At 63.1% G+C, this 41,167-nt stretch carries 35 protein-coding genes and 2 pseudogenes (1 of these 37 running past the window's edge); 25 read left to right on the top strand and 12 right to left on the bottom strand.

Annotated elements, in window-relative coordinates; genetic code table 11:
• From IEX43_RS17715 to IEX43_RS17735, 5 genes are all read left to right on the top strand, one after another.
• Window positions 1-858, top strand: partial view of a glycoside hydrolase family 2 TIM barrel-domain containing protein gene (locus IEX43_RS17715; protein WP_377102919.1) — the 3' portion only. The gene continues 1,173 nt to the left of window position 1, outside the view; only the last 858 of its 2,031 coding nucleotides appear in the window; its start codon lies off the left edge, out of view; it ends in the stop codon at window positions 856-858.
• Between the two features lie 60 nt (window positions 859-918).
• Window positions 919-2,199: an MFS transporter gene (locus IEX43_RS17720; protein WP_188813159.1), complete on the top strand. Its 1,281-nt coding sequence runs from the start codon at window positions 919-921 to the stop codon at window positions 2,197-2,199.
• A 31-nt stretch (window positions 2,200-2,230) separates the two neighbouring features.
• Window positions 2,231-3,172 (top strand): alpha/beta hydrolase, encoded by a 942-nt coding sequence (locus IEX43_RS17725; protein WP_188813161.1) that lies wholly within the window; start codon window positions 2,231-2,233, stop codon window positions 3,170-3,172.
• A 63-nt stretch (window positions 3,173-3,235) separates the two neighbouring features.
• Window positions 3,236-5,245 carry a glycoside hydrolase family 3 protein gene (locus IEX43_RS17730; protein WP_188813163.1) on the top strand — a complete coding sequence of 670 codons (2,010 nt, stop codon included), beginning with the start codon at window positions 3,236-3,238 and terminating at the stop codon, window positions 5,243-5,245.
• A gap of 70 nt (window positions 5,246-5,315) precedes the next feature.
• Window positions 5,316-7,733, top strand: coding sequence for a glycoside hydrolase family 3 N-terminal domain-containing protein (locus tag IEX43_RS17735; RefSeq protein ID WP_188813164.1), 2,418 nt, complete (start codon window positions 5,316-5,318; stop codon window positions 7,731-7,733).
• 79 nt (window positions 7,734-7,812) lie between these two features.
• Here the strand turns inward: IEX43_RS17735 and IEX43_RS17740 are convergent, their stop codons facing one another.
• From IEX43_RS17740 to IEX43_RS17750, 3 genes are all read right to left on the bottom strand, one after another.
• On the bottom strand, window positions 7,813-8,388 hold the full coding sequence (locus IEX43_RS17740; RefSeq protein WP_188813166.1) for a TetR/AcrR family transcriptional regulator: 576 nt from the start codon (window positions 8,386-8,388) through the stop codon (window positions 7,813-7,815).
• Between the two features lie 66 nt (window positions 8,389-8,454).
• On the bottom strand, window positions 8,455-9,354 hold the full coding sequence (locus tag IEX43_RS17745) for an SDR family NAD(P)-dependent oxidoreductase (protein ID WP_188813168.1): 900 nt from the start codon (window positions 9,352-9,354) through the stop codon (window positions 8,455-8,457).
• 118 nt (window positions 9,355-9,472) lie between these two features.
• Window positions 9,473-10,144 (bottom strand): TetR/AcrR family transcriptional regulator, encoded by a 672-nt coding sequence (locus IEX43_RS17750; protein WP_229666521.1) that lies wholly within the window; start codon window positions 10,142-10,144, stop codon window positions 9,473-9,475.
• A 123-nt stretch (window positions 10,145-10,267) separates the two neighbouring features.
• On the opposite strand from IEX43_RS17750, the gene IEX43_RS17755 reads away from it, so the two are divergent.
• Both IEX43_RS17755 and IEX43_RS17760 read left to right on the top strand, forming a co-directional pair.
• Window positions 10,268-11,713, top strand: coding sequence for an MFS transporter (locus IEX43_RS17755; RefSeq protein ID WP_188813170.1), 1,446 nt, complete (start codon window positions 10,268-10,270; stop codon window positions 11,711-11,713).
• Between the two features lie 142 nt (window positions 11,714-11,855).
• Window positions 11,856-12,365 (top strand): hypothetical protein, encoded by a 510-nt coding sequence (locus IEX43_RS17760; RefSeq protein WP_188813172.1) that lies wholly within the window; start codon window positions 11,856-11,858, stop codon window positions 12,363-12,365.
• Window positions 12,366-12,595: 230 nt separating this feature from the next.
• On the opposite strand, the gene IEX43_RS17765 is transcribed toward IEX43_RS17760, so the two are convergent.
• Together IEX43_RS17765 and IEX43_RS20360 are read right to left on the bottom strand one after the other, a co-directional pair.
• Window positions 12,596-13,708 (bottom strand): IS110 family RNA-guided transposase, encoded by a 1,113-nt coding sequence (locus tag IEX43_RS17765; protein WP_188813204.1) that lies wholly within the window; start codon window positions 13,706-13,708, stop codon window positions 12,596-12,598.
• Between the two features lie 945 nt (window positions 13,709-14,653).
• Window positions 14,654-15,118 carry a hypothetical protein gene (locus IEX43_RS20360; protein WP_229666523.1) on the bottom strand — a complete coding sequence of 155 codons (465 nt, stop codon included), beginning with the start codon at window positions 15,116-15,118 and terminating at the stop codon, window positions 14,654-14,656.
• Window positions 15,119-15,756: 638 nt separating this feature from the next.
• Here IEX43_RS20360 and IEX43_RS17780 point away from each other — a divergent pair.
• Window positions 15,757-16,731, top strand: a complete 975-nt coding sequence (locus tag IEX43_RS17780; protein ID WP_188813176.1) for an IS481 family transposase — start codon at window positions 15,757-15,759, stop codon at window positions 16,729-16,731.
• 65 nt (window positions 16,732-16,796) lie between these two features.
• Here IEX43_RS17780 and IEX43_RS17785 read toward each other — a convergent pair whose 3' ends face one another.
• The gene (locus tag IEX43_RS17785) at window positions 16,797-17,555 is read right to left on the bottom strand and encodes an IclR family transcriptional regulator (RefSeq protein WP_188813178.1); all 759 of its coding nucleotides are present in this window, start codon (window positions 17,553-17,555) and stop codon (window positions 16,797-16,799) included.
• A gap of 170 nt (window positions 17,556-17,725) precedes the next feature.
• Between IEX43_RS17785 and IEX43_RS17790 the strand changes: the two genes are divergently transcribed.
• From IEX43_RS17790 to IEX43_RS17825, 8 genes are all read left to right on the top strand, one after another.
• A complete protein-coding gene (locus tag IEX43_RS17790; RefSeq protein ID WP_188813180.1) occupies window positions 17,726-18,481 on the top strand; it encodes an MIP/aquaporin family protein in 756 nt (251 codons plus the stop codon).
• Window positions 18,478-19,470 carry a dihydroxyacetone kinase subunit DhaK gene (gene dhaK, locus IEX43_RS17795; RefSeq protein ID WP_188813182.1) on the top strand — a complete coding sequence of 331 codons (993 nt, stop codon included), beginning with the start codon at window positions 18,478-18,480 and terminating at the stop codon, window positions 19,468-19,470. The genes IEX43_RS17790 and dhaK overlap by 4 nt, the downstream gene beginning before the upstream one ends.
• Window position 19,471: 1 nt before the next feature.
• Window positions 19,472-20,122, top strand: a complete 651-nt coding sequence (dhaL, locus tag IEX43_RS17800; RefSeq protein WP_188813183.1) for a dihydroxyacetone kinase subunit DhaL — start codon at window positions 19,472-19,474, stop codon at window positions 20,120-20,122.
• Window positions 20,119-20,838: an HPr family phosphocarrier protein gene (locus IEX43_RS17805; RefSeq protein ID WP_188813185.1), complete on the top strand. Its 720-nt coding sequence runs from the start codon at window positions 20,119-20,121 to the stop codon at window positions 20,836-20,838. Before dhaL (IEX43_RS17800) ends, IEX43_RS17805 begins: the two co-directional genes overlap by 4 nt.
• A gap of 69 nt (window positions 20,839-20,907) precedes the next feature.
• Window positions 20,908-21,915 carry a dihydroxyacetone kinase subunit DhaK gene (locus IEX43_RS17810; protein WP_229666524.1) on the top strand — a complete coding sequence of 336 codons (1,008 nt, stop codon included), beginning with the start codon at window positions 20,908-20,910 and terminating at the stop codon, window positions 21,913-21,915.
• A gap of 26 nt (window positions 21,916-21,941) precedes the next feature.
• On the top strand, window positions 21,942-22,607 hold the full coding sequence (gene dhaL / locus IEX43_RS17815) for a dihydroxyacetone kinase subunit DhaL (RefSeq protein ID WP_188813187.1): 666 nt from the start codon (window positions 21,942-21,944) through the stop codon (window positions 22,605-22,607).
• 50 nt (window positions 22,608-22,657) lie between these two features.
• Entirely contained in the window at window positions 22,658-23,632 is a 975-nt protein-coding gene (gene glpX / locus IEX43_RS17820) for a class II fructose-bisphosphatase (RefSeq protein ID WP_188813208.1), read from the top strand.
• Window positions 23,629-24,570 (top strand): aldo/keto reductase, encoded by a 942-nt coding sequence (locus IEX43_RS17825; protein WP_188813189.1) that lies wholly within the window; start codon window positions 23,629-23,631, stop codon window positions 24,568-24,570. Before glpX ends, IEX43_RS17825 begins: the two co-directional genes overlap by 4 nt.
• A gap of 429 nt (window positions 24,571-24,999) precedes the next feature.
• Here the strand turns inward: IEX43_RS17825 and IEX43_RS17830 are convergent, their stop codons facing one another.
• A complete protein-coding gene (locus IEX43_RS17830; protein WP_188813191.1) occupies window positions 25,000-26,211 on the bottom strand; it encodes an IS110 family RNA-guided transposase in 1,212 nt (403 codons plus the stop codon).
• A gap of 490 nt (window positions 26,212-26,701) precedes the next feature.
• Between IEX43_RS17830 and IEX43_RS17835 the strand changes: the two genes are divergently transcribed.
• Window positions 26,702-27,991: an IS110 family RNA-guided transposase gene (locus tag IEX43_RS17835; protein WP_229666525.1), complete on the top strand. Its 1,290-nt coding sequence runs from the start codon at window positions 26,702-26,704 to the stop codon at window positions 27,989-27,991.
• A gap of 535 nt (window positions 27,992-28,526) precedes the next feature.
• Here IEX43_RS17835 and IEX43_RS17840 read toward each other — a convergent pair.
• The 5 genes from IEX43_RS17840 to IEX43_RS17860 are packed head-to-tail and all read right to left on the bottom strand — an operon-like array spanning window position 28,527 to window position 32,380.
• A complete protein-coding gene (locus tag IEX43_RS17840) occupies window positions 28,527-29,375 on the bottom strand; it encodes an aspartate/glutamate racemase family protein (RefSeq protein WP_056388851.1) in 849 nt (282 codons plus the stop codon).
• Window positions 29,375-30,019 carry an amino acid ABC transporter permease gene (locus tag IEX43_RS17845; protein WP_056388849.1) on the bottom strand — a complete coding sequence of 215 codons (645 nt, stop codon included), beginning with the start codon at window positions 30,017-30,019 and terminating at the stop codon, window positions 29,375-29,377. The genes IEX43_RS17840 and IEX43_RS17845 overlap by 1 nt, the downstream gene beginning before the upstream one ends.
• The gene (locus IEX43_RS17850) at window positions 30,019-30,657 is read right to left on the bottom strand and encodes an amino acid ABC transporter permease (RefSeq protein WP_056388848.1); all 639 of its coding nucleotides are present in this window, start codon (window positions 30,655-30,657) and stop codon (window positions 30,019-30,021) included. The genes IEX43_RS17845 and IEX43_RS17850 overlap by 1 nt, the downstream gene beginning before the upstream one ends.
• A 1-nt stretch (window position 30,658) precedes the next feature.
• The gene (locus tag IEX43_RS17855; RefSeq protein ID WP_308422253.1) at window positions 30,659-31,444 is read right to left on the bottom strand and encodes an amino acid ABC transporter ATP-binding protein; all 786 of its coding nucleotides are present in this window, start codon (window positions 31,442-31,444) and stop codon (window positions 30,659-30,661) included.
• 57 nt (window positions 31,445-31,501) lie between these two features.
• Window positions 31,502-32,380 carry a substrate-binding periplasmic protein gene (locus IEX43_RS17860; RefSeq protein ID WP_188813193.1) on the bottom strand — a complete coding sequence of 293 codons (879 nt, stop codon included), beginning with the start codon at window positions 32,378-32,380 and terminating at the stop codon, window positions 31,502-31,504.
• A 304-nt stretch (window positions 32,381-32,684) separates the two neighbouring features.
• On the opposite strand from IEX43_RS17860, the gene IEX43_RS17865 reads away from it, so the two are divergent.
• The 8 genes and pseudogenes from IEX43_RS17865 to IEX43_RS20365 all read left to right on the top strand — a co-directional run.
• Window positions 32,685-33,629, top strand: coding sequence for a LysR family transcriptional regulator (locus tag IEX43_RS17865; RefSeq protein WP_056388875.1), 945 nt, complete (start codon window positions 32,685-32,687; stop codon window positions 33,627-33,629).
• Window positions 33,630-33,836: 207 nt separating this feature from the next.
• Window positions 33,837-34,556 carry an SDR family NAD(P)-dependent oxidoreductase gene (locus tag IEX43_RS17870; RefSeq protein WP_056388829.1) on the top strand — a complete coding sequence of 240 codons (720 nt, stop codon included), beginning with the start codon at window positions 33,837-33,839 and terminating at the stop codon, window positions 34,554-34,556.
• Window positions 34,557-34,597: 41 nt separating this feature from the next.
• Window positions 34,598-35,896, top strand: a complete 1,299-nt coding sequence (locus IEX43_RS17875; RefSeq protein WP_188813195.1) for a flavin-containing monooxygenase — start codon at window positions 34,598-34,600, stop codon at window positions 35,894-35,896.
• 60 nt (window positions 35,897-35,956) lie between these two features.
• The gene (locus IEX43_RS17880; RefSeq protein WP_188813197.1) at window positions 35,957-37,357 is read left to right on the top strand and encodes an MFS transporter; all 1,401 of its coding nucleotides are present in this window, start codon (window positions 35,957-35,959) and stop codon (window positions 37,355-37,357) included.
• A 53-nt stretch (window positions 37,358-37,410) separates the two neighbouring features.
• Window positions 37,411-38,784, top strand: a complete 1,374-nt coding sequence (gene gdhA / locus IEX43_RS17885; RefSeq protein ID WP_056388821.1) for an NADP-specific glutamate dehydrogenase — start codon at window positions 37,411-37,413, stop codon at window positions 38,782-38,784.
• A 38-nt stretch (window positions 38,785-38,822) separates the two neighbouring features.
• The gene (locus IEX43_RS17890; RefSeq protein WP_229666527.1) at window positions 38,823-39,626 is read left to right on the top strand and encodes an SDR family NAD(P)-dependent oxidoreductase; all 804 of its coding nucleotides are present in this window, start codon (window positions 38,823-38,825) and stop codon (window positions 39,624-39,626) included.
• A gap of 704 nt (window positions 39,627-40,330) precedes the next feature.
• Window positions 40,331-40,763 (top strand): annotated as a pseudogene (locus tag IEX43_RS17895) (LexA family protein).
• A 177-nt stretch (window positions 40,764-40,940) separates the two neighbouring features.
• Window positions 40,941-41,167 (top strand): annotated as a pseudogene (locus IEX43_RS20365) (tyrosine-type recombinase/integrase); the annotation flags it as partial.

The raw sequence follows: 41,167 nt of genomic DNA on the forward strand, positions 1-41,167 counted from the left end.
ACCAAGCAGTACGGCACCACGAAGCGTTCCATCTACCACCCGTACCCGGCGCTGCTCGCAGGCGAACCGGTCATCGACATCACCGGATTCCGCCAGACACAGTCCTACCTCAACGAAATCGCCTGGCATCTCGCAACCGGCCCGCACATCGCGGTCGAGCCGGTCAACCACTCCGGAGAAAAGGTCGTCAAGACCGGCTGGCGGGCCACTAATTCCATCCCGAGCTGGAGCTGGGAAGGATGCGAAGGGCGTGAAGCAACGGTCGAGGTCTACGCCGACGCCGCGCGCATCGAACTTCACCTGAACGGACACACCGTCGGTACGGCGGAATCCGGCCGGGACGGGGACTACCTGACCAAATTCACGCTTCCCTACCAGCCCGGGGACCTCACCGCGGTCGCTTACGCAGCGGACGGCACCGAGATTGGGCGCCGCACGCTGACAAGTGCCGGCGGGAGCCTGCGCCTGGACGTGCAGCCCGAGACGACGACACTGGTCGCGGACGGCCACGACCTCGCCTACATCCCCATCGAACTCACCGACGATGAGGGAATCCTGCGACCGCTGGCCGACCGGACGCTGACGGTAAGCGTCGAAGGCGCCGCCAGCCTGCTCGGTTTCGGCACCGGGGAAGCAATCACTACCGAAGGCTTTGCTTCCCCCGCACACCACACGTTCAACGGCCGCGCCCTCGCCGTCGTCCGCGCCGGACACGAACCAGGGGAAGCCACCGTTACCGTCCAAGGCGCTGGCATGGAACCACAAAACGTAATCCTCCGCCTCGAATCCCCGGCCGCTACACCGTCCTCGGGCGTTCCGGTTGAGGCCATCACTGCAGAACCTTCCCCCACCCGATAAACCCCGCCCGGCCCGGCACGCACCGTGCAAGGCTGTTGCCATGAACAAAGGAGTTCCCCCGTGTCAGAAACCATCACGGCCACGAAACCGGCGAGGGTGAAATCCCCGAGAGGCTACGTTGGCTCGTTCGCGCTTTCATCGTTCGGTATCTACGTCGCCCTGCTCGCCCCCGTCTATGGCGGCCTGTCCGTCAAGATCCAGGAGATGTCAGGCCTGGACGCCGCACCCGCCCTGCTCGGTCTGCTCACCGGCGCCGGCGCTCTCTTCTCCACCCTTGTCCAGCCGGTCGCAGGTCGTCTGTCGGACCGCACCACCTCGCGGTTCGGCATGCGGCGGCCCTTCATCCTCGCCGGCGGCATCGGAACCGCGATCTTCCTGGTGCTCAGCGGCATGGCACCGAACTACCCGCTCCTGCTGATCTCCTGGTGCTTTGTGCAGCTGTGCGCAAACTTCGCTCTGGCAGCACACCACACCACCCTCGCCGACCAGGTACCCGAAGCCAAGCGTGGCGGGGTTTCGGGCATCATCGGTGCAGTGACGCCCGCCGCGATCCTCGGCGGCGCGCTCTTCCTGACCCTGCTTCCCACCACCTTTCTCCGCTTCACCGTTCCCGCGATCTTCGGCCTGATTACGATCATCGTGTTCGTGATCGTACTCAAAGACAAAGTCCGCACCGACCAGCCCACCACCAAGATGGATCTCAAGCAGATCCTCGGCTCCTACGTCTTCCACCCCCGTACCTACCCTGATTTCGGCTGGGCGTGGCTGAGTAAGGCCCTCGTGCTGCTCGGCTTCGGCGCGACCTCGACCTACATCACGCTGTTCCTGGGCGCCGAGTTCGGAATGGACACCGCCGCGCAGCTCAAGTTCAACGCCCTCGCCCAGGCGGCCAGCATCGGCACCCTGGTCATCTTCAGCATCCTCGGCGGCTACCTTTCCGACAAAGTAGGGCGCCGCAAGCCCTTCGTCCTGGCCTCCGGCATTGTCCTGGGCCTCGGCGTCATCCTCATCGCAGTCTCACCCACCTTCGGTGCTGCAGGGCTGACCGTCCTGCTGGTTGCCCAGGGAATCATCGGGATGGGCGCAGGCACGTTCTTCGCGGTGGACCAGGCACTCTGCATCTCGGTACTTCCCCACCAGGACGAGATGGCCAAGGACCTGGGCATCCTGAACCTGGCCGGCACACTGCCCGGTGTGCTCGCACCCCTGTTCGCCGGAGTGGTCTTCATTCCCCTTGGCAACGCCCTGTTCGGTGGCGGCTACGGGCTCTGGTTCACCATCGCCGGCGTCATCGCCATGATCGGCGGGTTGCTGGTGCTCAAGATCAAGAGCGTCAAGTAACCCTTCCACACCACAAAAGAGAGAACGCACCATGCCGCTTGACCCCTACTTCGCCAACAAAATGAAAGTCCTCGAAAAGTTCGACTCCGTCGCCGAGGCCATGGCCGACCCGGAGACAGCCAAAGAACTCGCCCAGGCATTCAAGGACACCGAAACCACAGAGCCACCCTCCGGAGAGGTCCGCGACGCCGTCGTTGACACGCGCGAGGGACCGGTGAACGTCCGCCTCTACACACCGGAAACTGTAGATCCCAGCACCCCGGTGTTCGTGTGGGTGCACGGCGGCGGGTTTGCCGGCGGCAGCATCGGGATGCCCGAATCGGACACCGTTGCCCGCGAACTGGCCTTCCTGTATGGCGTCCCGGTGGTCACGGTCGATTACGCACTCTCCAACGGTACGACCATCACCTACCCGGTCCCGCACCGGCAAGTCGCCGACGTCGTGAGGTGGGTCCGTGATCATCGCGACCAGTGGGGAGCGCCCGAGCGCGCATACTGCCTTGGAGGTGCCTCTGCCGGGGCCAACCTTGCCGTCGGCTCCGTGCTCGAGCTCCGGGAAAACGGCGAGGAACTTCCCGCGGCGCTCCTGCTGGTCTACCCGATGCTGCACCGTGAGCTGGTGGTGTCAGACACCCTCGAAACAGGTTTATCCGAGGCACTGGGTCTGACACGGATGAACCAGGGCCTTGTTGACCACATGTTCACCCTCTACACCGCCGGCAAGGACGCACCATTCGCCTCCGTGGACGGCCACGACCTGGCAGGGTTCCCGCGGACCCTCACCATGGTCTCCGAGTACGACGACCTGCGGCCCTCCGGTGAGGTCTTCCACGACGACCTCCTGGCCTCCGGTGCAGACGCCCAGCTCTACGTTGCCGAAGGAATGCCGCACGGGCACCTCGACCGCACACGACTGGTTCCCGAGGTCGGACAGAGCGTCAAACAGATGGCGGAGTTCCTCACCAAGGCCTGACCCGCTGGCACCACCAGCCGACTGACGCTCACCCTGAATCCTTTGAAAGGCAACCACTTCCTCATGACTACGACGACCAACACGACGTTTCCCTACCAGGATCCGTCACTGAGCATTGACCATCGTGTCGAAGACCTCCTGTCCCGCATGCAGCTGGAGGACAAAGCGGCGCAGATGTTCCACCCCATCCTGCCGTTCGGTGACTTTGATGCACCCGGAATCTTCGGTCTGCCCTCAGCCCGGACGCTCCTGGAGAGGAACATCACGCACTTCAACATCCTCCAGGCCCCCTCGGCCCGGGAGATCGCCGAGTGGACCAACTCCGTGCAGAACATCGCGGGGCAAACCAGGCTGGGCATTCCCGTAACGTTTTCCACGGACCCGCGGCACTCCTTCAGTGACAACCCGGCAACCTCCCTGCTGGCGGGCCCGTTCTCGCAATGGCCTGAGATGCTCGGATTCGGGGCATTGGACGACCCCGAACTTCTCGAGCGGTTCGCGGACACGGTGCGGCGCGAATACCTGGCTGTCGGTATCCGTACCGCCCTTCACCCGCAGGTCGACATCGCCACCGAACCGCGGTGGTCCCGCGCCAGCACCACCTTCGGCGCCAGCGCCGACGTCGTGGGGCGCCTCGGCGCCGCCTACGTCCGTGGCCTGCAGGGCACACATGTAGGCCCTGAGTCTGTCTCCGGCATGGCCAAACACTTCCCCGGCGGCGGCCCGCAAAAGGACGGCGAGGACCCGCACTTCTCCTACGGCCGCGAGCAGGTGTATCCGGGCGGGATGTTCGAATACCACCTGGAGCCCTTCAAGAAGCTCATCGCCGCTGGCGTCTCGCAGATGATGCCCTACTACGGGATGCCGGTAGGCACCGAGTTCGAAGAGGTCGGGTTCAACTTCAACAAGGTCATCCTCACCGACATCCTCCGCAACCAGCTCGGCTTCGAAGGCATCATCTGCACAGACTGGGGCATCGTCTCCCGCCAGTTCTGGGGCGTGGAAGACCTCACCGAAGAAGAACGGATGATCAAATCCATCGACGCCGGCGTCGACCAGTTCGGCGGGGAAACCGAACCGGCCCGGCTCGTCGACCTTGTCCGCGCCGGCCACATCACCGAAGCACGCCTGGATGATTCGGTCCGCCGCCTGCTGCGGGAAAAGTTCCGCCTCGGCCTCTTCGACAACCCCTTCGTCGACGTCGACGAAGCAACAGCCCTGGTCGGCTCAGCTGAAGCCAGGGAAGAAGGTCTCACCGCCCAGGCCCACGCCCAGACACTCCTGAAGAACAGCACGGACACGGCAAGGCTCCCGCTGAGCACCGGCCTGCGAGTTTACGCGGAGGGAATCGACCCGAAGGTCCTGCGCAAATGGGTGACCGTCGTCGCCACACCGGAAGAAGCCGACGTCGCCGTCCTGCGGGTCGTGGCACCGTGGGAAGAACGCGGCGAACCGGGCCAGCTCGAAAACTTCTTCCACGCCGGTTCCCTCGATTTCCACCCCGAGGAACTGGACCACATCCACCGCATCGCCGCCCTTGTCCCCACCGTCGTCGATGTCTACCTCGACCGGCCCGCCATCGTCGCCCCGTTCGTCGATGAGGTCGGGTCGCTGATCGTGAACTTCGGCTCCAGCGATGAAGCCTTCGTCAGGATCCTCTTCGGCGAACTGGAACCGCTCGGGAAACTCCCCTTCGAGCTGCCCTCATCAATGGAAGCGGTCGAAGCCAACCAAGCCGACGTCCCCAACGACACGACGGACCCAACCTTCGCCTTCGGCTACGGCCTCCGGTACGAAAACTGGACGCCCATCACGCCGCCGAACCTGGCACCCAACGCGGACGATGAGATCACCACTGGACGGTGGGACCTGGACCGGTCCCCGATCGGCGAGATCCTCGATGACCCCGAAAGCAGCGGCATCATTCAACGGCACGTACCCGAACTGGTGGGGAATCCCATGATCTCCATGGCCCGCTCCATGAGCCTGAACGCGCTCCTGGGCATGGCCGCAACCAAAGTCGACACCACTGTCCTTGACCAGCTCAGGAGTGAACTCTCCGCACTCGACTGACGTGGCCCCACGCCCGTTGACGCTACAAAACTTCCGTCCCCGACACCTGACGAACAAGAAAGACCCATCCATGGACACAACATTCAAGAACCCGGCCCTTCCACCCCACGAACGCGCCCAGCTGCTCCTGAACCAGATGACAGTTGAGGAAAAAGCACAGCAACTGACCTGCATCATGCCCCAGGCCGTCCTCGGCGCCCACGGCCTGCTCACCGACAAGCTGGAACCGGTCCTCAGCAACGGCATCGGCCAGGTCGCCCCGCTCACCTCCACCGGCGGATCGACACCGCAGCGGGTAGCCAACGAGGTCAACCTCATCCAGCGCCACCTCGTGGAGGGAACCCGGTTGGGTGTCCCCGCCGTGTTCCACAACGAAGCGATCGCCGGCACCCAGGCTCCCGGTCACGTCGTCTTCCCGACCGAAACCGGCGTCGCCGCCACCTGGAGTCCCGAACTCAGCCGGAAGATGGGCGAACTCGTCCGCCGCCAGATGCGCCGCCTCGGCCTCACCCAGGCACTGGGCCCCTCCCTGGATGTCTCCCTCGAACCGCGCTGGGGCCGCGTCCACGAAACCTACGGCGAAGACCCCTACCTCGTTGCTGCGTTCGGCACCGCCTACATCGGAGGCCTGCAGGGCGAGGACCTGGCCGACGGGGTCGTCGCCACCGCCAAGCACTTCCTGGGCTACGGCGCCTCCGAGGGCGGCCTGAACTCCTCCAACGTCGAAGCCGGCTCACGACGCATCCGCGACGTGTTTGCCTACCCCTTCGAAGCGGCCATCCAGCTCTCGAAACTCCGCTCGGTCATGAATACCTACTCCGAAGTCAACGGCGTACCGGCCGTCATCTCCCATGAGCTGCTCACCACGTTCCTGCGCGGCACGCTGGAGTTCGACGGCTATGTCTCCTCCGACTACATCTCCTTCCAGCACGCCGTCGACCGCGCGCTGGCGGCCAAGGATGCAGCCGAAGCCGGCCGCCTCGGCCTCGAAGCCGGCCTCGACCTCGAACTGCCCGCGCCCTGGTCCTACGGTGCGGTGCTGGCCACGGAGGTGCGCAACGGCACCATTCCTGAAGCCCTCGTTGATACCTCCGCGCTGCGGTTGTTGACCGCAAAGTTCGAGCTGGGCCTGTTCGAGAAACCCTACGCACAGGAAACCATCGACCTGGACGCCGTAGCCGCAGAAGGACGCGACATCGCCGAAGAGATGGCTGAACGCAGCGTCACGCTCCTGAAGAACGACGGTATCCTGCCGCTGAACACCAAGAGCACCCGCATGGGGGTCGTGGGACCGCACGCGAACGCCGCCGCGCTGCAGTACCCCGCGTATTCCTACCCTGCCGCCCGCGCCGTCGGACTCTTCATGGCCCAGGGCGGGTTCAACAACATGGTCGGCGTCGAGGACTACCTGCCCAGCGCCGACACCTCCGGGGAAAAGCCACTCCCGCAGGAAGAATGGGTCCGCAAGGACTACGGTGTGAAAGGCCTCGCAGAGGAACTTGCCGCCCGCGGAGCAACCGTCGTGGCCGAACCGGGCACCGGGATCGCCGCCGACATTGACGAGGCCGCCTTCAAGCGTGCGGTCGATGCAGCCCGTGAGGCCGATGTTGTGCTCCTCGCCGTCGGAGGTGCCAGCGCCTGGTTTGTTGGCGACAGGACCGAAGGCGAAGCCAGCGATTCCCTCAGCATCGAACTTCCCGAACCGCAGCGCCGGCTCATCTCAGCCGTCGCCGCCCTGGGCAAACCCACCGTGGTTACGCTGGTCGCCGGGCGGCCGTACATCATGCCGGCTGACCTGCTTGCAGCGGACGCGATCGTGCACGCCTCCTTCAACGGCGTCGGCGGCATCTCAGCTCTCGCGAAAGTCATCACCGGTGAAGTGAATCCGAGCGGAAAACTTCCCTACACGATTCCCCGCCACCAGGGTCAGCTGCCGATCTTCCACCACCAGCGCAACGCCAGCGGCTACCGCAGCCACACCCCGTTCGGAACGCACTACATCGACGGCCCCGCCACCCCGCTGTTCCCCTTCGGGTTCGGCCTGAGCTACACGAGCTTCGGACTTGATGGTCTTTCCATCGTGCCCGAAGAGATCGATACCGACGGTGAGGTCACAATTTCGGCGACCATCCGCAACACCGGCGAGACCCCCGGCGCGGAAGTTGTCCAGCTCTACCTGGGCAACAGGACTGCCGGCATCACCCGGCCGGCCCAGGTCCTTGGCGGTTTTTCCCGCGTTGAGCTGGAGCCGGGAGAAGCAGCAGAAGTAACGTTCACGGTCTCCGCACGGCAACTGGGGCACACCAACGCCCGCGGCGGTTTCTCCGTTGACCCCGGCCACACAGATGTCTTCGTGGGCGCCAACTCTGATGAGAGGGCCCTGACAGGTTCCTTCACCGTCAGCGGCACATCCAAGGAACTCAGGAGCAGCGACCGCAGTTTCTTCTCCGACGTCACCCTCAACGCCCTGGCCCAGCACACAAGCTAAACCTCAGGGGCGGGAGCCCGGGTAATGGTGTTCAGGAATGGATATTCCGGCCACCATCACCCGGGGCTTTCCCGTCCCGCTAGGGTTGCAGGCCACGGAAGATGACGGTGGAAAGCTCCTCGATGAAGGATGCGGTGATTTCCTCATGAGTGAAGAGCCTGTAGATGATGGATCCAACAATGATTTCGGCAATGGTGGCCGCCGGGCTGTTCGCTCGGATTTCACCTGCGCTCTCGGCGGCCCGAATCCGGGCCACCAGGGCTTCCCGCGCCAGCGTGTTCATCTGTTCCTGGAAGCCTCTGGCGATCTGTGGGTCCTCGGCAGCAGCGGCTGAGGCGGCACGGATAAGCGCCACCGATTCGGGATTGCGGGTCATTTCACGAAAACCCTGCATCCAGTCCAGGATGTCATCCTGCACTGAGCCCCTCTCCTGGAGGGCGACCGCCGGGGCCATCACATAGCCCTGCAGAAGGCAGTCGGCTACGAGGACACTTTTGGAGGCATACCACCGGTAAACGGTCTGTTTCCCGACGCCTGCTGCGGCGGCTATGCGGTCAATGGACAACCGGCTGTAGCCGTTCCGGGTCAGTTCATCGCGGGTGGCGGCGAGGATAGCGTTTCGAGCAGCTTCGCTGCGGGGTCGTCCTGCTGGCATGGTGTGATTATGCGGGGAGGAAGCCGCGCCCGGGAAATCCGGACCCAACTTCCTCCCCGTCAGAAATCAACTCAGGACAGTACCCGGGACCAGAACATCAAGTTCTTCGAGCGTGTACGGGTCATTTTCGTACGGATCGCCCTTGGAAATGGTGTTCAGATCCTTGTACTCGGACCATACGCTCACCCTTCCGCCGCCGGAGTGGAAGACCTGCCCGGAGACACCTGCCGCTTCATCGGTGCACAACCAGGTCACAATCGGCGGCACGTGCTCCACAGGACCCGGACCCTTCTTCGCTGCCGCAAACATCTCATCGGACATGCGGCCCTCCGCATGTGCCTTCTCAAGCTCAGGGAGCATCAGTTCGTACGTCCGCGTGGAAGCCCCCGGAGCGAACGTATTAGCCGTCACGCCGGTGCCCTTAAGCTCCGTGGCCAGGCCCTTCATCATGGAGACCGTCCCACCCATGGCCGCAGCGAACACCGGGTTACCCACGCCGCCACGCGCACCTTCGGAGGCAACCGACACGAAGCGGCCGAACCCGCGCTCAACCATGCCAGGGACCGTCAACCGAGCCAGCCAGAACTTCTGGCCAAGGAACAGGTCCATGACCTTCCGGTATTCCTCATCGGTGGAGTTGATCTGGCCATTGAGCACCGCACCGGCAATAGCAAGCACAATGTCCACCGGCCCGAACGCATCTTCGGCCCTCGCCACCAGGCTGGCGCATCCCGCGGGGTCGGCCACCGAGTCATAGTTGGCCACAGCTTCCCCACCGGCAGCACGAATTTCGGCCACCGTCGCATCGGCTGCTTCCGAGCTCATACCGGCCCCAGCGGCGCTCGTTCCCAGATCGTTGACCACGACTTTGGCGCCCTGAGCAGCCAGCGACAGTGCACAGGCCTTCCCCACACCGTTGCCTGCACCGGTGACAATGGCCACTTTGCCCTTCAAACGCATACTCATCACGTTCTCCCTGTTCCAAATCTCCTGACTGCCGCCAGGGGCGAGATGCCGGACAACCACATCCGGCACACTATTTACGAAACTTATTGTCTCGTAAATAGTGACAGGCAGCAAGAGGTCATGGGTTACGGGTTCCAGACTGTGGACTGGGGGGCGAGAGAAGGAGGTGAAGGACTTCACCCATGGCGCCACCGAGCTCCTCCTCGCCGGCTGAGCTCAGCGGGTTGATTCCGGTTGAGGACCGCAGGGTGACCACGCCGACGGCAGTCGCCAGCGCGATCTGCGCGCGGAGGACAAGCGCCTCGGTACTGATGTCCGCCGGGCTCCAACCGGCAGCGGCAGCCATGCGCTCGGCAAGGGTTGTGATGACGGTGCGCCGGATGGCATCGGCGCGGTCATCGCCTGAAGACCGCAGCATCAGGAGCAACTGGAGCTGGAGCGGATCATCCTTGCCTGGCGAGCTGGCCAGGCGCCGGGTGATGCTGCTGATGACCTGGTCCAGTGACTGCACATCCTCTTCATCCGGGCGCACGATCTGCGCGCTTGCGCTGGTAAGGCAGGCTTCAAAGAGGCCTTCCTTGGACGCAAAGTAGCGGTTGATGAGGGCCACATTGACCCCCACGTCCGCGGCAATGCCCCTTACCGTGGTCGAGCTGTACCCGTCGTGGGCAAAGCGGCGCCGTGCCGCAAGGAGCAACTGCTCCCGGGTCTGCTGCGCATCACGGGCCCTCCCGGCTGTGGGCGCATCTGGCATGGCGCGGTGCATCACCGCCGGATCGCTGTGTGTCATCAGGTTCCTCCCATTCATGTAGCGCGAGGTGCTGCTCCACGCTATTGTCCCGCACTAAGTAAACAATCATTGACTTACTGCTATCCTATCTAAGTCAGCAATTGTTTACACGTTTGGAGAGTCATGTCGGTCAGTACTGAGGTGGGGTCAAGGCGCCCATTGGGAGAGGAAGCTCCGCGGCGGGGGAACAGCGCTCTCATTACGTTCTATCTGGCCCTGGGTGGTTTGTCTTTTGCGGTGCTTCAATCGCTGGTCGCTCCGGCTCTGTCCACCATCGGCAAGGATCTGGGCGCTTCAACCGGCGATGTCAGCTGGATCCTGACTGCATACCTCCTGTCCGCATCGGTTTTGACGCCGATTTTCGCCAGGCTCGGTGACATGCTCGGCAAGCGGAGGATACTCATTGTTGTGCTGTCCATCCTTCTTATTGGCACACTCCTGGCCGCCCTTGCCCCGAATCTGGGCGTACTGGTTGCAGCCCGTGCGCTGCAGGGAGCCGCCGGCGCCGTGATGCCACTGTCCATCGGCATCGTCCGCGATGAACTCCCGGGCGAGAAAGTCAGCGTCACGATCGGACTGCTCTCGGCAATCTTCGGAATCGGCGCCGGTGTAGGCATTCTGGCCGCCGGCCCCATCGTGGAAAACCTGGACTGGCACTGGCTGTTCTGGCTGCCACTGGCACTCATCGTGATCGCGCTCCTGGGCACCATCTTCGGCATGCCGGAATCCCCCATCCGCACGCCCGGCCGCCTTGACCTGGTGGGCACCGCCGTTCTGACCGTGTCTCTCGTTTCATTGCTTCTTGCAATCAGTGAGGGACAGAACTGGGGGTGGGGATCCCTGAAGACCCTCGGGCTCCTGACCCTCGGAGCCGCTGCCCTGGTAGGTTTCGTACTCGTGGAACTCCGCGTCAAGGAACCGCTCATTGATGTCAGACTTTTCAAGATCCGTGGGGTATGGACCGCCCACATCGTGGCCCTCGTCTTCGGCTTCGCGATGTTCGGGACCTTCGTCCTTGTACCGACCCTGCTGCAACTGCCCGCAGCAGTTGGATACGGCTTTGGGAAGTCAGTTTCTGAGGCAGGACTTTTCCTTCTGCCCACGGTTCTCATGATGGTCGTCCTCGGCCCGGTGGCCGGCCTCATGATCCGCAAAAGCGGTCCCAAAACCCCGATGCTGATCGGCGCCCTCTTCGTCACAGCCGCATTCATACTCCCCGCCGTCGCGCACGGACAGCTCTGGCAAATCGTGCTCTCCGGACTGCTGACCGGCGCAGGCATCGGACTGGCGCTGGCGGCGACGTCCAACGCCATCATCGAGAGCGTCCCCGCGACCCAAACCGGAGAAGCGATCAGCGCCAACACCATTGCCAGAACCATCGGAAGCAGCATCGGAACGGCCGTCATAGCATCCCTGATCTCCTCCAACAGCACAGCCCAGGGACTGCCGATGGACGATGCCTTCACCATCGGCTTCTGGACCTGCGCCGCGGTAGGGGCCCTGGCCATCATCGGCGCCGTCCTTGCTCCGGCACGCCGTCGAAGCTCAGCCGGCGACACCCGGCCATAGCCTGACCAGAAAAGATTGGGAAACGAAAGTGCGTGATGGCCTGCCCAGCGATAGGCCATCACGCATCCCCACATCCTTATGGAGGTGGGGTAATCTCGGCCCTGCGCGCTGAACAGCCCATCGCCTTGGAAGGTAGGACCACGTGAAAGAACCTGCTGAACTGAACAAACATCACCGGGCCGAAGCGCTCAAGGAACGTGTCTACGTCACCTTCACCGCGCTGGCCGTCGTCCTCGCCCTCCAATCCCATTCAGAAGAATCACTGACCGCCGGACAAGCCGCCGTGACTCTGGCCATAACAGTCATCGGTACGCTCATGGCTGTCTTCGTCGCGGACCTGATCTCCCATCTAGCCGTGCATGAAAAAACACCCACGCGCCCGGAACTCCTGCGGATGGCGCAGGTAAGTTTCGGCGCCTTCGCGGCCGCGGTTCTCCCTCTGATCTTTATTGCCCTGGCAGGGTTGGGCTGGTGGGAAATCACGACGGCGTTGCAGGCAGCAACAGCCGCGTTGGTGCTAACCCTTGTTCTGATCGGTTACCTCGCAATCAGGCGCATCCACATGGCCTGGTGGAAACGACTCATCGCACTCGTCGCCGAATTCGTACTCGGCCTGGCAGTCATCGGCCTCGAACTGATCGCCCACGGCTAACCACGGAACCGTGACCCCTAATGACAGCCGACGAGATGTCGCGCGGCCAAACGCCGCAGGAATGTCAGCGATCGCCGACGCCTGGAGCAACGATTAGCCCATGCGGTCTCCTGATGGCTAAGTCTGCCATGGCCTGGATGTCGAACTAGAGGAACCTCTTAATGGCTGCATCAAGCGCCAAATAGCGCCGTGAAACCGCCGTTCATCGCCGAAAATTGCTGATGCTGGTCTCATGCTCCTATTCCCGTCAAGGCCCTGCCCCCTGCTTGGGATGGGGCCGGTTCCGCAGTGGCGTAGAGGACATTCAGTTGGCGATAAAGCGTTCGGGCGATGTAGCGCTTGAGGGACCTGCGGATTTCGCGGTAGCTGCGGCCTTCTTGAGTCCGTTTGGTGACGTAGTCCCTTGTTCCGGGGTCGTGGACCATCCGGGTCATGATGATGGTGTGCAAGGCTCGATTGAGGCGCCTGTCACCGCCCCGATTGAGCCTGTGCCGGACAGTGTTAGCGCTGGAGGCGGGCAAGGGATTCACTCCTGCCAATGAGGCGAAGGCGGCTTCGCTGCGAACCCTTCCTGGATGCGACCATGCTGTCAGGACGGTGGCGACTGTGACAGCCCCGGCGCCGACCATCTCCAACAGCGGTGCAGCGGGGCTTTGCTGGATCAGCTCTGTCATGCGCTTCTGGTTCGCAGTCAGCTGCGTGGTTACTTCGAGAACGCGGCGCGCCAATCGAACTGCTTCCTCACGCGCGATCGATAGTTCGATCTGTTCCTTTCGTTCCCGCCATCTGGTGATCGTGGCGATCTGGGATGGAACCAGCGGTTTACGAGCGTCGAATCCCAGATCGTGTGCCCGGAGTAAGGCTACGAGTGCGTTGACATTGACTGTTCGGTCCCGGGTCAACTGATCCCGGGCTGCGCTCAGGATCCTGAGTCCGGCACGGGTTCCTTCAGCCCGGCGCGGGGCTCGCAGCTGGGTCTCCTCCAACGCCAGAACTGCGGTTCCGATAGCTGCGGCGTCCAGCGGGTCGGATTTGCCGATCGCCCGACGCCCTCGGGCGTTCATCCGTGGAGCTTCGGCGACGTCGTAGCCGGCGTCAGCTACTGCTTTGGCCAGATGTGCGCCATATGAGCCGATACCTTCAACGGCCCAGAGACAGGCCATTTCGCCGTCTGTTCGTCGGCCTACCCAGGCAAGTGCGCGGGAAATCCCTGCCGAGGTGGTCGGGAACTGCTCGCACGCGACCCGCCGCTTGGTGCTGGCCTCGATGATGGCGTAAGTGTGTGTGCGGGCGTGGCAATCCACGCCGATGACGAATGGGCGGGTCTGCGCAACGATAGTCAACGCGGCCACCCTCCTTCCTTTCGAACGGGCAAGACTGATCGCATCACGACCGGCACTGGTCCTGGGAGGGGTCACTTCGAGGCAATACTGTGATGAGCCACAACCGCAGGGGCTGGGCAAGCTTCTAATCAAGCCACCGTCGTGAGACAGGTCAACGCCAGCCGCTCCACCCAGCGCGGACAAGTCGGGGGAAATGCACCCTCACGGGGCAATTGTTTTTTCGAGTCACACGCCAGGCAGAACGACCGGCATCAACACTGCCAGCTAGTCCCAGACCAGCCACGTAAAGACTCACAGTTGTTTTTTGGCTGCTGGCGAAGCTTGCGGAGCTGTGCCCGTGGAGTCCCGTCTACCCGCAGGGCAAGGCACGGAAAATCTTCGGAGGAAATCAGCGAGGAACGAGCGCCGGAGAAGAATTTCCGGGCCGCAGGCCCCGACGAAGGAGGGGCTAGAGGGGCCGGAGCGGGCACGTACAATCCGAAGGAATCTCAATGATGTTGTCAACGGACTCCTGCAGGTCGGTTAGGGGGCGGTCCCCTCTCTCGGTCGGTGCCCCCGGGTAGGGCTCTCGGGACTTCTTTTCGCTCATGGTTGTGTTCCTTCCAAGTGGGTGGGGGCGGCTGACGTGACCGGTCGGCTTCCCTTCTCCCCGTGGTTTTTGCCTGCTGGCGGAGCAACGCGTAGCTGTGGCCGACGGAGCCGGGGCCACCCGAAGGGCAAGCAGAGGATGGGTTGTGGGAGGACATAAGCGAAGCGCCGACACAGGGCATCCGCTGCGCAGCCGTCCGAAGGACGGTTGAGCGGGCACATACGATCCGCAGGACAGCAGCAAAAACAGAAAAAACGCTTCTACAGCCCGAGCGAAACGAGGACCGATCTCCAACTCAGGCGCTGGACAGGCGAGCCTGGTAAATGGGCCTTTCCTCACCCGCCGTTCAGCAGCACCTACGGGGTGCTGTTCTGGCGCGCAACGAGGGCTTGCTGGTGGCGGTAGAGCGTTGCGCGACTCCAGCGCCCACGAGCCGGGCGGCGTCTTCCGGTGCGTCCCTTCGAGCGGGTTCCGTTCTGGCTGGCTGCCGCGGCGTCGGCGTTGACCCGCTCGATGATCAGCTCGCGCTCATACTCGGCGAGGGTGGACCAGAGCAAGCCTCCGAACTGCAAAGGCAGTACGTGCGGCGTGCCGGTCCGATCGGGCTGAGGGCGGAAGAGCTCGATTTTGAGCACTTCCCGGCCAAGAATGGCTTTCCCGGAATCCCTGTCAAGGTGTGGATCCGGTTCCCGAACTGCGCGGAGCTGGTCAACGGATGAGGTGTCCGCCTGGGCCGCGAAAACGGCCAAAGTGACATGGAAAGACGGGGCCGTGACTCCAGTGCAGTCCACGCCTTCAGTGCAGGGGAGGATGGTGGACACGCGGACGGGCCTGGGTGGGATTAATGGAACGCTGGCGCCGGACACTTGGTATCCGTTTCAGATTCTGGGTAAAGGCGGTGTTCCGACTTCTAACGTGGATTGGGCTTTGGTGACGTTGACCGTTGTAAATATCACGGAGCCCAGTGCCGCGCAGGTGGTCCCAAATACTGGCAGGCACCGAGGCACCGGGAGACGACGCTCTGTACTCCCTGACTGGCGACACTGTTTCCAACTCGGCCATTGTTGCTGTGGGTACGGGCCGGAATCTTGCCTTGCTGTCCAGCACGTCGCAGTGGAGCCGTTGAGGAACCCGGTCGATCCGGCTGTGACGCGCTCATCATTGCGAGGGCCGGTGTAGGTGTAGTTCGTGGCGCTCTTCCATCAACCGAAGGAACAGCGGTTCGCGCACAACTACCTCATCCGCCTGGATGATCACACCATGCCCGGCCCTGCAAGGAGCTCGCCCAGTAGACCTGCTGGAAAGCCACCGGCGCTCAGTCCTGATGGCGGCCTTGGAGCAGACGCTGGGGAGGGTTGCGGGCTAGCTGTACTGAGTCAGGACGTTGGTTACATCGTGAATAGGTGAAGACCTCTTAGGTTGGTGGTTACCACACACAGCCAACGACTAAGAGGTCTTCATGTCCCACCGTAATGCCCGCCTGACTCCAAACGGTAGGCGCATCCTCGTCGAGCGCGTCCTTGCCGGCCGGCCCGTAGCCCATGTCGCGAAGGAAATGGGCGTCTCGCGGACCTGCGCCCACCGCTGGATCAGCCGGTACAAAATCCAGGGCTGGGACGGGCTTGAGGACCGCAGCTCCCGTCCGAGGTCCTGCCCGCACGCCACCCCGCCGGAAGTCGTTGCCGATGTCCTAACTCAACGCGTGGAACACCGCGAGGGCCCGATGGACTTGGCCCTGCGCTGCGGCACCAGCGCCCGGACTGTCTCACGCATTTTGGCCCGCGCCGGGATGCCCAGGCTGTGGGACCTGGACCCCGTGACCGGGGAACGGATTCGGGCTTCACGGGCCACCGACCGCCGCTACGAACGCGACACTCCGGGCGACATGATCCATATCGACGTGAAGAAGCTCGGCAGGATCCCAGATGGCGGCGGATGGCGGGCGGACCCGAAACAGTCCGCCCGCAACCATGCCACCGGCCACGAAAGGGTCGGTTTCGATTACGTACACGTGGCCGTTGATGACCACTCCCGTTTCGCCTACGCCGAGGTCCTGCCCGACGAGAAAGGCCCAACCTGCGCCGGGTTCCTCACCCGGGCCGCGGCAGCTATGGCAGCCCACGGTGCACCGGTCAAACGCGTCATGACTGACAACGCCTTCGCCTATCGGCTCTCCCGCGATTTCCAGAACGCACTCGCTGCACTGGGCGCCAAACACATCCTGATCAAGCCCCGCCATCCCTGGCAGAACGGTAAAGCAGAACGCTTCAACCGCACCCTGCAAGAAGGCTGGGCCTACCGGCAACCCTTCACCTCAAATCAAGCACGCACCGACGCCCTGCAGCCATGGCTAAACTTCTACAACAACCACCGGCCCCACGGCAGCCTCGGAGGCAAACCACCCATCAGCAGGTGCAACCAACCTACTGGCTGAGTACAGCTAGCACGCTGCTGAAGAAGAGAAGCCCAGGGATCGCTCCGGACAAGTTCATATCTGGTCTAGCGGCCAACTTGCGACGACCAGACAGAAGCCCCGAGTTCCTTTGAAATTGTCCACGCCGCATCGCGAAGTTCACGGACGATGGTCTCGCTTGCCGGCCACTCGTTGGCGGGGATCACTACCGACAACACGGCAATGACGTTCCCGCTGTCACCGTAGACGGGGGCCGCGATGGAAGCCTCGCCGATCACTGCTTCCTCGTACTCCAGCCCGAGCGCATTTTTCCGCACTTCCTCAAGCTGCGAACGCAGGACTGCAGGGTCGGTGATCGTGTCGCCGGTGAATTCGACCAGCGGCTTGCTGAGCACGTCATGTTCGAGCTCGGGGTTGTAGGCGAGCAGAACTTTCCCGAGGGCAGAGGCGTGGGCGGGCAGGTTGAGTCCGGTTTCCGGCATTTGCTCGGTGCCGTCGGGGCGGCGGTCGTGGTGAATGATCAAAACCTCGTCGAGAAGGTTCACACCCAACCGGCTCGCGTAGCCGGTCTTCCGCGATAGCTCATGCATCCACCGCATCGCGCGGGAGCGAACATCCAGCGTGTCGAGGTAGACGCTGGAGAGTTTTAGCAGCGCCGGACCAAGAGCGTAACGGTTCCCTGAGCTCTCCTGGGCGACAAGACCGTGCGCCTGCAGGGACTTCACGAGTCCATGGACCGTGGAAGGCGGAAGCTCCAGCGCCGCCGCCAGTTCGGAGATTCCCAGGCGTCTGGCGCCTTGGAGGAGCCCGAGGATCTTCGCCGCGCGGTCAATTGACTGGATCACAGCCCCCACTCTCCCATCATCGGTTGGCTTATCCGTCCGACATGTCAATTTAGCCCCTTGACAATCAGGGAACCTAAACGGCATGATTCGATAATACCGAATAAGAGTCGGCAATGTCGAATCCTACTCTTCAGCTAATTTCATCCACCGTTCAAAGGAGAACTTTCGTCATGGACGACAACCGCATGTGGCAGCGCCTCGCTGCAGAGTTCCTGGGGACCGCGTTCCTCGTATTCGTCGGAGTAGGATCCGTCCCCGCCCTGGCTATCGCCCGCGGCGACCAGCCGTTCACCGGTTCGGAGCTGGGCTTCATCTCCCTGTCGTTTGGTGCAGTCGTCATTGGCACCGTCTACGTCTTTGGCTACATCTCGGGAAACCACATCAACCCCGCAGTGACCGTGGCCCTTGCAGCAACAGGGAAGTTCCCGTGGCGCGACGTGCCGGGATACCTCGGAGCCCAGGTACTGGGCGCCGTTGCCGGCTCCTTCGCGATCATCGCAGTGCTCGGCCAGAAGGCCAGTGAGTTGGGCCTCGGAGTGGCGGCCTACGGTGACATCCCCATCTGGCAGGCGTTCACTGCTGAGTTCATCGGCACGTTCATCCTGGTCTTCACAGTGTTCGGCGTGATCCACCGCAAGGCCGCACCCGGCTTCGCAGGCATCGTCATCGGCTTCATCGTCTTCGCCGCAATCATCCCGGTCGCTCCTGTCACCGGAGCCTCAATCAACCCCGCCAGGACGACCGGGCCGATGCTCGTACAGTCCCTGATGGGCGGAACCGTTCACTGGGAACAGTGGCCCGTGTACGTTATTGCTGAACTTGCCGCGGGCGTTGCCGCCGCACTGTTGTTCGGACTCATCTCACGAACCCAGGCTGACCGCACCTCGCTCACCGAAGCGCTGACGGAACAGGAGTCCCGGGCATGAACAAGCTGATCAACTCCCCGCAGACGCTGCTTGCAGACGCACTGCGCGGTGTCGCCGCCGCCCACCGTGAATTGTCAGTGGACTTCGAAAACCGCATCGTCTTCAGCACCGCATCACGGGAGGGACGTGTCGCGCTGGTCTCCGGCGGCGGCTCGGGCCACGAACCCCTGCACAGCGGGTTCGTCGGCGCCGGAATGCTGGACGCAGCCTGCGCCGGTGAAATCTTCACCTCACCGACTCCGGACCAGATCCTCGCCGCAGCGACCCGGGTGGACACCGGCTCCGGAGTGCTCTTCGTCGTCAAAAACTACACCGGCGACCTGCTCAACTTTGAAATGGCAGCAGAACTCGCCCAGGAGCAGGGAATCGAAATTGCCACAGTCATCGTCGCCGATGACGTCGCGGTGGAGGACTCCACCTGGACAGCAGGCCGGCGCGGTGTCGGCACCACGCTGATCCTGGAAAAGGTCGCCGGCGCAGCAGCTGCCCGCGGCTGGTCCCTGGAAAAGGTACACGGGCTCGCCGAACGGGTCGCCCACGCGGGACGTTCCATGGGCGCAGCACTCACCAGCTGCACCGTTCCTGCCGTCGGCAGGCCCAGCTTCGACCTCCCCGAGGGCGAAATGGAACTCGGCGTCGGTATCCACGGCGAACCCGGACGCAAACGTGTCCCGGTGATGTCGGCCGCAGAACTGTCCAACGCGTTGGTCGAGTCGATCACCACCGACTATAACTTCGGCGGCAAACCGGTCATCGCTTTGCTGACCGGTCTCGGGGGAACCCCGCTGATCGAGCTCTACGCAATGTTCGCCGAGGTCTCCGACCGCCTCAACGAGCGCAATATTAAGGTAGCGCGCTCGTTGGTCGGAGATTACGTCACCAGTCTCGACATGGCCGGCTGCTCCCTGACCTTGGTCGCGGCAGACGACGAAATTCTCGATCTCTGGGACGCACCGGTGAACACCCCCGCGCTCCGCTGGAAGGATTGACATGTCAGACTCACTCACGATGGACGCGATCCAGCAGTGGCTGCATCGCTTCGCGTTGGAGATCACCACACAGGCGGACTGGCTGACCGAGCTGGATTCGGCGATTGGAGATGCCGACCACGGGACCAACATGGTCCGCGGCACAGGCGCAGTGGTCGCCAAACTCAACGGCGGGGCGACAGGCACCGTACAGGAGTTGCTCAAGGCCGTCGGAATGACCCTGGTTTCCAGTGTGGGCGGAGCCAGCGGATCACTGTATGGCACCTTCTTCCTTGAAATGGGCCGAAACAGTCCTTCGGGCGAGCAACTGAACGCCTCCGAACTGGAGAAAGCATTGCGTGCCGGTGTGGACGGCGTCGTCGCCCGCGGCCACGCGGCAGTTGGCGACAAGACGATGGTTGATGCCCTCGAACCGGCCGTCACGGCACTGTACCAATCCCTGGCCAACGGTCTGCGACTGCATGATTCAGTTGCGGCTGCCGCCGCAGCGGCGACGACCGGCCGGGACTCCACCGAACCACTCGTTGCACGCAAGGGCCGGGCGTCCTATCTCGGTGAACGCAGCGCCGGACACATCGATCCGGGAGCCGCCTCCTCGGCGATCCTGGTTGCTGCGCTGGCTGCCACCGTCGGGGAAGGAACTGCCCAGTGATCGGCATCGTCCTCGTCTCACACAGCGAAGCGCTGGCCAACGCGGCAATGGACCTGGCACTGCAAATGGTTCACGGCGCCCGGCCGCCCATCCGTATCGCGGCCGGTGCTGCCGGTGGATTCGGTACTGACGCAACAGCAATCGCGTCAGCCATCGATGACCTCGCCAAAACGGACGGCGTGCTCGTGATCACCGACCTGGGATCAGCGATCCTCAGCTCGTCCCTGGCCCTGGAGATCCGCAGCAGCACCCACCAGGTCGTGATCAGCGACGGACCCTTCGTCGAAGCAACGACAGCTGCCGTAGTCGGCGCCGCCGCAGGCGGTTCACTGGCCGACATTGCCGCTGACGCGAGCAACGCCCTGGCCGCAAAGAAGTCACAGGACGCCACCGGCCAGGCCGCTTCATCCGCCGAACACACCGACCCGGGAAGCCCCGTCGTCAGCGCAGAGGAACGCCTGATCAATCCGATGGGCCTCCACACCCGCCCGGCGTCGCTGCTCGTGCAGATGGCCGGAGAGTTCAGCTCCGACATCGAACTGACAAACACCTCCTCCGGACGGGGGCCAGTGAACGCGTCCAGTGTGATCGGACTGCTGTCCCTCGGCGCCTGCAAGAACGACCGGATCCGGATCGAGGCCAGCGGCCCCGATGCCCCGCAGGCCGTGAACGCAGTGAAGGAACTCGTCCTCCAAGGATTCGGCGAGCTTTCGTAGCCTCCTTCCCGACCGCTTTTCTTCCCCCCTCTTTCCCACTCCCCTATCAGCAGAAATCGGAGTATTCTCATGCCCACAGCCGTGCGTCGACACATCATCAACAACCCTCACCGCGTCATCGACGAAGCCCTGGACGGATTCGCCCTGACGTATCCGGAGCTGGTGACGTTCAACAACGAACACAACCTCATCTCCCGCAAGATCCTGACCCCCGGCAAGGTCGGGCTTGTCTCCGGCGGAGGCTCGGGCCACGAGCCGCTGCACGCCGGATTCGTCGGAAGCGGCATGCTCGACGTCGCCGTCTGCGGCGCCGTGTTTGCCAGCCCCACAGCAGACCAGGTGCACGAAGGCACCAAACTCGCCAACACCGGAGCAGGTGTCGTGCAGATCGTCAAGAACTACACCGGCGATGTCCTCAACTTCCAGATCGCTGCTTCACTGGCCGATGACGACGGGGTCCCTGTCGAGCAGGTCCTGGTTGACGACGACCTCGCATCAGACAATGGCAGCGACGGTCCCGGACGCCGCGGCACTGCCGCCGTCGTCACCGTCGAAAAGGTATGCGGCGCCCTCGCCGAGCGGGGTGCCGACGTCTCCACGATCGTCACACGCGGCCGCGACGTCGTAGCCCGTTCACGCAGCCTGGCGATCGCCCTGGACGCGGGCGCCCATCCCGGTGAGTCCACGTCAGCGTTTGAGCTGGAACCGCACGAGGTCGAATTCGGGGTGGGTATCCACGGCGAACGCGGCACCGGCCGCATCGCCTATGCACCCGCCGATGACCTGATCGAACAGCTCGTCACCCCTTTGGTGAACAGTCTGCAGGTCAAGCGCGGCCAGTCGGTGATTGCCATCGTGAACGGCCTCGGCGGAGCCTACCCGCTCGAGCTGTCCATTGCTGCCCGCCACGTACACAACCTGCTCAACGGTCGCGGCATCAGCGTCGCCCGGTCACTGGCCGGCACGTACGTGTCTTCCCTGAACATGCACGGCCTCTCCGTCACCCTGACCGTGGCCGACGAAGAACTGGTCAGCCTGTGGGACGACTCCGTCCGCACAGCGGCCCTCACTTGGTAACAAACACAACGAATAAAGGAAATGCCATGACCAACCTCATCGACGGCACCGCTGCCCTGACGTGGATCACCTCGTTCAGCGAACGATTCGACTCGACTCAGGCCTACCTGACAGAGCTGGACCGGCTCGCCGGTGATGGCGACTTCGGCGCCAACATCTCCTCCGCCCTGGAACGCACCAGGGCAGGCTTGCCATCCAGCACTGACGCGACCTTCACCACCGTGTTCCAGGCCGCAAGCCGTGGTTTCATGGCCACCGGAGGCACCAGCGGTCCGCTGTTCGGGATGTGGTTCCGCGACATCGCCAAGAGCACCAGGAACGACACAGCATCCGTCGCTGACGTTGCCCAAGGCATCACCGCAGGCCTTGGGACCATCCAGAAACTCGGCGGCGCCAAAGTCGGTGACAACACGATGATCGACGCGCTGGCACCGGCATCTGTTGCCCTCACGGCGTCTGCAGAGCGCGGCAGCACCCTGGGCGAAGCGCTCCTGGAAGCAGCCCTGGCCGCCCGGGTCGGCGCCGAGTCCACCGCCGGTCTCATCGCCGCACGCGGCAGGGCTACCTACGTCGGGGAACTCGCGCGCGGTGTCCTCGATCCCGGCGCTGTCACCATCGCGCTGTTCTTTGAGGCCGGCGCTGACACTGTCGGCGCAGCCCGGGCCTGGCAGCCGTTGGGCGCCACGGCCTAGTGGGGTCGACGGCGATCACGCAGCCCACCGGTAGTTCTGACACGGATCGGCTGCGGCACCTTTGGGCCGGCGGCAGCTCACGCCTGGGCCGGAACATCGCACTGGAGCTCGTCCACGCCACGGAAGCGGCGGCGATCGCCGCGGAGCCATGGATCGGCGGCGGCGATAAGAATGCTGCCGACGCTGCAGCGGTTGATGCACTGCGCGCTTATCTCTCGACTGTCGATATCGCCGGAAGGATTGTCATCGGCGAAGGAGAGAAGGACGCGGCACCGATGCTGTACAACGGCGAACTGGTCGGCACGGGGCAGGGGCCCCGCGTCGATATCGCAGTGGATCCCATAGACGGAACCAGTCTCGCCGCGGCCGGGCTGCCCAATGCGCTGTGCGTGATCGCCGTCTCCGGCCGCGATACTATGCTCGACGCCTCCGCGACGTTCTATATGGACAAGATCGTCACGGACGGCGCCGGGTACGGTGTGGTCAATCTCGACAAATCCCCTGCCGATAACATCCGGGCCCTGGCGGAAGCAAAACGTAAACCAGTAGGGCAGCTGCAGGTTGCTGTCCTAGACCGTCCCCGCCACGGGTCCCTGATCAAGGAGATCCGGGCCAGCGGGGCCATCACCCTGCTGATTCCCGACGGCGACGTTGCGGCCGGCATCAATGCCGCACGCGATGACTCCCCCATCGACATGGCGATCGGAGTCGGCGGAAGTCCCGAAGGGATACTGACGGCATGCGCCGTAAAAGCTCTCGGCGGTTACATGCAGGTACGTCTGCACCCCTTCGATGCTGAGTACGCCGAACCCGCGGACAGCGCCTCCCGCATCTGGGAGGCGGATGACCTGGTTCGGGGAACCAACGCCTTGTTCATTGCGACGGGCCTGACCGACGGTGACCTGCTGAGGGGTGTGCAACGCAACGGGAACACGATCCGCACCGAAAGCCTGATCCTCAGCAGCGCAACGGGAACGATGCGCAGGCTGCAGTCCGACCACTTCACTGAAAGGTATCCGGCATGACCTGGAGGAACCACGGCCGTATCGGGTTGGGGCTGGCCGCCATTGGCCGCCCGGCCTACATTACCGCTGGCCGCAGCGGGGACCTGGGAGATGAATCACAACGGACACGAGCGTACCTGCAGGACCGGGCGCACCGGCTGCTCGATGCAGCTTGGGATGCCGGCGTGCGGTACTTCGATGCAGCCAGATCCTACGGGCACGCCGAAAAGTACCTTGGATCTTGGTTGGCTAGCCACCCCGGGCGGCGCAGGGACCTCGTCATCGGGTCTAAATGGGGTTACGAGTACGTCGGTAACTGGAAGATGGACGCCGAAGTGCATGAACGCAAGGAGCATTCCATTGCCATGTTCGAGCGGCAGTGGCCCCAGACTGTGCAGGCACTGGGGAGCACGCCCGACTTCTACCTGATTCACTCGGTAACCCCGGACAGCCCGGCTCTGACGGACACCCACCTGCTGGAGCGGCTCCGGCAACTCGCCAGCACGGGGATCCGTGTCGGGCTCTCCACCAGCGGACCGGCCCAAGGCGAAGTCATTGACTATGCCGTGGCTGTGCCGGATTCACCGTTCACAGTCGTCCAGGCAACATGGAACGTACTGGAGCAGTCGGCGGCGCCCGCGCTGGAACAGGCCCACGCTGCGGGATGGTTGGTGGTCGTCAAAGAAGCACTTGCCAATGGTCGCCTCACAGACCGCGGAGCGATTGACGAGGTGATCGGGCTTGCAAGGCGGGATCACCAGACCACGGACGCGTATGCGATCGGTGCCGCCCTTGCTCAGCCATGGGCAGACGTCGTCCTCAGTGGCGCCGTCACCACCCAGCAATTGCAGGGGAATCTTGCCGCCAGGGCCCCCCGGACCCTGACCCCGGACGTGCGCGAGTTGACTACCGAACCCGTCGGATACTGGGCCGGCCGGGCATCTCTGGCCTGGGCCTGAGAAAGCAACAATGGACCTCACTTATTGCTCTGCCAGTGCCATAAGGAAGGTGGCCGGCGACGAGGAACGACGCCTACGGGCCTGAAGGTGTGTCCTAGCTCTTCTTCTGCCTGGCCCGGCCGCTACCGTGGGCGAGGTGCCATTCATGCGGCAGTAGGCGACGATTAACTTCGCTGACGCTGCTGGTCCGCCTGGCAGCGACGGATGCTGTGTGCTCGGTGTATCGCCATTCATCAGCTAATCGGGCAGCTCTCCTGCGGCGATCCATTCCGCGGTGCGGCGGAATGCCTCAGCGATGTAGTCCTCGACGTCGCACCCGCATTCTGCTGAAGCCTGGGTCACAGCGCCGGGATCATGCTCTGTCCGTCCATTCAGGGCTGCCTCACCGGCCGGATTTCCGACCCCTCGATGCCCGTAATTCGACGAGCGTTAGGCGGCCCGTGGTGGTGCCAACGCCGGGATGTGCGCCGGCGTGTAGGTGGTGCCGTCGCGGAGCATGGCCCAGAGGACGTTTAACCGACGCCGGGCAAGTGAGAGCATCGCTTGGATGTGAGATTTCCCTTCCGCCCGTTTTCGGTCGTAGTAGCCTCGCGAGGCGGAGCATGACTTCAAGGCTGAGAGACCAGAGAGGTAGAAGACGCGCAGGAGCCGTCGATCGTAGCGTCTGGGTCTGTGGTGGTTGCCGCTGACCCTTCCCGAGTCCCGGGGTGCCGGGGCGAGGCCGACCACACCGGCGAACCGGTCGGCAGACTGGAAGACAGTGAGGTCCCCGCCGGTTGCACCGAGGAATTCGGCAGCGAGGACTGGTCCGAATCCGGGCATGCTCAACAGCACCTCGGTGTGCTGGTGCGCGGTGACTTTCTCGGAGATCAATGCATCGAGTTCGGACAGTTCCTCGTTCAAGGTGAGAATTTCGCGGGCGAGTGCGGCGACGATCGCCTCGCCCATGTGTTGGGCGGGAACCGTGGTGTGTTGGGATTTTGCAGCCTCGACTGCTGCCTCGGCGACGGCTGCCGAGGACCTGGCTCCCTGCTTCTTCAGCCAGGCGTGGATCCTGGCCTGTCCGGTTCGCCGGATTCCGTCTGGAGTGCGGTGTTTTGTCAGCAGGGTTAGGGCGGCTTTGGAACGGCTGTAGTCGAAGGCCCGTTCCAACGCGGGGAAGTATTCGAGCAGTTGGGCCTGCAGACGGTTGATCGCCCGGACCCGATCCGCGGATATGTCGGCCCGCCTCGCGGTGAGGATCCGCAGCCCTGTGCTGATCTCATCTCCCGCGCGTAGGGGTTGCAGGTCAGTCCGCATCCGGGCCTGGTCGGCGATTACCGCGGCGTCTTTCGCGTCTGTTTTGCCTTCGCCTCGGTAAATCTTGGAAGCGTGGTGCACTGTGCGGCCGGGAATGTAGAGGATGTTCTGGCCGTGACCGACGAGCAGGGCAATGAGCAGCGCCGGTCCCCCATGGTTCAGGTCGGTCGCCCAAACCACGTCGTCCCCACCTGCGAGCTCAAGTACATTTGCCGTGAGCTGCAGCAGGGCTGGTTCATCGTTGGGGACCCGTTGGGAGAGCAGACGGTTACCGTCGCCGTCGATAACAACGCAGTGATGATGGGCTTTGCCGGCGTCGATGCCGGCCCAGAGTTGCACCAAGAACAGCCTCCAGTCTGTTGGATGGGGTTAGAGCCCAGCAGATAACCGCGCCGTCGTGTCCTTATCCGGCGATCATGTCGCGTCTCTCAATCAGCGGTCGGGTCATCGCGGGGTGGCGGGCGGCCAATCCTTCGAAGCCGTCACGAGATCGCCCGGCACAGCAACCAAAGCCATACCCACCTCCCCTGGGTAGCCACGACCCTACAACGGCCGCGGAACTGAGCCCGGTAACAACATAAGGACAGCAGCCAAAAAACGGTAATACTGGAACAGTCCTTGAGCCGGCGTGACCCAGCCAAAAACTGACGTACCAGGCGGCACTGTCTTCCCGACGATCTGTCCCCCGGCTCAAGGTCCGTTAAAAGGGGTGTCGAGCCAGGCGGACATGACCTCATAGGAGCCTGATACGACCAGTCCCATTACCGTTTTGTCTGCCCACCTGGCCCGCGCCCGATCAGTATCGAACTCGACTGAGGGGGCAATTTCCATCTTGGCAAGCGAACCAACTAAAGTCATCGCGGGCATCGACACCCACGCCGACACACACCATGTGGCCGTGATCAACGAACACGGCAAACCCATCGCGGACAAGGAATTCCTGGCCGTGGGATCCGGATACCGGAAAATTATCGACTTCATCACCTCCTACGGCACAGTCGTGGCCATCGGTGTCGAAGGAACCGGATCGTACGGTGCCGAGCTAGCCCGAACACTTCGGGGTGAAGGGCTCACTGTGCTGGAGGTAAACCGGCCGAACCGGGCCGCACGACGGCTCAAGGGGAAGTCCGACCCGTTGGACGCCTACCAGGCCGCCAAGTCCGTGCTCGAGGGGCGGACGAAGGCGATCCCAAAGGCCAAGGATGGGCCCGTTGAATGCCTGCGGATCGTGCGTTCCGGGCGGGCGTCAGCCATCAAGGCCCGAACCGCGGCCATCAACCAGATCAAGGCGCTCCTCGTTTCGGCCCCGGACAAGATCCGGGCGAAATACCGGGCGCTGGCCACCTCCGCGCTGATTACTGCCCTACAACGCACGAGACCTTCCGGGCACATGGCTGACCCCGAGTACGTAACGCTTATGACGCTCAAGGCGTTGGCAGCACGCTGCCAAGCACTGGGAGCAGAAATCGAGGCTGCTGACGCGGTGCTCAAGGAAATCCTAGATAGCTATGCTCCGATGCTTTGTGATCTCCCAGGAGTAGGGACCGAGGTAGCCAGTCAGCTGTTGATCACTTTCGGCGACAACCCGGACCGCCTGGGCAACGAGGCCCAGTTCGCTTCGCTCGTCGGGGTCGCCCCGGTACCAGCCTCATCCGGCAAGACAACCCGACACCGGCTCAGTAGAGGCGGCGACCGCAGCGCCAATAACGCCTTGCATCAGGTGGTCCTGGTGCGCATGGGTTCGTGTCAACGGACCAAGGATTACGTGGCTAAACGCACGTCCGAGGGCAAGAGCAAACGCGAAATCATGCGCTGCCTCAAGCGTTACGCAGCCCGGGAAATCTACCGCCAGATCACCAACCCCCGGCCTGCACCAGATAACTCCGACCTCCGCCGGATGCGGACCGAACTCGGGATCACTATCACGACTGTGGCCGGCGAACTCGGCCAGTGGGTTTCCATCCTCTCGCGTCTGGAACGCGGGCACATCCGTAACGACGACTTGGCGGCAACCTACCGACAATGGCTCACGGACCAGTGCCAAGTACAACGCTTCACACGTCCCCTGACATCAGCTGCCAAGACGTGTGCTTTACCAGAGGCCGTAAGCCAGCCTGTATGAGCTTTCTCTGCTGCATTTCGCTATCCGTTGGGGCTTCGCCTGCCGCCACGCGAGCAGCTCCTCGCTGGCGCCTGGGCCCCAAGCAGAGAAGCACCCACCTACTCCTTTGAGTAATTGGGTGCTTCCGGGTTGGCTAGTTCCGCCTACGGGAGCATCCTTAGGGGGACGGTCATTCAGTCGGTTTCCGGAAGCGAGCAGAATAGGCACCTATCGTCGCATCCTCCGGGGTTGGGGCTCGGGACAGCTCCCCCTTGGGGACCAAAGCTGAAAGCTGACTGGTCAACAGGCGGTGGTTCGTGCATCGGAGCCACCTTCCGCGGCGGTGAATCAGAAGTGTGTTGCTTCGCCCAGGTCACGGGACGACCGTCGAAGGGTGGCATTAGGTCCCCTTCAGCGATGAAACGCGGTCGGCCGGAACCCTGTACGACCCACCACCCGGTCGTGGGGCAGTGTTCCCCGGTCTGCGGCCCGGTGGGGGTGGCCTCCCCGATGGCTTGGACGGTGTGTTGAAGTCTCATTATTGTTTGCCTTTTCGTTAACCGGTGGCGGCAGCAGGTCCGAGCCGGGGTGAGCGGCGTTTGGTTTTTGGGGTGTCGGAGTCGGTTAGCCGCCCTGCGGCCTCGGTGAGTAAGTCCTGTCGAGCTCCGATGGGGCGGACGTATCCCCGCTGGGAAGGCCGGATCCCTGCGGTGTCCAGAGCCAACAGTTGCAGGGCGTGTTCGAAGGCAATGCGGTTGCAGTCCAGTACCGGAACATCCGGGTGGTTTAGGACGCTCTCATAGCCATGAGCGGAGAAGATTGGAGCGAGGTAGCCGCAACCTACGACAATCGCGTCCGCCCCGTCCCGGACTGCTTCTTCCGCCGCTTTGTCGAAGCGATGAATCAGGTCGGCTGGATCGTTGATGGCTCGTAATACATCTTCGTGGGTTGATTCGGGGTCATAGGATCGGACCGGCCGATCCGCCAGGAATCCGCTGGCGCCCAGACGGACGAGGTCGTCGGTGAAGATTGGTGCGAGGGAGGGTGCTACGGTCACGACGACTGCCCGCTTGGCGAGGCTTCCAACTGCACGGGTACTGGCATCTGGCAGGCTGGTGACCGGGATTCCGAGCGCGGATCGAACAGCTTCTGTTGGAGCGCCCCAGCAACCGATGACTACGGCGTCGGATTCCATCTGCATTTTGAGGCTGCTGGCGAGAATCGCTGCGTCGTTCATGAGCCTGTTCGCAGGCGCTCGGATGCCGCCCGCGGCCACCGAGACGTGTCGTAGCTGCGTCTTTGCGCGCCCTGCGGCGAGGACTTCTACCTGCTGTGCGAGGAATTCCCACAGCTCGTTGAGTTCGGGATCGCCGTGTGTGGATTCGAGCCAAGTTATCGTCTTCATCAGGCGAAGCCCTTGGCAAGCCGGCGTTCTACCCAGACGGAGGTCCATGTCGACGGTACGGCGATGACCGCAAAGACGAGTCCCGTGATCGCGTAGATCTGTAAGTACTGGAAGGTGATGGAACTGCTCTGGTAGGCCTTGCTCATCAACTCGCTCACTGAGATGGAGTAGGCCAGGGACGTGCCTTGGAATGACTGGATGGCCAGGCCCATGAGGGCCGGTATAGACGAGCGAAGACCCTGGGGAAGGATGATGCGGGTGAAGGTCGATGTTTGTGGGAGCCCGAGGGCCATGGCGGCTTCGTTCTGCCCACGGTGGACCGATTGGATGCCCGCACGCAGCATCTCGGATGAGTATGCAGCAACGGTGAAAGTGAGGCCGGCGGCAGCGGCAGCGAAGTTGTCGAAGAGCAGGCCAATGGATGGCAGACCGTAGTAGACGACGTAGAGAACGACGAGCGAGGGGATGCCTCTTCCGACTTCTACGATGATGAGCGTGGGCCATTTCAGCCAGGGCAGCTGGGATGAGACGCCAAGGGCGAGGAGCATGCCGGCCGCATAGCCGAAGGTCACCGAAATGGCAGTCAGCTGGAGGCTGACGAGCAGTCCTTGGCCCAGCTGGGGCAGGTATTGAACGAAGTCCATCAGTTGTTCCTCCGGAGACGGGAGTCGAGCCGCCGGGCGACGATCGCGAGCGGGACGCTCACGACGACGTACACGCCTGCAGCGATGAAGAACGGTGTAAGTCCAGCAGTACCGGGGTTCTGGCGCGAGAACGTGGTTGCCGAGAACACCATTTCGGTCACGCCGATGGTCGACGCGATTGACGAATCCTTTAGGAGGGCCAGCAGAAAAGTGGTGATCGACGGCAGCGAGGTGCGTAGTGCTTGGGGTGCGAGCACACGGATGAAGGTGGTGGCTGGACTAAGACCCAGCGCGTGGGATGCCTCAATCTGGCCACGGGCGAGTGTTGCGAAGCCGCCACGGTAGATCTCAGCGAGATAGGCGCTCGAGACGATCCCGAGCCCGGCGATGGCGGCCGATAGCGAGGTGAGCCGCAGGTGACCCAAGGTCACGCCGAAGTAGAGCAGAAACAGCCACACAATGGTGGGCACCCCGCGTATGAGGTCCACGATCAGGCGAAAAACAGCGCGTATCGGGGGGTAGTTAGAACGCAGCCCGAGCATGAGGGGAATGGCCATAATCGCACCGATTCCAAAGGAGGAAACCGTCACGAGCAACGTCATGGGTAGTCCTAGGAGGACGATGGCGATGACTTCCACGTCAGCGTTCCAGGACGGCGCTAAGGAAGCGGCGGGTACGCTCCTGGACGGGATTGGCCATGATCTCAGCGGGGCGGCCCTCTTCGATGATGTGCGCATCCGCCATGACCACGAGGTGGTCAGAAACGTCGCGTGCGAACTGCATCTCGTGAGTGACCACGATCATGGTCATTCCGCCAGCGGCGAGTTCCCGCATGACGGCCAGGACTTCGAGGCCGACCTCAGGATCGAGGGCGCTGGTCGGTTCATCGAAGAGCATCGCCCGGGGGTTCAGCGCCAGCGCCCGGACAATGGCGATGCGCTGTTGCTGACCGCCCGAGCATCGGTCAGGGTGATGTTGTGCCTTTTCCCGGAGCCCCACGCGGTCCAGGAGGGTCAGGGCGCGTTCTTCGGCTTCCTCTCGGCTGCGTCCAAGGATCTTTTCCTGCGGAAAGGCTATGTTGCGAAGAACGCTCATGTGGGGGAACAGGTTGAAGGACTGGAAGACCATTCCGACTTGACGGCGGAGGTCAAGGAGGGCGCGGTCGCTGACCTTAGTGCCTGCCTCGACGGTAGTTGTCCCAACCGTGATTGTGCCCTCGTCGGGGATTTCAAGCAGGTTGATGCAGCGCAGCAGTGTGCTTTTTCCCGATCCGGAGGGACCGATCAGTGCTGTGACGCTGCCTGGCTTGACGTTAATGGAGATGTTGTCGAGAACCTGGTTGTCGCCGTATTTCTTGGAGAGGTTGGTGATCGTCACGCCTGCGGACGTGACCTGTTGTGATTCCGTAATCAGCTGTTGGGACACGGACGGAACTCCTTGGGTACGAGCCGGGCGCCGAGGGGGCGGCGCCCGGCTCAGGGGTCAACGGATGGAGGTTGCTGCCTTGTCTGCGGGCACAAGGAGGTCGGCCGGGAGATCGTATTTGGTCAGGAGGGAGGTGAGGGTCCCGTCCGTGCGGTATGAGTCGATCAGGGCGCTGAAGGCGTTGGAGAGCGCGGTGTTCTCCTTTGCGACGGGGAAGGCGATCGTCGGCTGCGATGTCGTGATCGCTACCCGGTCATCCGTCTTGGCGGGCTCTACCTTGAAGTCGGTCCCCTTATACGCGGCGACGGCGACGGCGTACCCGTCGAGTGAGGCCTGCAGGCGCCCGTTCACCAGGTCCTGTTTCATTTCGACGGTGCCCGGGTATTGCTTGAGGTTCCCGTCCAGGACCTTAGTCATGTCCTCGTTCCAGGAGAATCCGGTGCCGGTGCCGACTGTCCCGATGGATTGGAGGTCGGATACGGTTGAGGCGCCTGTCTTGGAGACGATGCCCATGGTGTCGTAGAAGGTTGGTGTCGTGTAGCCGACCTGCTTAGCGCGGGCCTCGGTGACGTACCATCCGCCGGTGCTGATGTCGGTCCGCTTTTGCTCGCTGATCATCGGGATGCCGTTGGCGTAGGTGATGGGAACGTAAGCGACATTGAGGCATTCTGCTGCGGCAAGCTTCGTCACAAGGTCGATTTCCAGGCCCGAGGCGCTGGTCCCCTCGGTCTTCGTGTGGGGCGGGTTCTCGGGAACACCAACGGTCAGCGTGCCCGGGGTGTACGTCGTTAGTCCTTTATCCTTCGGGGTGCAATCGGATGAGACGGAGGACGTAGCTGACGTTGCCGACTCGCAGCCCGAAAGGGCGACGGACGCGGCGATGACGCCGAGGAAGGCAATGGTGCGGAACGTGCGGGTCGTCGGGGGGTGCATCATGGCGGGGTGCTTCCTTTGCTTGGGGGCGGTGCTTCTGGAAAAAGTGCCATCGGGCCACTCGCGCGGCGGAGCGGTCGACTGGGAGATTCAGAACCGAATGCCGGAGAGGTCTTCAGGCCGGACGGGCTCTGTGGCGAAGCGGGACGTCGCCGGTGAGGCGGCAACTGTGACGGAGAGATTGTTCGCTTTCTTCTCCCCGAAGCGTTTCCCTGCGTTGGTCACCAAGTACATCAACGGGGATATCCACGAGCAATATGGAGTATCTTGTGGAAGACCAAGGATTTTCCTATAGATGGGCCGCTGCATGCCTCTCCCAACGATCAGGCAGCTCGAGTACTTCGTCACTGCCGCGCGCCTGCGGACCTTCGCCGCCGCAGCCGAAGTTCACCACATCGCCCAACCGAGCCTCTCCGAGCAGATCGCAGCACTCGAACGGACCCTAGAGGTCGCCCTGTTCACCCGCACTGCCCGGAAACTGATCCTGACCGACGCAGGCCAGGACCTGCTGCCTCTTGCCGAAAGGGCGATTGCCGACGTCGTAGCGATGGCCGAGATGAGCAGGCGAGTCCGTTCCCTCGAGGAGGGGACGGTGTCCTTCGGCACGTTCAGCAGCGCCCATCTGTACCTCCTGAGCGAGCTGATCGAAGAGTTTCGGATTAAACACCCGGGAGTTCGGATCCGGGTGACCGGCTTGAACTCATCGGAGGTCGCAGACGCTGTGCGCGAGGGCAATCTCGAAGCAGGACTCGTCCAGCTCCCGATTGACAGCCGCGAACTCGTGGTGACGCAATCCGTGTTCGTGGACCAGGTGGTCTACGTCTCGCGACGAGCGGAACATACCCGCGAGCCGGTGGACATAACCACACTCGCCCAGCGCCCGCTGATCCTCTCCGAATCCCGATGGTCTCATGATGATCCGCTGCGCGTCTCACTCCTGGAGCGTGCCCAGTCGGCGGGCATGACTCTCGATCCCATCGTGGAGGTCGAATTCCAGACCCACGCACTTGAGCTCGCGGCCCGGGGGGTCGGAGACTCGCTCGTATCCTTCCACGTGGGACGCTCGCTGATAGCCGAGCAAGGACTCTTCTGGGCCCCGTTGGAGCCCCCCGTAACCGAGCATTACGCATTCATTACCCGCCGGGCCGGCGCGGTCTCCCCCGCTACCGCCGAATTCATGCGATTGGCGCGGCGCATCCTCGCCCGGCTGCAGATGGCCCGGACCCGGCCCACCAGCCCCGCCTCCGACTGATCGCACCGATCCCGCGGACAGGGACCGGCTCGCGGCGGAGCCCGAGCACCCCCGAGTTCAGGCCTCGCCCCCGCCCCTAGGAAAAACCTATGGCTGGCCCTCGCAGATGGCCGTAGACGGGCTTTTCAGCCCGCTCAATACTGGATTATCAGCAGTTCCCAAGTGACCTGTTGCACAACGAGCCAAGTCCAGACTAAGGAATTTTCTATGATGCCTGCTTCGAGCATGGGAATCGCGATCGTCACGGGTGCCGCGAGCGGCATGGGCCGGTCGGCTTCGGAGGCCCTGGTCAAGGAGGGCTGGGACGTCCTGGCCCTCGACCGGGTGGCAACCGAGTTCGAGGTCGCAGGAGAGACGATTCGAACGGTCGAGGTGGACGTCACCAATCGTGACCAGGTCCGGGACGCCATAGCAAAACATGTCGCTGCCACATCGAAAGAAGTCGGCCTCCTGGCAAACGTTGCCGGTATCTACCCGCCCAGCACCTTGGCCGATTTCACCGAGGACCTCTACCGCAGGATATTCGATGTCAACGTGCTGGGCATCCTGAATACGACCGCGGAGGCCGTGGCCCATATGCCCAATGGAGGGGCTGTCGTCAACTTCGCTTCCGTCGACGCGTTCACTGTCTCTCCCGGCCAGCTTCTCTACGGCGCTTCCAAGGCAGCCGTCGTCATGCTGACCAAGGAGTTGGCCCTGGAACTGGCACCCAGGAGGATCCGCGTCAACGCGATCGCGCCAGGATGGGTCAACACACCCGGCAACGCGGCCACCGGCCGCATGGAAGCCACGTCCGCCGGTATCCCGCTGGGCCGTGTGGCCGAGCCCGAGGAAATCGCCCGATGGGTGGCGATCCTGGCAAGCCCTGACGCGTCCTTCATGACCGGGGAGACCATCGTCCTCTCCGGCGGCGACGTCCTCCGCTGACCACCCCGCGCATCACATCATCCAAAGGAACAACGAACACTATGAGCACCTACTGCGTGATCGGCGCCGGCGCAGCCGGCCTGTCCGCCCTCGACGTCCTGACCCAGCGCGGCTTCGACGTGGACTGCTACGAGAAGAGTGACCGCGTCGGTGGGCACTGGAACACCGACTACGACGCCCTGCACCTGATCACTTCACGCAATCAGACAATCTTCGAGGATTTCCCGATGCCCGGGGACTATCCACACTTCCCGCGGCGCGACCAGATCCGCGACTACATCGCATCCTTCGCAAAGGCGAGAGGGCACGACAAGCGGATCATGTTCAACACCGAAGTCCTGTCCGTCACCCCGGTTAAAACCGATGGCCCAGTGGGCTCAGCAGGGTGGAACGTGACCACATCCAAGGGCGCGGGAATCTACGATGGGGTGCTGATCGCCCCCGGGCACCTGTGGCATCCCAAGATTCCCTCGGTGTCCGGCACCTTCGCCGGAAAGCAGATCCACTCAAGCGCCTACAAGAACGTCGGCGACATCCAAGGGACGCGGGTGCTGGTCGTCGGCGCCGGCAACTCGGGCTGCGACCTCGCCGTCGACGTCGCACAACACCGGCTCGAAGCCGACGTCCTCATCCGGCACGGAGCATACTTCCAGCCGAAAATGTACTTCGGCCGCCCGCGCGCTGAACTGGACTTCATGGCCGAGTTCTCCCCCTCTGAGCAGGACCTCATTGCACGGCTGCTCGCCCGCGTCTCGATCGGCCAGAACACCGACTACCCCGGGCTCCCGGTACCCCAGCACCGCGCCCTCGCCGACGGTCCTGCCGTGGTGAATGACCTGCTGCTGTACTGGATCCACCACGGCCGCGTTGGGGTGATCGGCCAAGGCATTGAGCGTTTCGACGGGCACACGGTGCATTTCTCGGACGGTTCCTCCAAGGACTATGACACGATCCTGTGGGCCACAGGCTTCCACTCCAGCCTGCCTTTCCTCGATGACGCACTTGTCCCACGGCGCAAGGGCAATCCGCTGCGCTACGCCGCGGGCATCATCCCGCAAGGACTCGAGAAGCTCTACTACATAGGTATGACCGCACCCCGCGGCCCCCAGATCCCGGTCTACGGCGTCCAAGCCAAAATCGTCGCGCGGATGATCTCGATGCACGAAAACGCCCGGGACGGCGACGCAGGAATCGCCGCCTACCTGCGGCGGCTCCAGGAAGCGGATGACCGAATCGACATCCCCCGCGACATCTGGAATGACCAGATCACCGACACCGGGCGGTTGCTCGACGCATTCGCGGCCACGGCCCCGGCGGACCCGGCGAAGCTCGCGAAGTGAAGCATCCTGTCCGACCCGACGAATCTCTTCAAATCCCCTGACCAAACCCAAGGACCCCCAATGAGCAGCACCCATCTCATCGACGACAGCCCGCTCACGAAATATCACAAACGACTGATCGCGGCCTGCTCGGGCGGCCCGTTCCTGGACGGCTTCCTGCTAAGCATCATCGGTGTTGCACTGACCGGGGCCAACTCCGACCTCGCTCTGGACCCTGCAAGCATCGGCATCGCTGGTGCCGTGTCCCTCGTCGGGCTCTTCGTCGGCAGCCTGGTCTTTGGCCCCGTAACAGACCGTATCGGTCGGCGTGTGATGTACACGGCCGACCTGCTGGTGATGATCATTGCATCGGTGGCATGCCTCTGGATCGATGCGGGCTGGCAGCTCATCGCCTTGCGCTTCATTGTCGGTCTCGCGGTCGGCGCGGACTACCCCATCGCCACCTCACTGCTCACCGAATGGATGCCCAAAAAGTACCGGGGGGCCATGATCGGGCTGCTGTCGGTGGTCTGGCTTCTGGGTGCCGTCGTCGCGTACCTTGTCGGGTTCGCGTTCACCAGCGCCCTCGGCGCCGGCTCCTGGCGGTGGATGCTCGCCAGTGGCGCCGTGTTCGGCGTCATCGTCATGCTGCTCCGCATGGGGGCGCACGAATCCCCCAGATGGCTCATCACCAAGGGACGTACCGAAGAGGCGCGCAAGGACATTTCGTCGGTTCTCGGCCGCGAAGTTACGACCGAGGAAATCACCGACATGGTGGCTCAGGAAGAGCCGCAGCGCCCTGCCAGGTTCACTAATCTGCTTCGCGGCATGAACCTGCGCCGGATCCTCTTCTGCGGACTGACCTGGATGTGCTTCGCCATCCCGCAGTTCGCCCTGTTCACCTATGGCCCGATCATCCTCTCGCACCTGGGCTTCGGCGACGACACCGCCGGGGCGACGCTTGGACAGATCATCCTCAACCTGGGGTTCCTCCTTGGATCCTTCCCGGGCATGAAATGGGTGGAGAGCCGTGGCAGGCGTCCACTGATCCTCGGAAGCTTCCTCTTCGGGGCCCTCGCCCTCGTTCCGCTGGGCATCTGGCCCGACGCTCCCGGCTGGTTCGTGATGGCGTTTTTCTTCCTCTTCGCGGTCATCAACGGGGCCGGCAACATCCTGGTGTTCATCTACCCGAACGAGTTGTTCCCCACTCAGCTGCGGGCCAGCGCCGTGGGCCTGGCCACTGCGGTGAGCCGCATCGGCGCAGCCATTGGCACCTACCTGGTCCCGGTCTCGCTCAGCGGCCTCGGTACCGGACCGACCATGCTCATCGGCGCCGGGCTGACAGCACTGGGCTTCGTGATCAGCCTCTTCTGGGCCGAGGAAACCCGCAACCGCAACCTCGCCTCCGCAGCGCAGTCCCCGGCCGAAGGTCACAAAACATCCCCCTCCCAGGCTAAGGCGACCGGCACGGTAGCGCTTTAGCCACGCTGCGCCCGTCAAAGGCATTCGACGCAAGAAGAAGGAATGAAGCAAACATGACCATCACGGATACCCGCCTGAATACCACGGCATCCCCGTATGTCGCGGACCTGGCCGAGACCGTTCGGCGACGCAGCCCGGCAGAAGCAGTGTTTCATCAGGCAGTCGACGAAGTGCTGTCCAACCTTGAACCGGCCCTGGTACGGCATCCAGAGTACGTCGAGGCCCGCATCCTCGACCGACTCGTCGAACCGGAACGCCAAATCATGTTCCGTGTCCCGTGGGTCGATGACGCCGGTATCGTGCAGGTCAACCGCGGATACCGTGTCGAATTCAACAGCGCTCTGGGGCCCTTCAAGGGGGGACTCCGGTTCCACCCGACCGTCGATCTCGGTGTCATCCGTTTCCTGGGATTCGAGCAGATCTTCAAGAACGCGCTGACAGGACAAGGCATCGGCGCCGGCAAAGGCGGCAGCGATTTCAACCCCGCGGGGCGCAGCGACGCCGAGGTCATGCGGTTCTGCCAGTCCTTCATCACCGAACTGCACCGCCACCTCGGTGAACACACCGACATACCGGCCGGAGACATCGGCGTCGGCGTCCGCGAACTCGGGTACATGTTCGGCCAGTACAAGCGCATCGTTAACCGCTTCGAGGCAGGCGTCCTCACGGGCAAAGGCATCGGGTGGGCCGGATCGCACACCAGGACCGAAGCGACCGGCTACGGCGCCGTCTACTTCCTGCGGGACATGCTCGCGACTCGGAGCCGGACGCTCGAAGGACGCAGAGCAGTCGTGTCCGGCTCAGGAAACGTCGCCATCTACGCCATCGAGAAGGCCCAGATGCTCGGCGCAACCGTAATCGCCTGCTCCGATTCCGGCGGTTACATTCTCGATGAGGCCGGCATTGATGTCGCCCTGCTCAAGCAGGTCAAGGAAGTGCAGAGGGCCCGGCTCTCCGCATACACAGCCGAACGGCCCTCAGCGAAGTACGTGGCCGGAGGATCAGTCTTCGATCTGCCCTGCGATGTGGCGCTCCCCTGCGCGACGCAGAACGAACTCGGAGAACAGCACGCGGCCGAACTCATCCGCAACGGTGTCCAGGCCGTCGCTGAAGGCGCCAACATGCCCTGCACCGCTGGTGCTGTTGCCTTGTTCCGAGATGCCGGAGTCCTGTTTGGTCCCGGCAAGGCTGCCAACGCCGGCGGTGTAGCCACTTCGGCATTGGAGATGCAACAGAACGCGGCGAGGGCGTCATGGAGCCGCGGGGAGACCGAAGCCCGCCTCGAAAGCATCATGCGGCACATCCATGACCACGTCCGGGCCACCGCTGCGACCTACACGGGCGACCCCGATAATTACGTGGCCGGCGCATCAATCGGTGGATTCATCCGTGTCGCCGACGCAATGCTCGCCCAAGGAATCGTCTAAGACTCACACAAGTAGGTTCCGTTGCCGACGTGGTGACGATGACCCCGCACAGCTTCAACCGAAAGGGAAACATGCCGACCGACCCATCTCTCATTGATCCATCCCCGCGGCGCCTCGTCGATCGCGTGGCTCTCATCACCGGCGCCGCACGGGGTCAGGGAGCAGCCCATGCCCTTCGGCTGGCAAACGAAGGTGCGACGGTCTATCTCGCAGATGTCCTCGACGAAGACGGGCAGAAGACCGCGGAAGAACTCCGGGCCAAAGGCTTCGACGCCACGTACCTTCATCTCGACGTCTCAAGCCCGGATGACTGGCATCGCGCCTACGAGGTGATCGATACGAGGTTCGGGCGACTGGACATTCTCGTCAACAACGCCGGCATCGTCCGTGTGACGAAGCTGGCGGAAGAATCACTCGAAACATGGAACCGCATCCTCAGCGTGAACCTTACTGGCCCGTTCCTCGGCATCCAGACAATGATCCCCCTCCTTCGAGCGGGCACCCGCAGCTCGATAGTGAACACCTCCTCAATCTTTGGGCCGTCCGGAGCCATCGGGTACGCCTCGTATGCGTCGAGCAAAGCTGGGCTCCTCGGGCTCACCCGGACCGCCGCCCTCGAACTTGCTTCGGATGGGATCAGAGTGAATGCACTGGTGCCGGGCGGTGTGAACACCCCCATCAACGCCGCCGAACCGGAAGGCGGCGTGGTGCCGGAGACACCCCTCGGTCGGCGAGCGGACCCTGCCGAGCTCGCCGCGGCTGTTGCTTATCTCGTTAGCGACGACGCAAGCTTCGTCACGGGAACGGAACTCGTCGTCGATGGCGGATTCCTGGCGAGATGAACCCGTCAGAGTGGCGAGTGGCATTACCGCAAAAGGAGCGGCAATCGGGCCTCGGTAGTGGCCGTCCGCAAAGCCAACCATGTCCGGCATCATGTCGTCCTGGTCCATATGGCATCTTGCCAACCGAAAGGGCGGACGGACAGCAAAAGCAACCGGGAACTCGTCCGCTGCCTCAATTGCGCGCCCCAGCCCGGAAATCTACCGGCAAGATGATTGGGATGGTTGACAGCAGCTCAAAACACAATTTGACGCCTATAGGAGCATCGTCGTAGACACACCAGGTTCAGGGGGTCCGGAGCTCTGCGACGGCACGCCCTGGACCCAACAGTCGGCCGCGCCAGCGGACGCCCATCACCTGGTTGAAGCGCAGCGAAAACCAGTGCGAGCCCGCCGCCCAGCCGCAGAGTGCCCGCCGTCTGTCCGGCTTTGGTGAACGGCACTCGGCGCCGGTCCTGTCCACGGTTGGGGGCAATTCGGGTTATCCACGGCTGGATTTTCGGGAGCCATGGGGAAGCTCCCATCGGCAGTCGTAGCGGTGGATAACCCGGACGGAATTGTCCCCGGCTGTGGGCAGCGGCCCTCACCCACCCCAGGCAACGACGGGCTGCATCCTGCATCGGATGCAATTGGGTGGTCTTTCTTGCTCTGTCGTAGCCACGGTCTACACTGAAGTAATCGAACATATATTCGAATAAAGGTGTGTTGTGGGCGTTATTATCGGTCCCCGCGTGATAGATGCGGGCGCCTCGTTGTTGTCAGTGCTGATTGCCCCGGTTCCCGTCGCCGCAGGGTTTCCTTCGCCGGCGCAGGACTTACTTCGATGGCCGGATCGACCTGAACGCCCACCTGATCAAGGACATCACCAGCACGTTCGTGGTCCGCGTGACAGGAGACTCCATGGAGCGCGCGGGCATCAGCGACGGTGATGAGCTGATCGTCAACAGGGCACTGGAGCCCCGGGACGGCTCGGTGGTGATTGCCGTGCTGGACGGGGAGCTGACGGTGAAGCGCCTGCGCCTTACCGCCACAGGCGTGGTGCTGCAGGCGGAGAATCCAAAGTATGCGGACATCAGAGTGCCTGCCCTCTCGGAGTTGACCATCTGGGGCGTGGCCACGAGGTGCCTGCACCATGTCTAATATGCGCTTTTCCGTTAAATGCGAATTTAGCCGCCGCGGCGCGCGCTCTTTTGCCTGGGTGAGTGCTTGCGACTCCCCGTAATCTCGCGGACAAGACTTGCTTGAAGGCCCTGATTCGCATTCAATGCATGAATAGTGCAACGAATGGGAGGGCAAGTGCGGGGTTCGGGTATCCCTATGGGCTCTGCGTCTCTGTATCTCGCTTCAGGTATTTCTTTTCTGGACGAGGAGGGAGCGGTCTTCCAGGGCATGCTGGATGGCTGGGCGATGCAGCAGCGGGGAGGCCGGAATCTGAAGGCGAAGTCCGTGGCCGCCGGCTTGGCTCGAGTCCGGGATTTCCATCGCTTCACCGGCGAGTGGCCGTGGAAGTGGACGACCGGGGACTTTGATGAGTGGATGATGCA

Source organism: Pseudarthrobacter polychromogenes (assembly GCF_014644495.1).
GTDB classification, from domain to species: domain Bacteria; phylum Actinomycetota; class Actinomycetes; order Actinomycetales; family Micrococcaceae; genus Arthrobacter; species Arthrobacter polychromogenes.

What these genes read in the sequence shown, in the direction of transcription:
- IEX43_RS17725 (WP_188813161.1), top strand. Translation starts at nt 2,231, where the DNA reads ATGCCGCTTGACCCCTACTTCGCCAACAAAATGAAAGTCCTCGAAAAG.
- IEX43_RS17730 (WP_188813163.1), top strand. Translation starts at nt 3,236, where the DNA reads ATGACTACGACGACCAACACGACGTTTCCCTACCAGGATCCGTCACTG.
- IEX43_RS17735 (WP_188813164.1), top strand. Translation starts at nt 5,316, where the DNA reads ATGGACACAACATTCAAGAACCCGGCCCTTCCACCCCACGAACGCGCC.
- IEX43_RS17740 (WP_188813166.1), bottom strand. Translation starts at nt 8,388, where the DNA reads ATGCCAGCAGGACGACCCCGCAGCGAAGCTGCTCGAAACGCTATCCTC.
- IEX43_RS17745 (WP_188813168.1), bottom strand. Translation starts at nt 9,354, where the DNA reads ATGAGTATGCGTTTGAAGGGCAAAGTGGCCATTGTCACCGGTGCAGGC.
- IEX43_RS17750 (WP_229666521.1), bottom strand. Translation starts at nt 10,144, where the DNA reads ATGACACACAGCGATCCGGCGGTGATGCACCGCGCCATGCCAGATGCG.
- IEX43_RS17755 (WP_188813170.1), top strand. Translation starts at nt 10,268, where the DNA reads ATGTCGGTCAGTACTGAGGTGGGGTCAAGGCGCCCATTGGGAGAGGAA.
- IEX43_RS17780 (WP_188813176.1), top strand. Translation starts at nt 15,757, where the DNA reads ATGTCCCACCGTAATGCCCGCCTGACTCCAAACGGTAGGCGCATCCTC.
- IEX43_RS17790 (WP_188813180.1), top strand. Translation starts at nt 17,726, where the DNA reads ATGGACGACAACCGCATGTGGCAGCGCCTCGCTGCAGAGTTCCTGGGG.
- dhaK (WP_188813182.1), top strand. Translation starts at nt 18,478, where the DNA reads ATGAACAAGCTGATCAACTCCCCGCAGACGCTGCTTGCAGACGCACTG.
- dhaL (WP_188813183.1), top strand. Translation starts at nt 19,472, where the DNA reads ATGTCAGACTCACTCACGATGGACGCGATCCAGCAGTGGCTGCATCGC.
- IEX43_RS17810 (WP_229666524.1), top strand. Translation starts at nt 20,908, where the DNA reads ATGCCCACAGCCGTGCGTCGACACATCATCAACAACCCTCACCGCGTC.
- dhaL (WP_188813187.1), top strand. Translation starts at nt 21,942, where the DNA reads ATGACCAACCTCATCGACGGCACCGCTGCCCTGACGTGGATCACCTCG.
- IEX43_RS17825 (WP_188813189.1), top strand. Translation starts at nt 23,629, where the DNA reads ATGACCTGGAGGAACCACGGCCGTATCGGGTTGGGGCTGGCCGCCATT.
- IEX43_RS17840 (WP_056388851.1), bottom strand. Translation starts at nt 29,375, where the DNA reads ATGAAGACGATAACTTGGCTCGAATCCACACACGGCGATCCCGAACTC.
- IEX43_RS17845 (WP_056388849.1), bottom strand. Translation starts at nt 30,019, where the DNA reads ATGGACTTCGTTCAATACCTGCCCCAGCTGGGCCAAGGACTGCTCGTC.
- IEX43_RS17860 (WP_188813193.1), bottom strand. Translation starts at nt 32,380, where the DNA reads ATGATGCACCCCCCGACGACCCGCACGTTCCGCACCATTGCCTTCCTC.
- IEX43_RS17865 (WP_056388875.1), top strand. Translation starts at nt 32,685, where the DNA reads ATGCCTCTCCCAACGATCAGGCAGCTCGAGTACTTCGTCACTGCCGCG.
- IEX43_RS17870 (WP_056388829.1), top strand. Translation starts at nt 33,837, where the DNA reads ATGATGCCTGCTTCGAGCATGGGAATCGCGATCGTCACGGGTGCCGCG.
- IEX43_RS17875 (WP_188813195.1), top strand. Translation starts at nt 34,598, where the DNA reads ATGAGCACCTACTGCGTGATCGGCGCCGGCGCAGCCGGCCTGTCCGCC.
- IEX43_RS17880 (WP_188813197.1), top strand. Translation starts at nt 35,957, where the DNA reads ATGAGCAGCACCCATCTCATCGACGACAGCCCGCTCACGAAATATCAC.
- gdhA (WP_056388821.1), top strand. Translation starts at nt 37,411, where the DNA reads ATGACCATCACGGATACCCGCCTGAATACCACGGCATCCCCGTATGTC.
- IEX43_RS17890 (WP_229666527.1), top strand. Translation starts at nt 38,823, where the DNA reads ATGACCCCGCACAGCTTCAACCGAAAGGGAAACATGCCGACCGACCCA.